Origin of the sequence: Granulicatella sp. 572.rep1_STHE (assembly GCF_001073445.1) — a bacterium.
GTDB lineage: Bacteria > Bacillota > Bacilli > Lactobacillales > Aerococcaceae > Granulicatella > Granulicatella adiacens.
Genome location: NZ_JVBO01000018.1, coordinates 1 through 57,671 on the forward strand (window position 1 = coordinate 1; position 57,671 = coordinate 57,671).

Here is a 57,671-nt window from a genome sequence, read left to right on the forward strand (position 1 = left end):
TGTTCTTTTCTCAAGGCTCTCAGTTTTTTTATAACAGCAATTTCAGCCTCTAAATATGCATTTCGTTCACGCAAACGAATTAATTCTTCTCGTTCTGATTCTGAAAGGGTATCTGATACAAGTTTTTTATTCATAACAGGCTCCTTAGATAATGCTTGTCCACTTTTCTCATTCTTTAGACCATTATATCCATAAGTTAGATACTTGTGAACCCAAGAACTTAATAATCCGTGATTAATTCCTGCTGGAAAAGAAACCTCTGTAAGAGTTTTCCCATTTAAAACCTGTAGAACAAATGTCAATTTTTCTTCTTGTGACCATTTTCTCTGCTTTTTAACGCGCTCTAACCCCTTAGGGCCGTGAATTTTTTCAATTTTATCCCATTCTACTATTTTTTTCCGAAAACTACTCTTCATAACTTTTTCAGGCGTTTCGGCCCATATTCCTTGTCGATATAATTCGACACATTTCATTTTGAACTCTGATGAGTAACGCATAATAAATACCCCCTTTACTGGTTTGTCCAGTAAAGGGGGTACATATCAGAAAACCAGCCTCTTTTTCATATTATTCAATATAAAGTGTTTTATCTTTTAAGCGGAATTTTGTATCTGCAGTGATTGTTTCACCCGTTAATACAAGAACATCTTCCCCTTTTTTAGTTTCATCAACTACACGCCATTCGCCATCTTTTTTCACGACTAAAACATTGTAGTTTTGATTACGATCTTGGTCATTCGTTGGAATTACATGAGCATCTGTTACACCTGCTAATTCAACCGCTTGATCCACATCGCTATCTTTCACAATTAAATATTTGCCATCTAATTTAACAATGTTATATCCATCTTCAATTTCTTTATTCATTTCAGCATTTTTTAATTTTTCAATGCCTTTAGCAATGTTTCCAGCCTTTTTCGCAGCATCTTTTAACTGTTCACTAAGTTTATTTTTCGCATCTTCATCTATTTTTTTTGTTGCTTCTTGTACAGCTTTTGCATTTTCAATTTGCTGTTGTTGTGCTCTATTTCTTTCTTGTTTGGCTTCATATCTTCTATAACGACTGTACGCAACACCTACAATCACGATAATCGAAATGATAATTCCTAACCATTTTCTTCCTTTTGATTCCATGTATTCTTCACTCCTAGTAAAATATAATATAAGTATAACATACCTAACTCTTTTAAGTAAATATATTCATTCCACAAAAAAACACTTTGCAAAATACAACTTGCAAAGTGTCATCATGAATTGTTTACTGAGTGGGTTCTGTAGAAATACCACTTGTATCTGGTGTTTGAGGTGTCATCACCTTTGGAATCAAATCTACCGTAAATGTAGTACGGCTATCGCTCCAAGGAACACCATAAACTCTACCTGAGTAAACCCAATCTTGCTTACCTTCTTCAAAGGCTTTTGAAGACTCATCTAGTTTATCTCTCATATACTGGATAGCCTCTTGGTAAGTTTCAAAATCTTTATTACTATTACCTAACGGAATTAAGCGATAAGCTGCAGTCGTCACTTCAGTCGTTTCCGTAGTAGCAACTGTAGACGTAGACGTTACAACATCTCTTTGAACAGTCGTTGGCTCAGTTGAAGTGACCGCGGCGGATTCCTTTGTTTGAGGAAAGGATTTTTCAGTGGTTGGCATCTCCTGACTTGCTGCGACAACCGCCTTTGTTTCTTGATTTGGTATTTCAGGCGCGACTTTCTTTTCCTCAGTGGTTACAGCTTCTGTCGTTGGAGCTTCTACCGTTAATGTGGTCGAAGACTCTTCAGACCTCTTTTGAGCTACTTCTTTTTTTTCTGCTTTCTCGGAATGATTTGGAGAATGTGACGATGTGGCATCTGTCGTTTGCATTTCTACAACTTGAGTTACTTTTGGCAAGGGACTCAAATCTTGAGATAGCGCATATACTCCAGCAAGCATCGCTAAAGATAGGCCTAGCGCTATTCCCAATTGACTCGCAAAGCCTAATGATTTAAAACCTTCTTGTAATTTTGCTAAAAATGCTTTCATCGTCCATCCCCTTTCTCCTTTTATTTTTATTCAAACTATTATACCATATTTTATCATATTTGTAGAATGAAAAAAGTATGATATCACAAAAATCACGATAATTCCAATACTCTTAGGGCTAAATTTTCAAAATTTAACTTTTGAAAAAATTCACATTTTTCCATATACTTTTATGCACTTACATTATATATGAAAGTTGTTTCAATTGCCAGACAATTCCACCACAAAGGCTTGCCACGGAGAAAGCTTATAAGCGTGTAAATCTGTAATCTCATCCTCTGTATTTGCGACTAAAACCTTATCAAATCGGGCATTCACAGTGATTTCTTCCTCAGAATCCGATAAATTCACGACCGTCAACCATCTTTCTTCCCCGAGCGTGCGATAATATGCAAACACATTAGAATGAGTCTCAAGTAGCTCATAATCGCCCCCAACAACGATTGGATGGTCTTTTCTAAGCTGAATCAATTTTTGATACGTATGGAATACAGAGTCTGGATTTTGGAGTTCCGCCTCTACGTTAATCTCTTTGTAATTTGGATTGAGCGCTAGCCAAGGTGTCCCCGTCGTAAATCCACCATTTGCTTCGGCAGTCCACGGAATTGGTCTACGCGCATTGTCTCTGCCTTTTGCATTTAGAGACTCCATAATGGATTCAACGCTAAACCCTCTTTCGATACGATCATGGTACATATTAATCGACTCGATATCATCCAACTCTTCAATGCTAGAAACTGGCGTATTCGTCAATCCCAATTCTTCCCCTTGGTAAATATAAGGCGTCCCTTTCATCATATGTAATAAAATGGCAAAAGCTTTGGCACTGCGAACACGATATTCCTTATCGTTCCCCCAGCGGGACACGATTCTTGGTAAATCATGGTTATCCCAGAACAGAGAGTTCCACCCTTCATCTCCAAGTTCTGTTTGCCATTTTGAAAGAACCGCCTTTAATTCACTTACATCGAGCGGTTTAAGGTCCCATTTTTCTTTACCAGGTTCATTATCTAAGAGCGAATGTTCAAACTGAAAGACCATCGATAATTCATGACGTTCTGGGTTTGAATAGAGTTTCGCGATTTCTGGTGTCGCTCCCCATGTTTCCCCAACGGTCAATAAATCTTTATCTCCAAAGGTCGCTTTATTCATTTCTTGTAGGTATTCATGAAGTTTTGGACCATTTGAAGTAATCCCTTCTAAAGGAATTTTCCCGATTAAATCAATCACGTCCATACGGAATCCACCAACGCCTTTATCAATCCAGAAATTCATCATGTCATAGACTTCACAGCGAACTTTTTCATTTTCCCAATTTAAATCTGGTTGTCTTTGACTAAATAAATGCAAGAAATATTGACCACTTGCTTCATCGTATTTCCATGCACTTCCTAAGAACGTAGACTGCAAATCGGTTGGCGCTCCCCCATCTTCTGCAGGGTCCGCCCACACATAGTAATCACGATACGGATTGTCTTTTCCTTTTCTTGATTCAATAAACCAGTGATGTTCATCAGACGTATGATTCACAACAAGGTCCATCACAATTTTAATGCCACGTTTATCGGCTTCGACGATTAATGCTTCCATATCCGCCATCGTTCCAAACTCGTCCATGATGTCTTCATAGTCAGAAATATCATAACCATTATCGTCATTTGGAGACTTGTAAACTGGAGAGAGCCAAATCGCTCCAATTCCAAGTGAGTGTAAATAATCGAGCTTCTCAATAACCCCTCTTAAATCACCAATCCCATCTCCGTTTGAATCCTTAAAACTACGTGGATAAATTTGATAAACGACGACTTCTTGCCACCAATGTTTTTCCATAATAATCTCTCTTTTCTTATTTTTTAACTAATAACTTTAAAATTATTAGTTTCAGTGCAATCGATTGAATACATTCTCATTTTAATTATACTAAACTTTCTCTTTTGACAGAATACTATTCATTAAGTAATTTTAATTACTCTAGCGCTATGTATTCTGTTCTAATGTTCGACTAACTTTTAACAATTGCTTTGTCCGTTGAATTTGGCAAATGCTGAGAACAAGAAATAGGCTCATATATAATATAAAAATGAAAAAGGTAGTTGATAATCCAGCTATTAAAACTGGGATTAGTAACCAGAATAAAGCAACCGTGTTCTCCAAAGGAAAAGCAATTCCTGTCTTAAAAGATGCTATTAACTGTTGTTTCAAATCCCCTTCATAACGAGCAATCCAATAGTACCCCCACTGAAAAATTTGAATCCAAATGAGGGTTAAAAAGATTGTCCCCATCAAAACAAATAAATTCCCATCTATGTGCATCAAATAATATCCATTGATGCACAAAAGCACAGCTACCATTAATTGAATTATCCAAACTATAGTCCCTTTCTTAAAATTGCTTTTAAAAGCACGGAAAAACACTCTCGTCACGTTCGTATCAGTATACTCAATTAATTGAATAGATACTGTATGTGCAGCTATTTGTGAAGCACCAATTGTTACAACAGGTAAACTAGTTAGCAAAATCATAAAATTAAGCACCAAATAATTCCAGCATTTATTCATCACTCGAAAGAAAACATTATCTAGTTTAAAAAATTCATTCATTTCTCTCTTACTCCTTCACAGCGCCTACAACAATACCTTGAACAAAGTATTTTTGTAAGAATGGATAAATAACTAATAACGGTACGATAGCAACCACAATCTTGGCAGCATTCAAGTTTCTGTTTGAAACGGATAGTAAAGCTTGTAACTGTTGTGTTGACATACCACCCGCTTTTTGCAACGTTTCAGCAATATTTACGGATAATGATTGAATATATGTCATTAAAGGATAATTTTCGACTTTTGTGATATAAATTAAACCTCCAAAGAAGTCATTCCAACTACCGACAATACTGAATAATGATACGGTCGCTAAAGATGGCAATGAAATCGGAATATAAATTCGTGTTAAAATTTGCCAAGGATTAGCCCCATCCAGTAGTGCAGACTCTTCTAATGATTTTGGTACACTTCTGAAGAAGTTCATTACAAGAATAACACTACCAATTGGAACAGCGCCTGGTAAAATAAGTGCCCATACACTATTGATAAGTCCTAAATAACGAACAACTAAATAACTTGGAATCATACCACCACTAAAGAGCATCGCAAACACCATAATATTCATAAAGACTTTCCTTGAACGAAATACCTTCACAGATTTTGATAATGGATATGCCAATGTCACTATCATAAATAAATTAATGATTAGCGCCATTGCAACCCTAAACACACTAATTCCAAACGAACGCCAAAATTGCGCATCATTAATGATTTTTTCATACGCAGCAAACGTAAATTCCTCTGGCCATAACCCAACTTTATTAGACGCTACCGCTTGTGAACTACTAAAGGATAGCGAAATAACATTCATTAATGGGATTAAGCATGATAAAGTCAGTAAGATAACGACAACATAAATGATAAATTGTCTTATTCCAAATTTTTCTTTCATGGTTATCCCTCCTAAAACATAACGCGGTTCGTAACTCTTTCGGAAAGCTTATTCGAACCAAAGATTAAAACTAATCCTACAATCGAACGCACTAATCCGACAGCCGCACCCAAACTATAATCTCGACTAAGTAAACCAATACGGTATATATACGTATCGAGAACATCCCCGCTGGCGTAAACTGGTGGAGAATACAAGTTATATACTTGATCAAACCCTGCACTAAGAATTCCTGGCAACGCAAGAATAGTAATCAAAATGATAAATGGCATCATCCCTGGAATCGTTACATGTCGAACCTTTTGCCACCATGAAGCTCCATCCATCGTAGCTGCTTCATATAATCCTGGATCGATAGAAGTAATCGCAGCTAAAAAGATGATTGAATTATATCCGAACCCTTTCCAAACATCTGTCCAAATAAGCAAATGTGGAAAGACACTATTTTTCCCTAGAAAATTAATTGGTTGCAATCCGATACTCTGCAGTAATTGATTTACTGTTCCATCTAAACTAAAAAGGTTCACTATAACGCTTGCCAAAATTACCCATGATAAGAAATATGGAAGATATACTATGGTTTGCATCGTACGTTTCATCCATTTTAATCGAATTTCATTTAATAAAATGGCAAATGCTATAGGGATGATAGTATTCCAAATAATTTTCCCAATCGCTATAAACATTGTATTAAAAGTTACTTGCCAAATATCTGGTAAATTGAAAATGTATTTAAAGTTATCTAATCCGACAAAAGTTGAATTAAGAAAACCTTTTGCTGGTTTAAAATCTTGGAAGGCCATTACAACCCCAAACATTGGAATATAAGAGAAAATGAAAATGAAGATCATTCCAGGGACAATCATCCCCAAGAAAAGCCATTGGTCCTTAGAAAGCCACGATTTACGTTTCTTTTTCTTATTGTCAGGTTTTGTAGTTGTCATTTCCATATTCAACCCCTCGCTTTCTCATAATTTAATCTAAACAAAAAGCCTGAAACATTCGCTCTGCATCAGCCCTATTTTAAGGAGATTCACTTAAGGAAAAATGACTTCCCCTAAGCGCTCGTCTGCGTATCCTTATTGCTGTATGAGACCGTCTGCTTCGGCTTTTTGTTCAATACCTACTTATTTCAAATAAATATTGGTTATAGTGTTTTCCACTCATTATTTTTATTGTTTATTAACAATTTCTTGCATTTCATTAATGATTGCTGAACCACCTTGTTCATTCCATGTACTTACGTATTTATCAAAATCATCAAGTGATTGTTCGCCAGTCACAAATTTAATAAAGTTTTCTTCTTCTAATTTGCCGATTTGAGCACCATTACGTTCAGTTGCTTTTACTTTTTGAACAATTGAAACAGGTTTGATTTCTTTATAAATTCCTTCATTACGAACCCCACCCATTACATCACGAACTGCTAATAAGCGTGAAGAGTATACTGCAAATTCTGTAGGGTCAGAAGCTTTCGGATTATCTAAATAAGCTTTAATATGCTTAGCATTATTCTTCACTGTGAAGTTATGAATATCATCAATACTAGATTTTCCTTCAGCAGCATTAGAAGCAGTCACTGCATCATCAATTTCACTTAGATTTTTGAACATTTCAATATTCATAGGACGTACTGAACCATCAACTGCTTTTTGAGCATATTGATAAATTTCAGGGAAATCTTGTTCCATATTATTATCATTTGGCACTTCGTCAAAGATTAGATTCAACATCTTAATTAAAGCTTCTGGATGTTCAAATCCTTTTCTTACTACAACAAAGCCACCAGCACCTGGTTTTTGAACACCACTAACTTTTCCATCTTTACCTTCAATAGCATATGGAGTATATAGAGCATCACGATTTGCTGTTCGAGTTTGTACAAGAGTCCAATCTGGGAAATGCCATGGACCAGTAACAATACCAATTTCACCATTGATATTCATCGCATTGATATCATCATAAGTACGTGTACCAACTTGATTATCTAGAATTCCTTCTTTATAAAGCTTGTTCAAATATCCAAGAGCTTCTTTCATTTCTTTAGTATTTGAACCATATTCAATTTTTCCACTATCCGTTGGTAAATAAACTTTAGGATAAGCACCAAAAGCATTCATAATTGGATTAGCTGTATACGCTGTTCCACCGTGGTTATCAGCAGAAAGCCAAGGTGTGAAAGCAAGTCCTTTTGTATTCCCTTTTCCACCAGCATCTTTATCAATAAAAGCTTTGGCAGTCGATTCAAGTTCATCCAATGTAATTGCATGGTTGCCATCTGGATCGAGCTTAATTCCTAATTTATCTAACCAATCTTGACGAATCCATACAAGATTTGGTCCGAAATCATTTCCGACCCCTGGAACTGCCATTAATTGTCCATCAATAGTTGCTGCCTTTAATTGAAAATCATCAAAGGATTTGTAAACTGCTTTAATATTGTCGCTAGCATATTTATTAAAAACATCAGTTAAATCTTCGATAAGGCCATTATTCGCTAATTCTTCTAACTCGTCTCTATCTACCGTCATAATATCTGGTAAATCTCCGGAGGCAATCGCAAGCGCTACTTGGCGATCATAATCATCCCCGTTCGCTTCAAAAGCGCTTTCAATTGTGATGTTAAGTTTATCTTTGATTAAGCGACGATAGGCATTATTTGCATATGAATCTCCTTCTGGTAACTTCGAGTTTGGTTGTGTTTGTTGTCCAATCTTCATTGTGATAGGTTCATTTTCTTTTGCATCATTATTCTTATCGCTAGTCGTGTTATTCCCACAAGCCACTAAAACCATCGGTGCTATTAACGCGAGTGCGGCTCTTACTTTCTTGCTCCAATCATTTTTCATGATTATCATCCTCTCTTGTTTTCATCATTTTCTTAACAAAAAAGTTCTCTATAGCTTTCTAATGGGCAATACATGTCGTTTAGGATTTTTACTTAAACGTTTACGTAATGTTCACAATAACTCCTATAACGTTTTTACAGAAGCTCTTTCAACTAATTCGAACGGTATTATTTCTGAACTGATTTTTTCTTTAGTACCAATCGACAATATTAGACGACTACAGCCCAATTTTCCCATCTTATAAAATGGTTGAGCAATAGTGCTGATTGGTGGTGATGACATGTAAGAAATCTTTGAATTATCATATCCAATTACAGAGATGTCATCAGGTACAGATTTCCCAATTTCGTAACATCTAGAAATAATTCCTAATGCCGTTTCATCACTAACACAGAAAACTGCTGTTATGGGATTTTCTAACTGACTGAATGCATCCATTGCTTTTTTACCCGCATCAAAACTAAAGTCTCCATACTGAATTCTTTGGTTATCTAGTGTTATTCCATGTGATAATAATGCATCTTTATATCCTTGAATCCTTGGAACTCCAGCAATCGGGTCAGTTTTGTTAACCCCAGCTAGAGCAATTTTTGAATGTCCATGCTGGATTAAATATTCAACGGCCGCATAAGATGCTGCATAATCATCAACCTTAATATATGGAATCTGGCTGCCTGCAACTTCTGTGGCAATCAGTAATACCGGTATATTTAAATCGACAATCACATCAATATCATGTTCTTCTAGTGACAAAGAAAAAATGATTACTCCGTCCACACGACGCTCAGACATCATTTCTAAGCTTTCGTGTAGCCTGTTTCCTTCAACACCTGCATGGGTCAAAATAACATTATATCCGTGAACACTTGCCTCGTCTTCAATCCCACTGACAATATCGCCATAATAAGATGTTGCAACATCAGGCATAATGATTCCAATTATCTTAGATGTGTTACTTACGAGACTCCGAGCATTCACGTTACGTCTATATCCAAGTTCCTTAATTGCTTGTTGAACTTTTCTCTCAACTTCAGGGCTGTAACCACCCAAATCGTTTATCACACGCGAAACGGTCGCAATAGAAACACCTGTTGCTTTTGCAATATCTTTTATGGTACTTACCATTAGACTTCCTCCTTTCTTGATATTTATTTTAGTTAAACGTTTACATCCATAGTGTACACCCACATTTATAACTCGTCAATGACCATTTCGGTCAAAATATCTTCTTTTTTGTGAAATTTATATGCTATTTATATCTATTGTCCGTCATACCGGCCAAAATAAAAAGGCCAACCACCGTCAACCTTTCATTTAAATAAATCCTGCAAAAATCTGAGCCCCTACTAAGGTAATAATCCCTGAGATCACGATGGATAACCCACTCATCGCACCTTCGACTTCCCCTAATTGCATGGCACGTGCTGTCCCAATCGCATGAGAAGACGTTCCAATTGCGATTCCTTTTGCGACAGGATGCGTGATACCTGTTACTTTACAGATGATTTCACAGAACATATTTCCTAGAACCCCTGTAAGAATAATCACCGCTACGGTAATCGTCACATATCCACCCGACTCTTGAGATAAGCCCATACCGATGGCTGTGGTAATTGATTTTGGCAATAAAGTTACGTACTCTTCGTGCGTTAATTGGAAAAGCGAAGATAATAGCCAAACGGTGCATAAGCTCGTCAACACCCCTGCAGTAATCCCTGCAAAGATGGCACCTTTATGCTTTTTCAATTGCTCGATTTGTTGATATAACGGAATCGCTAAGCAAACCGTTGCGGGCGTCAATAAATAGCTTAAGTTATCCGCACTCGCATAATAGCTATCATAGTCGATGTTAAAGACATTTAATACGATAATTACAAAAATAATCGCTACAAGTAGCGGATTGAAGATTGGCCATTTGTATCGATCACGTAAAAACACGCCTACTTCAAAGCCGATAATACTAATCACGAGCCCAATTGTTGCTGTATTAAGAACGAGTTGATTCACCATCTTGGACTCCTTTCTCGAGGACGTATTGCGTTACTTTTCCCGAAACAATCATCACGGCAAAAGTCGTAATAATCGTGATGATGGATACTGGCACGATAATACGATGCAATTGATCCCACGATTCGATAATTCCAACAGCAGCTGGAATAAACATTAACGACATAATCTCGATTAAAAACGTTCCTGCTTGATATACTTTTTCAATTTTAACAACACCGGTCATTAATACAGCCATCATTAAGACGAGGCCATAGATGCTTGCCGGAATCGGAAGCGGGATGTAATATTTCATGATTTCACCAATACAGGTCACAATCATGATCCATCCAAACTGTTTAAAATATTTCATTAGATCTCCTTTAGTAAAAAAACACCCCATTCAAGCCGTGCTCGAATCGCGTGCAGGTCTCTTTCGTCTATAACATTCAGTATGGAAAAGCTCTCTCTTCCAACTTTTTTTCATAGTATAATCAAATGTTTAGAAAGTCAACTACAACCCTGTGAACATTTGTTACTTTTAGTGTTCTAAATCTGACCTGTTTACTTGAACCACTTTTCGAAATTATCATATATGGTAATTGCAGTTATACAAAAAAATACCCCGTCTAAGGCAAACCTTAAACGGGGCACTAAGTTTGATATTAGTCTAAGTTTTTCATGGTTGGGAATAATAAGACGTTACGGATTGATTGGCTATTTGTTAGTAACATGACTAAGCGGTCAATTCCGATTCCTACCCCACCCGTTGGAGATAAACCATATTCCAACGCTTGGATGAAGTCTTCATCGTGCGGATGCGCTTCGTCGTTCCCAGCAGATTTTTCTTCTACTTGTTTCATGAAACGTTCACGTTGATCGATTGGGTCTGTTAACTCTGTGAAGCCATTTCCGTACTCTTTTGTACAGATGAAGCATTCGAAACGATCTGTGAAGCGTGGATCTTCATCGTTCTTACGCGCTAATGGAGATACTTCCACTGGATGTCCGTAGATGAAGGTTGGTTGGATTAATGTTTCTTCAACGAATGTTTCGAAGAATTCGTTCACAACATGTCCGAATGTCATTGAATCTTCAACTTTCACGCCTTTTTCTTTCGCGATGGCGCGTGCTTCTTCGTCCGTCATCTGTGGCCAGAAGTCAACACCTGTAACTTCTTTAATCGCATCTACCATATGAATTCTCTTCCATGGGGCTTTTAATTCCACTTCATGTTCGCCATAAGGAACTAATGTTGTTCCTAATACTTTCTTGGCAACATCTGAGATGATTCCTTCTGTTAAATCCATGACATCTTTATAGTCTGTGTAAGCTGTATAGATTTCAATTGAAGTAAATTCAGGGTTGTGAGTGGTGTCGATTCCTTCGTTACGGAACACACGTCCGATTTCGTATACGCGTTCCATACCACCAACGACTAAACGTTTTAAGTGTAACTCTGTAGCAATACGCATGTATAATTCCATGTCTAACGCATTGTGGTGTGTGATAAATGGACGAGCATTTGCCCCACCCGCTAAAGTGTGTAGTACTGGAGTTTCAACTTCTAAGTAATCGCGGTCGTCTAAATAACGACGGATTTCACGGATGATTTTACTACGGGTTACAAAACGGTCGAAACTGTCGCGGTTACTAATTAAGTCTAAGTAACGTTGACGGTATTGTTGTTCTACGTTTGTTAATCCATGATATTTATCAGGAAGTGGGCGAAGTGCTTTTGTTAAATGAACGAATTGTTCTGCTTTAACAGATAACTCACCAGTGTTTGTGACCATGACAGTCCCCACAACACCAACGATGTCTCCTAAGTCTGCTTTTGTGAAGACTTCGTATGCATCATCTCCAACAGCATCTTTACGTACGTAAATTTGGATTTGGCCTTTGCCGTCTTGAATGTGGGCGAAACCAGCTTTCCCTTTTCCACGTTTTGTCATCATGCGTCCAGCAATTTGAACCGTTACAGGCTCTTGTTCACTAAGAGATTCCTTTGTAGCTCCTTCAAATTGGTTGTGGATTTCTTCAGTTGTATTTTTTTGTTTGAATCCAGTACCGAATGGATCGATTCCTTTTTCGCGTAATTGACTCATTTTTTCACGACGAACTTGTAATTGGTCATTTAATGTTTCTTGTGTTTCTACTTCGAAAGACACGTTTGTTCCTCCTTTGAACTGTCCTTGTTCTTCATAACTCTCCTTATTGTACCAAAAGAAGAGGCTTTATTGAAAGTATTTCAAGGCTTTTTGCTTAAATTTCTGCCAAGCGTTGTTTTTGACGTTCTTCACGTTCTAAATGTTCAACCACGAATTGGTCTAATAACGCTTCTACTGTTTGTAAATTCTCAGCTTCGTTGATAGCTACTTTTGTTTTTGAGGCACGTGGCACTCCTTTTAAGTAATAGCCTGCCAGTTTGCGGAATTCTTTCGTTGCGACCGCTTCGCCTTTAAGATTCGCAAGTCGTTGTAAGTGTAATTTCGCAATTTCGATTTTCTCTGGAACAGTATTTTCAGGAAGTAATTCGCCTGTTTCTAAATAATGAACCGTTTGGCGAATCATCCATGGGTTCGCTAAGGCTGCACGTCCAATCATAACGCCGTCTACGCCTGCGATATCAATCATGCGTTTGGCATCTTCCGGGCTACGAACGTCCCCATTTCCGATCAAAGGAATACGCGTTAAGTTCTTCTTCACTTCGCCAAGGATTTCCCAGTCGGCTTTCCCATCATACATTTGAACACGAGTACGACCATGCATCGCAACCGCACTTGCTCCGGCACGTTCTGCAGCCAGCGCATTCTCCACTGCATATAAATGCTCGTGGTCCCATCCTGTACGCATCTTCACCGTCACAGGTTTGTCCACTGCGTCAACTACTGCTGCAACCATTTCGTACACTTTATTTGGGTCTAGTAACCATTTTGCTCCGGCTTCTGCCTTAATCACTTTGTTTACAGGACATCCCATATTGATATCGATAATCGCCGCTTCTGTGTTTGCGGCCACGTATTTCGCCGCTTCAACTAAAGTATCTTTATTTCCGCCCATGATTTGAACGCTGAGTGGATACTCGTTTGGTTCGATATGAAGCATGCTTAATGTTTTCTCATTACGAAATTGAATCCCTTTGTCACTGATCATTTCGCATACCACTAAACTAGCACCAAATTCTTTTACAGTGACACGGAAAGCAGAGTTCGAAATCCCAGCCATCGGGGCCACAACTACACTATTGTCAATTTGAATATCTCCAATTTTAAAACTCATTTTTTTCTCCTTTTTCAATCAGACTTGCATCTTAACAAATCTTCGTTACGTATTTATAGTGATAATCGTAAAGAAGCCACTGATTAACAAGAACATCCCTTACGATTACCACTATCCATCTAAAAACACGAGCTGCATCACCCATAGTGAGTACGACTCGTGCGCTATGTTCACTTATTCTTGCCGGATTATTGTACCATAACCCGCGCCATCTTGCATTTGTTTCCTCTTAAAAAAAGAGTCTCATCGAAAGCAGCAAGTACGTAATGAGGAATCCACCCGTTAAGAGTAACTGCCATCCCGTTTCGTTCACTGTTTTTAGTTTATACGAAATCCAACTAAACAATGAGAAACTGAGAAGGAACCCCACTGCCGCCACTGCTAGAATATACAAAAAGGAGCATTCGACCATCTGGCAAAAAATAGTTTCCCATCGCTAACATCGCAAAGAAAACTAGGACCCATGAAATCCACATCAAGACATTAGCGACTTTATGCATTTTTACTAACCCTGGTTGTTTCTCGAAAAGTCGTGCTTCCATAAATCTCTTCCTCCTAAACCTTTTTTTATCAAAATCTAATTACTCCCGTGAATAACAATAACAAAAAGGTACTCCAAGCGCCTGTGACCAGTAGCTGCCACCAAGTGTCTTTAACCGATTTTTCTTCTATCGCAATTAAAACATACATCAAGAAACTCACAAACGTCATGAGCATGAAAATCGGCATAATGAAGATGGCAATCAATAGCCCTCCTGGAACGCCACGACTGGTCATGAAAATCCATTGTGGCACTAACCCGATCCACATCAAGACTTCTGCGATTTTCTTTGTTTTCTCTAGTTTCATTCAAAACCTCCAACATTATCAAATAGTTTGTTTCTGAATTTGTTTGGCAAGCGATTTTGGAGCTAGCGACAAGAAACAAATGGCAATTCCAAATAAGAACACCACCAACCCAATCACTTCAAAAACGCTATTGAACTGCGATAACACACCGAGCATGAATGAAAAAATAATGACAGAAATACCGACCTTACGAACAGCCTTTGCAATTGCTCTGTAATAATCTTCAATCGTTTCAGGTGTAACCGATGTATATTGCAACTTCACAAGTTCCTGATGCGTTTTTCTCCAATAATTCATCCCCATCCAGAAGGTCCCGCCGATGGTCATCGCTATTTGTTTCCTCTTAAAGAATGATTTTTATTAGAACGAGTACATAGGTGAGGAGAAATCCTCCGGTTAAAGCTAATTACCATCCTGTTTCTGCAAATGATTTTTTCTGAATCGTAATCCACGAAAACAAAAGAAAGCTAATCAAAAAGAGGATCCCCGCAATGATTTATCCCAGCGTCATCACACTTAATTTATTGTTAGAAGTTATCACAAATGAAACCATAAGCAACATTGTAATAAATACGAATCCCCACGCTGTCCACATAAATCCATTAGCCCACTTACGTAACATCCCTATCATCTTCTCATGATTCTATTGTTGGATTATAAAAGATTTTTCCTGTTTTTACCCGAGGGCTTGAGTGTAAAGTAATGCTTCATACCCTAACCACAAGCTCATAATGAGTAGTTGTCCCCACGTATTTTTAAACGATTTTTCTTCATACGAAATGTACAAGAACAATAAAAGACTGAGAATAACGCTTAGAATTAAAAGTGGTAAGACCAATAAAATGAGCCCCATTCCAATTCCCATGCCAACTCTCCTCGTAATAGGGGAAAATAACAGAATCCATTGTGTTAATAACCCAAACCACATCAAGTTATTTGCTGTCTTCTTTAATTTTTCAATTTCCATAATTTTCTTTCCCTTACTTAATAGGTATTGTATTTGACGGTAATTGAATAACGCCGGATACATTTAAAATAACAAAAGTAATCCAGAGAAGAATAACTAGCATTATCCAACCTGTGTGTTTTAATGATTTTTCAGCAATTGAAATCCTTAAAAACTGTAAGAAACTAATGCCTACTAACATCAATCCGATAGGGAACAGGATGAACACGATGAACGCTGCACCATATCCTCCACCATACTCATAATGAGGTAATAAAACCATAATATAAGTAAGCACTTGAGGTGCCATTCCTATCAGAAACAATCTCCAAGCATTTCTTCTCTTCTTATCCATGCATTATCACCTCGATACTATTTTTGACTTTGTTTTAAAATTTGTTTTGCTAGCGATTTAGGGACTAGCGACAACAAACAGGTGACTAACCCAAATAATAAAGTCGCTTCCGCAATAACGAATAAGTCGGGGATAAAGTGTGATGAGATTCCTATTATTAGGGATGCGATTCCGATCGAAATCCCTACTTTAAAAACGGCCTTTGCTTTTATTTGATAATACTCCCCGAGCGATTCAGGCGTTTTTTCTTTGGCCTTGAGGATGGCTACATTCTTTAGAGTTGATTTCCAATAATCTACACTCATTAGAAAAACTCCTCCAAGAGTCCCCAATGAAAAAAGGAGCAGAATACCATTTTCAATAAGACTCTTCCCTTCAAAGTAAGGCATATCTGGATTTTTTTCATGTAAAAATACCATCGTCAGAATCAACCCTATAAAAGAAATCAAAAATATCCATCCTGAACGGTTTCTTTTTTCTTTCTCCATTATAGCCTCCTTTGGTTCAGTATATAGAAAAACGAGCCGAGACCCTAGCCTCGGCTCATTTATTTTAACAATTCTTTATTAATCTAAAATAGTAAATTTCTCAATAAACAACGGACTCACTGAACGGTTTTCGTGAATACGACGAATTGCTTCCGCCATTAATTGGTCCACGCTGATTTGAACAATTTTTCCACCTGTTTTTTCTGCAGGCACTTCGATTGAGTCTGTTACAACAACTTCTTTAATCACTGAGTTGTTGATACGTTCTAAAGCTGGGCCAGATAATACGGCGTGTGTACAGCAAGCATATACTTCTTCCGCACCTGCATCTTTAATCGCTTGTGCTGCAAGAGTAATGGTTCCAGCTGTATCAATCATGTCGTCGATTAATACGGCAACTTTCCCTTTGACTTCCCCGATGATATTCATCACTTCTGCCACGTTTGCTTTTGGACGACGTTTATCCACAATCGCGATAGGTGCGTGTAAGAACTCAGCCATTTTACGAGCACGAGTTACTCCACCATGGTCAGGAGAAACAACAACGATATCTTTGTCTTTAAAGTTATTTTCTAAGAAATGGTTTGCAAGTAGTGGAGCTCCTAATAAGTGATCCACTGGAATATCGAAGAAGCCTTGAATTTGAGCAGCATGTAAATCAAGTGTTAACACACGATCTGCTCCCGCTTGAGTAATCATGTTCGCAACTAATTTTGCGGTAATTGGTTCACGAGATTGTGCTTTACGGTCTTGACGAGCATATCCGTAGTAAGGAATTACAATATTAATTGTTTTTGCACTTGCACGGCGCAAAGCATCTACCATAATTAATAATTCCATTAAGTTATCATTTACTGGATAAGAAGTTGATTGAACGATGTAAACATGACATCCACGAACACTTTCATCGATGTTGATTTTAATTTCTCCATCACTGAATTGTGTCACAGACACTTTACCAAGTTCTAAACCTACTTCTTCAGCGATTTTTTCTGCTAAAGGACGATTTGAGCTTAAAGCGAATATTTTTAAATTAGGATCGGAATAATGTTCCACAATGATAACCCCCGAAGTTTATTTTATAGTTCTATAATACAGTTTTTTGCCTAATATTTGAATAATTTTGATAAACTTTTTCAAAAAATTTTTTAATCTTTTTTTCCTGACGGTAATTTTGAAGCGTAATCCTCTTTGTTCACTTGACGACTACGAGCAATGGCTAATGCTCCATTTGGAACATCTTGGGTAATGGTTGAACCCGCAGCAATGAACACGTCATCTCCAACTGTTACAGGAGCTACGATATTCGCATTACATCCAATGAATACATGGTCTCCAATTGTTGCACGGTGTTTATTTTTTCCGTCATAGTTTACAAACACTGTTCCACAACCGACATTAATGTCTTTTCCAAGGTCTGCATCTCCGACATACGTTAAGTGACCTACCTTCGTGTCGGAACCTAGTATAGAATTCTTCACTTCCACAAAGTTCCCCACATGAACACGTTCACCTAATACAGAATTTGGACGTAAGTGTGCAAATGGACCAGCATTGCTATCAACTTTCATATGAGATTCTTCGATGTTCGCTGCTACCAGACGAACGCCGTCTTCAAGAATGCTATCACGAACCACGCTGTGTGCTCCGATGAAACAGTTTGATCCGATGACTGTTTTCCCTTTTAAGACAACACCTGGTTCAATCACAGTGTCCGCACCGATTTGAACGGTTGATTCGATATACGTTGCTTCTGGGTCGATTAAAGTAACCCCGTTACGCATATGTTCTTCGTTGATACGAAGGCGCATGTATTTCTCCGCTTTTGAAAGAGCTACACGGTCGTTGACGCCCATTCCTTCGTCGAAATCTTTCATTGGGTACGCAGAAACGACTTCTCCACGTTTCTTCAAGATTTCTAATACGTCTGGTAAGTAGTACTCTCCTTGAGCGTTGTCATTACCAACTTCATGTAAAGCACTGAAAAGAGCTACGTTATCGAAGCAGTAAGTACCCGTGTTGATTTCTTTTACTTGTTGTTCTTCAGGAGTTGCGTCTTTTTGTTCTACGTTTTTAAGAACGGAACCATCAGTATCACGAATCACACGGCCGTATCCTGTTGGATCTTCTGCAATTGCTGTAAGGATGGTTGCTTTTGCCCCTGTGCGTTCATGCTCCTCCATTAACGCTGAAAGAGTTTCGCTTGTTAATAATGGAGTATCTCCACAGATGACAATCGTTGTTCCTTCTTTTCCTTGTAAGAGAGATTCTGCTTGCAAAACAGCATGTCCTGTTCCTAATTGTTCTGCTTGGACGGCATAAGAAACACGGTCTCCAAGGTGGTTTTGCACCATTTCAGCACCATGCCCAACAATCGCAACGATTTCTGTTGCTCCTGTTTTTTCAACTTGGTCTACAACGTGCTCTACCATTGGTTTTCCGCAAACGGGATGCATTACTTTGTAAAGGGAAGATTTCATACGAGTTCCTTTACCCGCAGCTAAAATAATTCCGAATTTTTGTTTCATAATAAGCTCCTTGCTCTTTGAATTTCTACCTTCTAATAGTATAGTACAATACCGTTTTTTTCAAGAAATCACTGGAAGAGGGCCTTTTATAGAATTGTGTCCAAAAATAAAGCGATACTATTGAATATAATTTTCTATGTATGCAGATACTTTTTATAGAATCAAGCGAATTATGATCGGAATTTAAGCGGAAAATTACTTTTTCCTATTGATTTATTGTATACACAGAACTATACTACTGTATATACAGTAAATAAAAAGGAGTTTTATTCTGATGAAAAATGTTCGTTTTATGACACTTACCGCACTATTAACCGCGATTGCTATTTTTATTCCTATCGCGATGCCACTGAAATTGGTGATTCCACCAGCTTCATATACCCTCGGAAGTCACGTTGCGATTTTTATTGCAATGTTTATAAATCCTTGGATGGCCATCTTTGTCGTTCTTGGATCCTCATACGGGTTCTTTATCTCTGGCGCTTATCCGCTTGTGATTGTCTTCCGTGCATTGTCACATATTCTCTTTGCGACACTTGGGGCCTTTTTCTTACAAAAGCATCCAAAGACGCTTGAAAACCGTAAAGCATCATGGATTTTCAACTTCGTCCTTGCGCTTATTCACGCAGTCGGTGAAGTATTGGCTTGTGTGCTCTTCTACTCGGTTTCAGGGACAGATCTTCAAAGCATGTTTTACGTCCTCTTCGTCTTAGTCGGATTTGGTACAGTGATTCACAGTATGGTAGACTATGAATTAGCACTAGTGGTGTATAAAGTTTTACAAAAAAGACGCTAAAAGAGGTCTACTATGCCAAAAGAAAGAAAATCTGAGTTATTAAAGCTCTTGAAAGAAGCTCCAAAACCACTCAATGGGCAAAGCTTAGCGGAACATTTCCACGTTACCCGACAAATTATCGTTCAAGACATCGCGCTTCTCCGCGCTGATGGGGTCACGATTCTATCGACGAACCGCGGATATGTCTACAAGGAACAAGAGAGCTCGCCGTACGTTCATCGCCTCTTCAAGGTCAAACACGATACCGAGGCTATCGAAAGTGAACTTCTAGCGATCGTCGATAATGGAGGTCGTGTCCAAAATATTCAAATCGACCATCCAGTCTATGGTGAAATTCAGACTCTTGTGAAACTGACCTGTCGCCGCGACGTCCAACACTTCTTGGAACAAATCCATCAAGAAGACTTCCGCCCTCTGTCATCCTTAACAGACGGCGTACATTATCATCTAGTTGAGGCTGAAAACCAACAAGACCTCGACTATATCGAAGATGCCCTCGATAAATTAGGGTATTTAGTGAAGGAAGATTAAATGAAATGAGCGCCACTCAATTTGTGTGGCGCTCATTATACTTATGGTCTGTATCTCTTTTCTTTAGACGTATGAACTTTCCCCTGGCGTTTTGCTTCTGCCTCTGTCATTTCTACAACATTCCTTTTGTTTGTGTTTGCTGGCATGTTTTCCTTATAGTACCAATAAACATCTGACTTCCCTTTTTTAGCTACATAGACTGTAATATACTCTTCTTGATTTACCGTCGTTTCAGTCACCACTTCAGTCTGAGCAACAGTAGTTTCAACTTTCTTCTTAGCAAATAATGGTTCCGCATTCCCCGTCGCATAGTCAATTTTGGCATTTGGTGATGTATTCTCTAGAATTACATGAGTTACACCATCTTCATCTGTTTTCTCTTGTTTTGTCCCAAAAGAAATCTTCATCAAAGTTCCATCACTTTTTATTCCCGCATACTGCAATTCAACTTGACGTGGAATCAATTCATCCCCTTGATAGATTGGCGTCACTTTATAATCTAACCAATCATTCGGATGCGCATTAATCCAATCCGCAAGACTATTCTCATAGAATAACATTGCAGTTTGATTTGCGGAATCCGTGTCCGACAGGCTTCCCGTATTTAATAAGGCTGTCATTGGTGTTAAATTACGTAACTCGTTATCAAGACCGCTAAATTGATACCCTACTAAGTGACCACGGTTCATGAGCCACGCTTCTTTCCCACTTCCTGAATCATCAATCAGCATCTTATAATTATGCCAACCAACTGGATCCACTCTAATTTTTGGTTCTCTCTTAGCTTTTGGCTTATCTTTAATATTCAGTTGAATATGCGCTGACGTAGAACGCTCCAGTTTATCCAGTTCTCCCAATACCAATTGTTTCTCTTTCTTAAAAGGAAGCAAAGAATCTGGTAATTTAGCAGGTGCCACTGTCGTAGTTTCAACTGTTGTCACTTTCACTACCGTCTCTGTCGTTGACTTCGCATCTTCTTTATGCCCCCCACATGCTGCTAAAGAAACACCAGCCAGAATCAATAACCCCAATTTCCAATTCGAACGAATTTTCACCCTAATTCCCCCTAATATACTTTATTAAAAAAACCCTAATTAGTTTCAGTATAGACCTCCCTCAACTCGAATACAATAGTGGTTTTGACTTATTTTTGAGTTATCCCATTACAAAATATACCTTGCGAAGATGTTTTCTGAATCTATATGAAAAGACCTAGCTTTTTCAGCTAGGTCTTTCTCTTACTGTCTTACTTTTTAAGATTACGCTTCTTCTTTTCCTTTTTTATAGAACAATGTTCCAAGGGCAAGCGCTAAACTTGTGACAAAGAGAGAAGTGTTTGCATCACTTGTTCCAGTAGCTGGAAGTTGATTTGCAACAGCTCCATTGACGGTTTCAGGTTTAGCAACTGGCTTTTCACCTGCTGGAGTCGTTCTACCTGGTTCTCCGAAAGCTACAGCTGGAGGTGTAGAAGGAGTTGTAGGAGTCCCCGGCGTTACTGGCGATGTTGGACTCGTCGGTGCCGTTGGTGTTGTCGGTGCTGTTGGGTTCGCTACAGCAACGGCTCCTTTATACACAACTGCGTAAATACTGAAGTGAGTCGTATTAAAGGTTACTTTTCCATCTTTTTGAGTAAACGTTAAAGCTTCCAATCGTTTTTCAGGAGTAATGTAGTAAATCGTTTCTACTTCCGCATCAGCTTTCACTGGAACCGTCACAGCAACTGTTCCATTTGGCTGAACAGAGCCGCCTGCTTTTCCTCCTAAACGAATATCATACGCATCATATTTTTTGCCATCCAATGTTTGAGCAAGAACTTTTTGAACTGCTAAGTCTTTCACTGGCTCTAGTGCCGTGGTTGACCCCGAAATCATCACACCTGTAGCCTCGTCTTTCAACTCTCGTTTAGCAACCGTTGAATCAATTGGCGTTAGTGGCTTTACTGGTTTGTCTGGTTCAGGCTGTTGAATTTCATCTGGAGTGACTGCTTTAGTAAAGGTTGATAATTCGTAGAACTCTGCAGGTCCACCTTCCCAAGAAACTTTCACGTCAAGAATTCGTGGATTTTCTCCTGGAAGTGCAAATGTTTGGAAGCTAGATTTTACTTTACCCAGTTCTTTCCACACAGATTCTCCTGCTTCATTCAATGTACGCACTTTGACTTTTACAGTGGTTCCTTCTGGGACATCTGCAATTAACCGAACGTGATTTACAGCTGTTTCTTCTGATAAGTGGTAAACCAGTTCTCCCTTATTCTCTGTTGTCGCATAACTAGTTAATACATTTCCATCCGTTAAAAGTTTCTTCAAGTTATCTTTGTCTTCTGTTCCACTTCCTGTCACTGTAGGATTATTTTCAGGATTGATAAACTCACCATCATTGATTTCGATTTCGCTAAAGCCTAAGAAACGTGCATTATAATCCGCTGTAAAGAGCACACGCATAAACTTAGCAGTAACTGGTTTATCCAGAACTCCTTCAATATAACGGTTTCCAGGTTTAGCCGCATCATGTGTCCAACCATCCGTTAGAGAGTTGTCACGAATTTCATTTTCGACCCCGTCACCCACTGTAACCACATCGGTCCAGTTCTTACCATCTTCACTGACTTGGATCTTACCATCTCGTAAATAATTCCGTTCCGCATCTTGGATGTATGCACGAATCTTCTTCACTTGACGAGTGGTACCGAGTTTCATCACGATTTCACCATTTTTACGTTGATAATCGGAAAACTCAACGAAATTGTTGTAATCTCCATCAAATAATTGACCTATATTGTGAATGCGACGTACGTCATTTGCTCCATAATATTGGTGGATGCCCATTGTGGTTGATTGAAGTTCGGTTGGTTCCACTTCTTTTGTCTTCACAATTAACTTACCAGCAGGAAGCGCTTGGTCTTTATCCGTCTTATTCACGAGACGAACATAACGAACGAAGGTATGTTCTGGCAATTCGTCTGCACGATACCATTCGACTTCATTGGCAGAGTACTCTAGTGTTAATCCTGTTTCTCCTGCATCTTCCAGAGTAATCGAAGAAGCTTCATGTAGGCGGTCTAATTTCATTCCAAGATATCCATTTGCTGGAATATTGGTTCCTTGAGGTAATGTCATTTCATAACGTCCACGGCTATCAGCGACTGGCGTTTCCTTCAAGCTATCCACACTTGTAACGGTCAAATCCGTATTTGGAGTGAAAACATCTACCGTGAAGTCCGCGATTCTCCACCATTTATTCAAGGTTTGTGTATTGCGAACACGCACAAATTGCGCTGTAAATTCTTTGATAATATCACTCGTTCTTTCTCCAGCTAATGTTTGAAGCGTCGTCCAATCAGTTCCGTCTGTCGAATATTCGATGACACCCGCTGCTAATTTATCGCGTTCTCCTTGAACAAGGTGTACTCGTTTAATAGCTTTTGCTGCCCCTAAATCCATTTGTACCCAAGCATTTTCTGGGGTGACATTGGTTTGGTTTGCATGTGCCATCATAGATTCTGTTGTCGCATTTCCATCTTGCATTTGAACGACACTAGTTCCATATTTATACACTAGATTAGAACTTAAGGTGATATTTGCTTTTACCTTCTTGCTACCCGTTTCTAGTGGTCGATTGACGGCAATTTCGCGCATGGCAAGCCACGCATTATCCTTTTTAGCAGTTGCACGCATTCGAACGGCTTGTGCAGTAATATCTAGATTATTAAACTCAAGGGTACGCTCTCTACCTGTATAGGCGGGAGTCGTGAGCGCTACCCAATCCCCTTGCTCATTTTGATATTCAACAACGGCATTACCGAATGTGTAGTTATCGGCCGTCTTGGTTCCTGTGGCAAATCCGAGCGTATGAATCTTAATCGCTTTGTTGAAACGTAATCCCACATAGTCATCTCGTTCAATTACGGTTGTCGTCTTCACGATTACATGTGTATCGTAGTCCCCGTCTGTGACTTCAGCTAGTCCACCTTCAGCACCTGCACGGTTTGTAATAAATGTAGTTACCAGTTTATCTGGGCGAAGCATCGTCTGAATATGCGTTGCTAAATATTCTTTTAGATTATTAATAAACGGACGAATATGTTGAACTCCAAATTCAGCACGTTCATAGTGATCTACATAGAAGAATGCATAACTAATGGATTGGTCATAATGCTTCAATCCTGCGTAGTAGTTATCCCACACTTTCGCATCATTCTTTTCTGCCAGTCCTTCTGTTGCCGTTAAGAGGGCTTCGAGCGCATTCATTTGGTCTACTGTATTGTCCAACCAATAGTGAATTTGGTGAATGAGTTTCTTATCCCCTTTTTCTTTTAGAAGAATCGCGTCAGCTTTCAATTGGGCAAAAATTTCTTTTAATTCTTTTCTTTCTGCATCTAAGTTTTGACCTGACTTCAATTTGTTATAAAAGGCGGTCAATTTAGGTGCAAGCTCTACTGACTCTTCTAATTTTGTAACATGAGGAGGTCTGTTTTGGTTTCGCATATGTTTTCCAAGTTCTCGGAAGGCTTTAGAAACTTCACTGTCTTTAAAATTACCATTGACCACATAGTTAAAGGCGGTGTCATTAATTTGTTCTGCTTCTTGTGCACTTCTCCATTGCTTCCAGCCATATTGAGCCATGTCAAAAAGCGCTACTTTGGAAGCTTCTGATTGTTGCATTGGATTCAGCATAATTCCATTCGAAAGCGACAAATCAACATTTGGATGCAAGAATTTTTCTCCGCCACCAAGAATTAAGTGTTGTTTTGTATTGTCATTACATGGCCAGTTAATCCAGAAGTGAATTGGACGATATTTCTTTCCACCTTCTGTCAAATTTCGTTTCAAGTTTGTTAAGAAGGTTTGGTCCACAGCTCCCCATACTTTCCCCCCTGTCAACGTTAAATGGACTGTTTCTGGAAGATGTTCGTTAAGTGTGCGAAGTTCATCTTCTGTCCCTTGTCCCATATACCAAGCAGGTACAAAAATCATATCTTTACGAAGACCGCTATATGTTTTTTGTTTTTCCGTTAACCAATCTGTCAAATCACGCATTAAACGGATATAGCTATTGTATCCACCGACTGGCCAAGCAGCATCATCGGCAAGCACCCCAAATTCACGAACCCCTGCATCGAGTAATTGTGTAAATTTATTTTTGATGACAGAAAGATCTTCTTTATATTTCTCGTCGTTTTCAAAGCGCATTTTGTTATGCATGAATGGATGGATTGTCCATACATAGCGTGTCTTCGTTTCATTTCCGACACGAGCTAAGTCCCGAATTTCTCCTAGTTTTTCCTCTGGGTATAAGTCGCGCCACTTTTTGTTGTGATATGGATCGTCTTTTGGTGCGAAGTAGTATTGCGTTAATTTTAAGTCGCCACCATATTTCATTAAATCTTCCCGGTTTTCCTTCGTCCAAGGATTGCCATAATATCCTTCAATAAACCCACGATTTTTCACTTCTGCATAGTCTTCTACCGTCACATCACGAAGAACAGGAGTTGGTGAATCTTTGAGCATATGTTTCAAGGTTGTAAGGCCAAAGAACACCGCGTCTGTGTCTTTTCCGACAATGGATATTTTATTGTTTTTGACTTGTAAAACATAGGCGTCAATTTTATTGTATAAATCTTTCGAAACATCTTGAACTTCTTTTTCAGCTAGTGAAGATTCCCCATGAACCCCTAGGAAGATATTCGTAGCGCCTTCTGCTTCTTTTGCACTTGTTGTATAAGAAACTTGATTCGCTTGTAAAATCTCTTTCGCACGATTACGTGTATAGATATCTAAACTATCGCTAAATACCAGATTTACTTTCCCTTCTAGTGCAGTTACCCCTTCTCCATAGGTGACCTTTTGTGGTGTTGGGAAAACGGTATATTCCTTTTTCGTCACTTCTTTTTTCGCAGCGTCAATTTCTTCTCTCGTTGCTGGCTTATCTGCTGTAAATTGGTCGGCTTTCTCCACCGTTCCATTTACTTCACGTGGCTTCGTTGTTGCTTCTGTTGCTGTATTCGGTGTCGTTGTTGTTGGAGCTTCTGTAGCAGTTGTCTCTTCAGTTGGTTTTGCCTGCGTTGCAACGGTTGTCACTTCTGCTTCAGTTGGCTTAGCTGTTTCTTCTTTTGAAGGTTGATTTTCCCCAGTCTCAGATGCGGCTGCTCCTTCTTTTGGAGCAGCGGAAGCTTCCTCTTCAGCTTTGTTTGCTTGCCCCTCTTTTTCTGCCTTTTCAATCGCTTTTAATACTTCGTCCGGCAATTGGTTTAAGGAAGGTGCCTCACTAATAGCCCCATTTTCGGTGCTTGGTTCCCCTTCTACCTCTGCTGCTAAAGCAACCGGAGATGCAAAAAAAGTAGCCCCAATCATTACTGAAGCGACTCCTACTGAAAATTTGCGAATACTGTACTTACATTTTTTATCAAAAAATCTCTTACCCATAAGATTTTCGACTTCCTTTCGTTTTATTTTTAGTAAGCGTTTGCAACAAAACCTAAAACAATCCCTAACCTTATTGTTTACCGATTTATATGCACCTTTAATATAGCAAAACCAACTGGTAGTTACAAGTTGAATTTGTGATTTTATTAAGAAAATATTCGATAAAAAAAGTAACCATGAATAGGCTTCCCCTACTATGATTACTTTTTCTTCTTTTCATTTTATTTTACGCTAATTAACCACTCTTTCGCCCATTCAAGAACCGGTAATTCACGGTTTGCAAGAAGCGCTCCCCATGGTTTAGAAGCACACTTTTGATACTCAGAAACAGCCTCTTCATAAGTCATCTTTAATGTCGACAATTGAAATTCCTCTTGTTCTTCCGGAGTCATCTCGGTTTCTCCGAAAGACTTGATCTGGCAAAGATAGTAATGATTTAAATTATGACGGTGAATCTGATTATAGTAGTCGCTGACTAGACCAATTTTACAAAGGACCTCTACCTTAACACCCAGTTCTTCCTTTAGTTCCCGGTGGATGGCTTCTTCTGTTGACTCCCCTTCTTCCACGCCCCCTCCAGCTGTTTCAATAAAAACGCCAGTCCCGAAGATATCATCGCGGTGTACCCGCACGAAGTAAAAATATCCCTCTTTGTCTATCACGATTGCTCGCACGATTTTTCGATCATGCGTAATCGTTGTCTTCTCCCACTGCGTATCTTCTAATGTTAATGCTAATTCCTTCACTGCCAAACTCACTTTCTATAGTATTCCTCTACGTAAATATCATTAATAACACAAATAGTACAAGCAATCCAATCCCTAGGATTAACTCAACTTGCCCAACTCGAATCGCATCTGCATCCTTTTGGCTCCCCGCCTTCTTCCGTGCTTTGAAATCATTGATGAGCCCATACTGCCTTTTGAACACGATGAGATATCCGAACGTTGAAAACGTGATTCCTAGTGAGAATAAGATTAATTTTAGAAATAGTATGTTTATCATCTCAAAACTAATATACTTAAGCTTTAATTTCTCTCAATAGTTCTTTGATACTCTTTTTAATCTCTGAAACATCAACAAAGAAGATATGGATTTTTGTATCCTCATCTCTAAATTCAATGATTCTATTTTCTAACTCGTTCACTCTTGGATATAACACCCAAACCTTATTCGCATTATATTTTTTCGAATATGCATACATTTGATACATATCCGTCTGAGATATACCATAGTTTTCTTGTGGAGAATCATATAATCGTTTCCACTTGGTATCCATAATAATGGTATTTTCTTCTTTATCCTTAACAACGATATCCGGTCTTAACGAAAATATATTACGATTTTCTTCTTTCAGTAAATATCTACCCGTATCTTGAGTAGATACTGAATAGTGTTCTCTTTCGAAAATATCTACGATATGCATCGATACAAATGATTCGTATACTTTTTCCATCGGGAATAATAAAGCACGTGCCTTATTATCTCCAGAAAAGATCGAGAAACTCTTATTCATCAAGAATACTTTGCTCCAAGCCAGAATTTCTTCATAATCCTTTGTAGTTCGGTCAATCTGAACCTCGTCAAAATCACTTGCATAATTCCAAGAGGGAGCCACCAAATCAAAATAGATTAATTGTTGTCGAATGGATTTTAAGTTATTAGAACTCGTACTGATTTTCTGTAATTTTAATAACGTCGATTTTATCAATCGATTCTCAGGTCGATTTAAATTAAATTCATCGTAAGCCAGGCTGAATCTTTCTGCATGTCCGATATTTTCTTTAAGGTGTCGATTAACCAATAATTTCCCTTTAAAGACGTTCAACGTATCTTCTTGAGAAATATATGCAGATTTCAATCCTTTACGGGTAAGTAAAGATAATTGATACAGATACATATTAATAAAAATCTCATATAGATTAACACTCTCTGTTCTTAAATTTGCAGAACTAAACACTTTCCCTGGGAAATCTTTCATAGTCTTTAACATATCTATAAATACTTCTTCTGTAGTTTTCCCTGTATCGTTCGTACCAAAATCTACTTTTGGAAGAATCTGAATCTGACATCCGCTTTCTAGCTGTATGAGACCTACAAAATTCTTTGCTTGAATGACATTTCCTATTCCTTTGACAGTTCTAGCTCTTAGAAAATCTAGAGGATTCCCTTCATCATCTGTACTCTCTTGATTTCGAATAAAATCGTCTAGTTCTTTAAAATATCTTTCTGAGAGATAATGGATGTTATCTCCTGTTTCGGCATAGCTGTTATTCGATGTGATAAACTCAAACTCTTTAATGGATAATAATTTATCATTCATACAATCACCCGACTAGTTCTCTTGTTGAGGCAAAAGAATCCCTTGATAACTTTCAATTTTACCTAAAGCATCCTCGTTCAATGAGTACACAGCTGTACTTTCTAATCTAATAGACTCCCCAAACAATTCTTTTGGTGCAATGTTTATTTTTTTAATAAATTGGAATTGCTCATCTTTTTTATGATTATCACCCAGCACAAGGCGAATTTTTTCATAATCATCGTAGAAATACTCTTGTAATAGAGGAATGATTGAATTTTTAAAGATAGCAGCTAATCGCTCAATTGAGTTTGAATTATCATTTTTCAGAGAGGTGAAAAAGGCATGTCCAATTGTATGTTCTCTATCAAATAGAAATTCAATTCTTCGATTGATAATATCTAAGACATTACCAATATTAACTTCTTTCTCATTTTGACGAATTACAACATCTTTAATGGTTCTGCAATCTGGCATCATTTCTATGAAGTTGAATCTTCTACGCAATGCTGTATCCATCAATGCAATGGATCTATCTGCCGTATTCATTGTTCCTAGAATATAAACATTTTTTGGAACTCCGAACTCTTCCTGAGAATATGGTAAGAAAGCACTCAACCCCTCTGTTTCACCTTTTCTCTTTGTTTCCTCAATTAAAGTGATTAACTCGCCAAATATTTTAGAAATATTTCCTCGATTGATTTCATCAATAATAAAGACACAAGGTTTATCAACGTGAACAGATTCTTCACAGAATTCCTTAAATACTCCAGGGACTATTTCATATTCTATTGATTTCTTCTCTTCCTCTCCTGCCATTACGGGTCTAATTCCTTCAATAAACTCCTCATACCCATACGATTGATGAAAGGTTGTAAAGGCAATTCTTCCCTCAGCTTTTAATGTATTGAATCTTTCTAACACTTCTCCGTAAGGTTTTTCTTCCAATTCTTCAATGGGAACATCATCACAGATTGCAACTGAATAGTAGGCAGTATAGTACGTTTTCCCCGTTCCTGGAGGACCATATAATATGGTGTTTTTTGCGATATCATTTCCTGATTGATTTGAATTATATATCGTTTCTGATTCTTCATTTATCATCAAACTGCCCTCTTTTTCTTTAATTCTGTTTTCTCTAACTTCTAAAATATGTTCATAGTAAGGCATTAGTTCAGCAATTGCTTGAACAGTTTGCATTAAAATGTCTGAGGTGTTCTGTTCTTTATATGGTCCTGTTATTTCCTTAACGATTTGAACTTTTTCTAATTGATCAAGTTCCTTACGTACTTCCTCTGCATCAATACCAAATTTTTTGAATGTATCCGTATATCTAGATTTCACACTTGCTTGATAATACAAGTTGTCAGTTTTTTTGATAGGAATATCTAGAATACTATTGTGAATTTTATAAACTTCTTTTTCAGAAAAAATAGAATCCTTTTTACACTGAGAATCTTTTGCTTCAACTCTGACAGATAGAGTTACTCCCTTTCGCTTGTTATATTCTGGATATGCATTCATTGAAATAGAAATACTATGCGCTAAGTCATCGTAGCCGACTTTCTTAAATTCTATCCAAAAGTACTTCATCAGCCTTCCAGAATTTTGCCAACCAGTTGATTTTCCCATCGTATAACCAGGGATTAACTTCTCAATAAATTTCCCATATTTGTTAAATGCTTGATAAGCTGTTTGCCCAACTTTTTTTATTTCTTCCATTTCTGATTTTTTGTCACCTGCTTTTTCAGGATCGCTGTAAATTCTTCTGCAATCATTTTTCAAAAAAGTATATAAAGCTTCAAAATCAATGCGAGTGGTTGGAATTGATTTTACTTGTTGAAAAACTTTCTCTAAATTATTTATATATTCTTCTTTGATTTCGATACCTGAAGATTGTGGTCTCCATGTTTGCTTCGGAAACACGCTTTCTAGTAATTCAAGCGAAATATAATTATTATCAATTTCATCCATTAACCAATCAAATTTAACGTCAATATGATTCGTTTTCTGTCCTTCTTCAGCCTTCTTAGAATCATAATGAGGCGCTTCATATGAAGCTTTTTCAACATGTCCGTGGCCAATGATTCCCACTTTGGTTTTTAATAAGAATACTTGGTCCCCTACATTTGGTTGTTTACTACTACTCGTCCACGGTTCAATGACTGTCTTACCTTCTTTTACAGCTTGCACCTTTTCCTTATAATCAGGCCAGTTCCAATTATCTGGATTCCAAGTTAATAAATAAGCCTTATTCACTCTTAATTTCCTCCCACTTATATCTATAATCAAATGATAACGATTTTTTTAATTATAATTCATCATATCGCTTAAGGGAATAGGAATTAGTCATAAAACAACAAGAGTATGTATTAGTTTTTCTTGTAATATTAAATGCACTTTTAAACTCAAAAGGAAAATGGTAAAATAACCGTGTGACAACAACATTAAGGAGAACAATCATAATGAAAAACAAAATTTTATTAGGCTCTGTTACTGTTCTTTCTGCACTTGTGTTTGCAGCATGCGGTAACTCTACTAAAGAAACAAAAGAAACGACGACCGTACAAACAACGGAAGCTGTTAAAGAAACAACTACGCAAGCAACCACTCAAGCGACGACAACAACAGGAGCTTCTTCGGAAGAAAAAGAAATCTCACTCAATGACACTCAACGTGTTGGACGAGACGATGCTGGATACGTCAATGTTCCTAAAGATTGGGTCAACTTTAAAGATGTGAATGGTGGACCACAATTCCAGTACTCAGCACTCGATGGGTACAACATTATTACATTAAATGGATTCACTCAAGATCAAGCAAAACCTGGTGAAGGAGAAACTTGGGGAGCAGAGATGATTGCCAATCGTCTAGCGGCTAACTGGAGTGGTCAACAAAATGTTGATAAAATCCAAGGTACTAAAACAAAAGTATCCGGAATGGATGCTTACCTCTTACAACTCTTAATGAAAGACGGAAAATACTACTTTACTTGGATTTTCGAAAAAGGGGATAAAGTCTATACCGCTTCTTTTGAAGGAGACAAAAAGACGATTGTAACGATGATTTCACTTATCGAACAAACTTGGGGTCTAGATCCTAAGAATCCCGGAAAATAATCACTAACAACCTAAAAGAGACTAATCCACGCGATTAGTCTCTTTTGTGATACCCTATCTTTCCTCATCCTTTGAAAATGTTTTTTATTTAAATTCAATCTGCTAAGTGATATAAAACAAATATAATAAATCTGTTGAGGAGAACAATTATCTTGAAAAATAAAATTTTATTAGGTTCCGTAACGCTTCTATCTGCGTTAATGGTAGCGGCTTGCGGGAACGGCGAAAAGAAAGCAACGGAGACAACAGCAGCACCAACAACCCAAGCAAACACAACTGCAACTGTAACGACTACAACAACTGCTGGGGCTTCATCTGACGTAAAAGAAATCTCACTTGCAGACACTCAACGAATCGGGAATGCTGATACTGGTTATCTCAATATCCCTAAAGACTGGATCAAGAATAGCGAAACTAAAGTACAATATGTTTCACCAGATCAGTATAATGCTGTGGTGCTATACAATTTTACTAAAGATAAAGTAGAACTTGGAAGCGGTGAAACATTTGGTGCAGAGTTAATGGCTAATCGTACATACGCTAAGTTAAAAAACTCAAAAGAGGTCGACCAAATAAAAGGTGTAAAAGCCAAATTCGCTGGCGAGGAGGCTTTCTTACTTAAAGTCCTATTTACAGACGGTAAATACTACCTCTGTTGGTTTTTCCAAAAAGGTGAGATAATATACGCCATCGAAGTCGAAGGTTCTGAGGATATGCTTAATGCTTTAAGACCTGTTATCGAACAGACATGGAGCTTAGAGGCAAAAACTCCCGGACAATAATCAAAAATCTGAACTAAATGAAGGAGATTAATTATTATGAAAAACAAAATTTTATTAGGTTCTGTTACGCTTCTATCCGCATTAATGGTAGCGGCTTGCGGGAACGGCGAAAAGAAAGCAATAGATACTGTTGCAACACCAACTACTGAAGTCGCTAAAGAAACTACGGCTACACAAACTACAACTACTCCAACAACAACTGCTGGCGCTTCTTCTACTACTAAAGAAGTTTCACTTTCGGATACTCAACGCGTTGGCCGTGAAGCATCTGGTTATGTCAATGTTCCTAAAGATTGGGTCGCATACCAAGATAAAAATACTGGTTCTCAATTCCAGTTTTCTTCACCAGATAAATACAATGTATTATCAATGAACTCGTACACTAAAGACTCTGTCAAACTTGCTAACGGAGAAACCTTTGGCGCAGAGTTAATTGCGAATCGTTTGTATGACCACTGGCAAAATGACAAACAACAGACTAGTCTACAAGGCTCAAGAGCTAAATTTGCTGGAGAGGATGCCTACTTAATGAAAATTGCATTCTCTGATGGTAAATACATGTACGAATGGGTCGTTCAAAAAGGTGATAAAGTGTACGCTATCGCAATAGAAGGTACAGCGGATACGATAAATAATTTAAGACCAATTTTAGAACAATCATTTGGCTTAGATCCAAAAACTCCTGGAAAATAATCACGACTTGCATACTAAAAGAGACTGATTCGCGTAATCAGTCTCTTTCTTTATTGTTATGCTCTTGTAGTCCACTCTTCGCGTAAAATTCCATACTTTACGCTGTCATAATACTTTCCTTGATAGTAACGGACTTTGCGGATTTGACCTTCTTTTAGGAACCCTAATTTTTCAGCAACGGCCATCATCGCACTGTTCCCACTCCAAGTCGTCATTCCAATATGTTCGAGCGCATCGATTTCTTGGAAAATAGCATCCACCCACTTCGTCAGCGCGTTTGTTGCAATTCCATCGCCCCACAACTGATCGTCATAAATCACAATCCCGATTTCTAGCCACCGTGTAGCTTTATCCACCCATGTTTTTGAAACCATCCCCACAGGCAGACCTCCAGTGACAATACATCGGCAATCTTCGCTCATTAAAAAGGCTGCAACAGGGCTTTCTTCGAAGCTTTTGACATCGTCAAACTTACGATAATCATTAAAATAAGGCGCATTCCACTTCGTCCACTCTGGTTGATACGTTGAAAAACCAATCTTCCAAATCTCTTGCAAGAAGCTTTTGTTAAAAGGCTCAAGTTGAACTTCTGTCGTTTTCTTTAAGCTTGCCAATGGTTCATGCCACCTTCAACATTCGTCACGTCAAAGCCTTTTTCTTCCAAAAATTGACAAGCCCTTGCTGAACGCATGCCCCCTTGGCAGATGACGTAGTATTTTTGCTCTGGATTTAATGTTGTATACTCTTGTTCCAACGTACTTAGAGGAAAGTTCTTTGCTGTTGGAATATGTCCGTCTTGAAATTCTCCCTTTTCTCGTACATCTAATACCGTGATTTCACTTGTTTGGTATAATTTTTTAAACTCGTTTGCTGCGATTTTTTTCATGTTTCTCCTTCACCTTTCTCCTATTCAAAATAAATTTTAATTCTTCTCTACCCTTCTAAACTCACAGTCCAGAAGGTGGTCATTTACCATCCCTACCGATTGCATAAATGCATAAATAATAGTCGAACCAATAAATTTAAAGCCTCTTTTCTTCAAATCTTTACTGATTTTGTCCGAAAGCTCCGTTTTTGCGGGGACTTCTGTTATAGATTTCCAAGAATTGATGATTGGCGTATGATTGACAAATCCCCATAAATAGTCGCTAAACAACCCAAACTCTTCACATATCTTAAAGTAAGCTTTGGCGTTGTTCGCAACAGATTTTACTTTCAATCGATTTCGGATGATTTCTTTATTTTGAAGGAGCTCAGCTTCCTTGTCTTCATCATAGTTCACCACAATGTCTGGATCAAAGTTATCAAAGGCTTTACACAACCCTTCCATTTTTTGAAGGATCGTAGACCAACTGAGCCCCGCTTGCATCCCTTCTAAACAAAGCATTTTAAATAATTCCTTATCGTCAAAGATAGGGATTCCCCACTTTTCATCATGGTATTTTTGTTCAAGTAGACTATGGTTAGCCCAATCACATCTTTTTATTTCCATATTTACTCCTTTTCCATAAGAGTTTTAGTCCTCAGGTTCGGATTCCCTATACAGTACCGATTTCATCCAATACCCAAATTTATTAGAATTCACCTCATTATGGCATTTCTATTCCCATTTGTCAGTAAATACATCTTGGAAGATGCCGTCATTGTTTTAGAAAAATGAAAGCAGACTCCCCTTCCACATTTGAGTCTGCTCCATTATTCTCACTTCTGTAATTTTATTATTCATAGATAAAACGAATCACTTGGTCGTCCACATTCACTTGAGCTTCAATCCCAAAAGGAATAATACAACGAGGTGTCGCATGCCCAACATTGATATTGTAGGCAATGGGTAGCTGCTTCTCCCCTAATTCTGCCAGAAGAATCTCTTTATACTCATCATAGTAAGTTTCATTTTGTGGTTTTCCAACAAGCACACCAGACACCACATCAAAAAGTCCGTAGCGTTCTAGTGTTTGAATCATTTTTTGGAAGTGTTCAGGAGTCGGTTGTTCTTCACTCGTCTCTAGAAGCAAAATTTTTCCTTTCCATTCTTCTAAAGTAGGAAATAGTTGATACTGGTGCACGAGGCGAACCGTATCCTCATATCTTGAATTTTCGAGACATTCTGCCATGGATTCCAAGCACCCTCCTAGGATTTGCCCCGTAAACTGAGCAGCCCCTGAAAGCAACTCAAACCCGTGATTTGGAAAACTTGGCATCGAAACTCCTAGTCCTTTTTCACTAAAGTCTTCTCTTTCTTGAACCCAGATGTCGCTCGGTCGGATTTCTTTAATTCTTCCCGTTGTCAGTAATTCCTCAAAATACGATTTTGTATATGGAAGCATTTCCTTTGAAAGTTCACACACATCTGGCAAAAACGCTTGCCCATAGAAACTGCGAACACCCACCTTATGCAACATCAAATGATTGATGGTCGTATCTGAGAAACCTAAAAAAATCTTTTGCTTGGCAACCGTTTTAAGTGCGTCTTGTTCAAATAAATAAGGCAGCAATCTGTACGTATCATCTCCACCAATGGCACATAAAATCAACTCTATCGAATCATCCTGAAAAGCGGTTAGTAAGTCTTGCGCTCTACATTCAGGATGTTGCTTTATAAATTCTAGCCCTTTTAATGCATGAGGTAAAAATACAACTTCTATCCCATATTCTTCTAATCGTTTCTTCCCAAGATTGAGTTCATGTTGAATGAAACTCTCCCCTAAAATTCCGCTAGACAAACTGACGATACCAATCTTCTTTACTTTCATCGAATTCTCCTCTGTGTCCTATTTTCTTTTGTAATCTTCCGCTTCATTCCCCTAAATATTTAATATAGATTTGACACGGATTCCATTCATCCCACAAAGTCGGGAAGCATTCTAACTCCTTATACCCCATCGCCTTATAAAAAAGATTCGTGCGATCATACTGTTCGTAATGCCCCATTTTTACAGTCTTCACTTGAGAATAAGTGTACCCTAAACTCTTGGCTAGTTGTTCATACGCCTCATTCAATTTTTGGCCGATTCCTTTGCGGTGAAATTCCTTTTTGACTCCCATCACAAAAATATCTGCACAATCCTCACTCGTAGCATTCAGAACGACATATCCTGCGAGTTTATCCTCTACAAAACAAGCTAGAAACGGCTTATCCATCGCATCATCGACATATTCCTGCGTGCTTTCTGGCATTCCAAACCATTCCGGAAGATCATATAAAACTTCTTTTGAAATCGATTCTTTTTCCTTTTTATCTATAATTTCTCTAATACTCATGTTCATCTTTAGTGTCCTACTTTCTTTAAAAAGTCTCGCCCTAATGCGATTTGTCGTTCTCTTTCCACTCTTACTCGGTCTAAATTTTTTGGATACTTCAGTTGGATGACTTTGATCGCATAATCAGAAGAAACAATCGCATGTCCTCTCATATGAGCCGATGCTATGGTTTGAGCGTACACTCTGGCGGCAAACTTACTGATGTCCGCCTTCGACCGCTTTGATAAAGTGTTTGCTAAAAATCCTGCTTGCCGAAGCTGATAGGCGCTTATCTTGCCTTCGAGTCGCTGTTGAAATACATTCAAAGTTTCCTCTAGAATAGATTCCTTATCAGCAAAGCTTTCAATATCCTCTATAAAATTACGGGCATTTTCAACAGCCCAACGAGCGACCTCTTTATGCGGTAATTGTTCAAGGATTATTTCTAACTCCAGCCTCTTCTCCGGGATATCGGTGACTTTAATTTTATAATCAGACGGGACCTTCACGTCCCCATTGATATAACGATTTTGTTCCCACTCATTCCAAGAATACTCTTCTGGCTTCATTGATTTCGCCTCAAATCTCTTTAAACTGTATCGTTATTATACCAAATAACAGAGGAAGGTTCTATTCCCATTCTACTATTTTTTCCAGCACGTCAAAAACACCTGTAGCACTTTGAAACTACTACAGGTGTTATCATTACTTTATGGATTCAGAGGACTGCCTGCTAATCGTCCACCACTCGGCAACCTCCTCCAGCCATCATTTCTTTTTCTTGGGTTTGGGAGATGGCAGTTCATCATAGATAGCTTTAAACAAATCCGTTAAGAACTCCTTATCTTCTACATTTTCCACTAAGAGCATTTCTTTTGCCCCTTCATAAGGCTTTTCCAATGAAGCGTCAGGCATGCTTTCTCTGGCAGCTGTCACATTTTTGATTAGGAGTCGATCATCATAAATACCACCGACAACCTTTTCCCGGAAATACAAAATGTATTCCCCCATCATTGCTCGATAGCGGATATCCTCTAATCCTGATAATTCCTCTAAAATATAGGCTAGATATTCCTTGCTAGAAGCCATCTTTTCACACTTCCTCGTTACTTCCAGATTCTATGATCAAGACGAACAACTTATTTTTACTTCATCTCTACCCATTTGTTGTTATCCATAATGAACGGTTTTGCTAAGCCTTCTCCGGTATAGTCTTGGTATTTCGTTGAAAGATACTTGTAAACATCTTCTTTGGAAGCAAATTTAATCGCCTGATATGGCTCCTCAAACGTCAGCTTCTCAACAAAAAGGAACCCATCACTCGTTGGCACTAATACACCGACATGGCCAATAAAGAGAGACTCGCCATCCAGATTATCATGAATCACTACGGAAAGCATTCGTGCATTCTCATTAAATTTGAACTGAGAAAGGAATTGCTCCATTTTCGCAGCATGCACTTTCACATCGGTTGTCGCTTCTGTTTTTACTCTCGAGAATAATCGATTTAACGCTTCTTTATCCTCAGAGCTAAATAATTTTCCTTTGTCAATGGCATCATTATCAATGAAAAGGAGCGTATCATCTTTTTCAATCGGAGGAATCTCAATGCTATTTTTCAATAATGCATACGTATTAATGCGGCAGTTCGTTCCGACAAAATCACCCATCTTCGCATTCCAAAGATTACTGATTTTCTCTACGTCATACTCTGTTTTGGTGAAAGACTCAAAATCTCCTTGAAGACCCGTCTCACCCACAATTTCATTGTACTCCTTCACCAATTTTAAGAATGATTCTACACTCTCTTTATCGATGTATGCAGAGAGTAACGCCTTCACTTCATCAATACTGCTCTGGTTCGACATATTCGTATAGGATGCGACCCATTGCGGCGTTTCTTCCTTTGTGCTTGCGACAGTTGTCGATGGAGCAGTTGTTTCCGCCACACTCTTTGACTCGGATCTTACTAATGTCTGTGCACATCCAGCTAATGTCACTAGCGTTGCCGCACATAAACCTATTTTTATTGTTCTAGAAAAGTTTTTCATTGATATTTCCTCTCACTTTCCTTCTAATCCTATTTTTTAATTCATCATTCTCTTACCAGGCATAATTAGGTTCCTCGCAAGCCGCCATTGCTTCAAGCAGCTCTTCTGGCGTCACCTTTTTTAAACCACCATACACAGGATCTTGTTCATGTGTCATGGAGTCTAAATAATAAATCGCTGAAATATCTTTTCCATCTGGAGTCAATTCATACCCAATTCCAATCACATTATGCTCCCCATTTTTTCCAGGATAAATTTTGGAAAGGGTAAAAGTGTAATACATTGGATAGCCATCATCAATATTTTTGCGAACGCGCTCCTTGAATACTCTCATCTCTTCAGAATTTGTACTTGCATTCGTAACAACGGCTAGTCGATATCCAGCCTGTCCGTCCTTAGGGAGCGAATAGCCAAATAAATGCTGATTCAACACACGAATGGCATCTTTATTATGCGTTCCAAATGGTACATAAGTCCCCATCTCCTGTGCCAGTTGTCGCTGAGAAACGAATTTCCCCTGAGTGGAAAGAATCATACTCACCGTTGCTGGAGCGCAGAAATACCATTCTTCTTGAATTTGCGGAGTGACAGACAAATCTTCTTACGACGCTTAGGCGTTGGGGGCACAGCCTCGGTTGTGGTTTCTTTTTGTGTTTCTTGAGCAGTGACACTCGTTGTTGTTTCTTGCGTAGTCACTGGCATGGTAGTCGTTGTTTCACTCGTTTGCGACTGCTCTGCCACTTGCTTGGTAGTTGAGGTTTCTATAGAAGTATCCAAGGTCGTTGTCTTGTTTTGTTCACTAGGAGACTTGCAAGACGATAATAGCAACACATTCATACATAGCAGCAAAATAAGACTCTTTTTCATCCTAATTCCTCCATTCTCTCTTCTTAAGGATGACAACTATATCCCTTTGCGTTGGTCCAACATTCTCTCCTCTACATCTTATGTCTTAAGGTTCAACGATTTTATACATGCCATTGTTCTTGGGGAGGATTTCTCCATGCTTCTTTACCGTATAGAAACCGCACTGTCTTTTGAATGCGGTTCCATTCTTCTCACTTATAATCTATCCTATTCTCTTGAAAAAAACAACAAAACTTCTGTGAAGATTAGGAGTTTTCGCATGAAAATTTTTACCTACATCTATGTACTTGAGGAAGCTCTATATTGACAGAGGACCAAAGAAAAAACGAGCACCCGAAGATGCCCGTTTGGTTTTAGAATAAATCAATAATTAACTTAAAGTTTAAGATGGTTAGGATAATTGCTACCGCATATCCAAGGAAAGTATTCCATTTGGCGTTGGTAAATTCTCCCATGAGTGATTTCTTTGAAGTAAAGTAAATCAATGGAAAGATGGAAAATGGTAATGCCACTGATAAGAATACTTGTGAATAGACCAAGAGTTGGTCCAATGTTTTCTCCTTTGCCCCAAAGAGGATTGCCACTACAATCACAGGTAACAACGCAAACAATCGTGTTACGAGTCGGATAATCCATTGTGGTAATTTCATATGCAAGAAGCCTTCCATCACGATTTGCCCGGTCAATGTTCCCGTAATGGTTGAATTTTGACCACTAGCTAATAGAGCGACCGCAAACAGTGTCGAAAGAGTGGAACTTGCGACTGCCCCGGCAATTTTTGAATCTTGCAACGCATTGTACATTTGCGAGAAAGCAGAGATTTCAGAAGCATGTCCGAAGAACAATGCGGCTCCTAAAATTAATAACAGCGAGTTCACAATGAATGCTAAACTTAACTGAATGTTCGAATCCCATGTCATAAACCGAACCGCTTTACGAATATCGTTTGGATCATTGTAATCGACTTTTCTTGTTTGAGACAGTGACGAATGCAAGTATAAGTTATGTGGCATCACGGTTGCTCCGACAATCCCGAGTGCTAATGTTAATATACTCTCGTGCCCTGGTGCTGTCTTATCAAACAACTGCGCTGTCGGTAAGAATCCTTGGAAAATTCCAGAGATACTTGGGTCTGCTAGCGCTACAAGATACACGAAAATCAAAAGAATCGTAAAAATCAAGGTCGATACAATCGCTTCGATTTTCTTGAAGCCCATCTTCATAATTCCTAACAGTAAAAATACGTCTAGAACGGTAATAAAGATGGCTCCCATAATTGGAATGCCAAACAAGAGATTCAATGCAATGGCCGACCCTAGCACTTCTGCTAAGTCAGTAGCCATCAGCGCTAACTCGACAATCACCCATAAAATATGACGCAACCATTTAGGTGCATGATGAGCCGTCGCTTGTGCTAAGTCCATTCGTGCTACAATTCCTAGTTTCCCGGACATTTGTTGCAACTGCATCGCAATTAATGACGAAACAAGAATAACAAAGAGCAATGTATATTTATAAGAAGCTCCTCCAACCACACTCGTTATCCAGTTTCCTGGATCCATGTACCCTACCGCTACAAGAGCACCTGGTCCCAAGAAAGCTCGTAAATTTTGCCAAAAATGATTATTATTAGGAGTTTCTATCGATTGATTCACTTCTGAAAGTGATACTTTTTTACGTGTAGACATCTTGTTCTCCCCTTTCTACTGTAAATAATTTTCATATTATGTAAATTGTCTGAAAACAAATCATGTTCAATAAAAAACAGTGCCTATTATAACACTCTGGCGACCATCGCGCAATGTGAGATGTTACAGTTCATCAAACTGCTGTCTTTCCTCCTAGCAAATAAACTGAAATCAGGAAACAAAAAATGGAAATAAACTCTAAAAGCTTACTTTCATTTTAAGACATTTTTAAGACATTTATATTATCTGCACCGTGCTCTGCTTAAAACGATTGTCGTCTGACAAGAGTTGTAGAAACCTCTACAGATTTTCTTTTATCTCCATTGATAATCGCAAGAACTCCATCAATCATTTCTTTTGCTAACTGACTATAATCTGGAGAAATGGTTGATAATGCAGGTGTATAATATTGTGCTATTGGAATGTTGTCAAACCCTACAATAGCTAATTGGTCAGGAATCGAGATTCCTTTTTCGTAACACGCACGAATAATCCCTTGGACTTTTTCATCCCCAGAGACAAATATAATATCCGGTATATTCGTACCTGTTAAATTCTCCATCGCATAATGATACACAGATTCAATCGTAGCTAATCCATAAACAACTTCTAAAGCAATTTCATACTTTTTCTCTTTTACAAAAGTACGAGCACCCTTCTCACGATCTTTATTGACAAGTGACTCTCCACCCATTAGTAGCCACATGTCACGAAGCCCTTTATCAGAAACGGCTCCCATCAAATCGTGCATTGCTTGGAAATCATTATTCGAAACATAAATAACACCTTCTGTCTGTGATTTCCCAAACACAATAAAAGGCATATTATTTTTCTTTAAATATTGAATTCTACTATCATCTTTACCTTCATAAAAGACAATAACTCCATCGACTAAACTTCCAGTACTTGAAATAATAGAATCCTTAATTGAATCCCCTTCACCAAAATACTCGACGATTGCATTGACTCCCATTTCTTTACAAGTTTGTAAAACCTTATCCAATAGTGTCTGGAACCAGATTAATGGGAAGGACTCCATCTTCTTGACTGAAATGAGAATATTCGTTGTTTCTTTCTTAGTCAGATTTTGTGCATACGCATTTGGAATATAAGACAGTTCTTCAATTACCTTCATCACAGACTGGTAAGTTTCTGTTCTAACTCCATCACCACCATTGATAACACGGGAAACAGTCTTAGGAGAGACCCCTGAAATGCGCGCAATATCATAAATAGTAGCCTTTCTCTTAAACTTTTCCATCCTTACTCCTTATAAATTTATTTTTTCGATAACTATACTAATCGTCATTATTGATACATTCTGTTCACTCGAAATCTTAAGAGTTCACTTTTATATCCAAGCAATTCAAAATATCTGATGATCATCGCTTGAATAAACGCGTAAGATATTGGAATACCGCATAATTCTATCAAATATAATTCCGTGAGACAATTCATTTCTTTTAGTTCTTGATCTATTTGATTGATGTAACTTTCTAAAATTGGTACTATCATTTCTTTGAAAATTACTTTTTTTATTATTTGATCCATTGGAAGATGAAATGCCCATACCCATTCGCATAACTCATGAAATGTATAAATATGACATTCTTTTACTAGGCATTTTCTATTATAATATCGAATGCTGCCATTATCAAAATTTATCTTACATACTTTCATCCCATAATAACTCCTCTATCCATCCAATACTAGGAAATTGGCATTCGAAATCTCTTTAGCGAATACTTATTCATCTAAAAAAGAGCAAGGAATCCCCTGCTCTTTCATCCAAAATTAACTAATCTCTTCAACATAAATGACGCCTGGAAGATTAGAAAGTTCTTCCATAAGTCGAAGATGTTCAAAGCTGCCAGCTAATTCTAACGTTACAAAAGAAGCAATTTTCTTTTCTGGTACATCGAAATACTGGATTCGACTTTGATTGGCTTCTCCAAATGCCGTCCTAGAGTCAGTGATTCGAATTCGATTTTCTGCACAATAGACTAATACACGATTATAGGCTTCCGTGGAATTGACTACAATATAGAGTTCAATTACTCGAGAGCGTTTTTGTAGATACATCTTTAACGGTTGGAACATGGATATCACGCCCCAAATAGAAACGGCTGCTAAAATCGCTCCCTGATAAAAGCCGACTCCAATTGCGAGTCCTATTCCTGCAGAGCCCCAAATACCAGCGGCTGTGGTTAGTCCTGTAACCTTTTTCTTTTCTGTGACAAGGATCGTTCCAGCCCCTAAGAAGCCGACTCCCGAAACAACCTGCGCTCCTAATCTGGTCGGATCTCCTGTCCCAAACTTATAAGAAACAAATTCATTTGTCATCATAATCAAACATGCAGCAACACAAACGACACTATGCGTTCTAATTCCTGCTGGTTGCGATTTACTACCTCGCTCCATGCCGATAACCATTCCGGCTATCAAAGACAATGCAATTCGGATAAAAATATCTGTATTCGTTAATTCAATACCTGTTGTAACCATAATTATTTTCTAGTTGTTTTGCCACGTCTTTGTGTGAAGTAAAGTACTGTTGAAGAAATAATCATCAATACAATTGTATATACAAAGACAAGTGCTTGTGCATTTGATGTTGCTGTTTCATCACCAGCTGAACGGATAGTAATACCTAAAGGTTGAGCTAATGGATGATATAAGAATACAGATAAGTCGAAGTCTGTTAATAGAGAGTTAAAGTTAAGAGCAATAACTGAAAGTACTACCGGTAAAATAAACGGAATAATAACCTTCATCATCGTATAGAATGATGATGCCCCCATACTACGAGCTGCATCTTCCATCTCGTCATCAACGCTAAACAAAATAGCACGAACCATACGATAAGAGAATGGAATTTTTACAATAATATAGGCAATTAGTAAGATTACAAATGTTCCCACAAGAATTTGATTAAATACAAGTGGTTGTGGTTGGTTAAATGTAAATAGTAAACTAATTGCTAATAAAGTACTTGGTAATAGCCATGGTAATAATGCACCATATTCAAAGAGTGAGTCAAAGCGAGCTTTATGTTTACGAACCACACGTGCAAATACAACGGCAAGAACTGTCGCAGTGATAGCAGCAAGAATAGCATATACAAAGCTGACTAAGAATGGTGAGAACGCAACACTATTACTGAAGAATTGGTGATAGTTTTCTAGAGTAAAGTTAGCTAATGACAAGTTACCTGTTTGAATCGCCACTGGATCAGTGAATGAGTACAAGACAATGAAAATCAAAGGTAACATGAATACTACGAATAAAGCGTATGCCACGATATGCGCAATGATATTCCATGGTTTTGAAGTAATCTTTTGTTTTTTCAAAGGTGCTTTTGTTTTAGAAATTGAAATATAATTTCCACCTTTTTCAATCTTATTCATGATACTTAATAAGATTGTTGTTGCAATCCCTAGGACAATCGCAAGTAATGCAGCAAGGTCACGAGAGTTCCCCATCCCTGCAAATGTGATAATCATCGGGTTAATTGTTTGAAATTGTTTACCCCCTACAATCATTGGAGCCGCAACTGCTGATAGCCCACTTAAGAAGATCATAATTGTTAAGGCAAATAATGTTGGCGTTAATGTTGGTAAAACAATTTTTCTGAATACTGTAAATGGTTTTGCTCCCATATTACGCGCTGCTTCAATAGTATGATAATCGACACCACGAATGGTATTTGTTAAGAACAATGTATGGTTGGCTGTACCTGAGAAGGTCATAATGAATAATACAGCACCATATCCCACAAACCAGTTTGGATCAAGGTTTGGTAGGAAGTTTTGAAGAATTCTTGTAATCATTCCATAAGGGCCGTATACGAATTTATACCCTGTTGCAAGAACCACACCACCATAAATTAAAGATGTCATATATCCAAGTTTTAGGATCTTGGCACCTTTAATATCGAAGTATTCTGTGAACAACACACAAAGAAGACCGACTACGTTAACTGTAATAATTAACGAGAATGCTAGTTTAAAACTGTTCATAATACTTTGAATTGCACGTGGTGATTTAAGTACACGATTAACAGCATCTAGCGAGAATTGTCCATCTTTGACAAATACATTCACAACCAAATCAAAGTTTGGATAAATAATAAACGTTACGAGGAACCAGATTAGCCCTATACGAATGAGCCAATCTTTCCAATTTAACTTATGACGCATGTTGTACCTCCCTAATATTGCACGACATCTGAAGGCGTAATATAAAGTTCCACATTTTCCCCAGCAGATTTAATTGCAAATTGACTATCAATACGTGTTACGTTTAACACTTGATGATCAGACACTTTAACTGTGTAACGAACTGTAACACCAGAGAATTCTGTATCGATGATTGTTCCTTTAAGAACTATATCTCCTTCTGTTTCACGTCTGAATCTAATTTTTTCTAAACGAATATATCCTTTTTTATCTTGTAAAGGAACGTTTGGATTATTTTCTAAAATCTCATGGACAGTTTCTTCAGAAAGGACATTAATATCTCCGATAAAGTCACAAACAAACTCTGTTTTTGATTGATGATAAATTTCAGGAGGTGTTCCCACTTGTTCAATGAATCCATTGTTAAATACAGCGATTCTATCTGACAATGTTAACGCTTCTTCTTGGTCGTGAGTAACGTACAATGTTGTAATTCCTAAATCTTTTTGTAGACGTTTCAATTCTTTTCTTAAGTCTACACGTAATTTAGCATCCAAGTTAGAAAGTGGTTCATCAAGACAGAGAATTTTTGGTTCTAATACTAACGCACGAGCTAGTGCCACACGTTGTTGTTGTCCACCTGATAATTCTGATACATTACGTTTTAATTGTTGGTCAGAAATTTTAATTTTTGCTGCTACCGCTGCAACTTTTGCTTTAATCACATCTGGAGCTACTTTCTTCACTTTCAAACCAAATGCAATATTATCAAAAACTGTCATTGTTGGGAATAATGCATAAGATTGGAACACAATTCCGATTCCACGTTTTTCAGGTTCTAATTTAGTAACATCCTTACCATTTACTTCAATGCGACCTGCCGATGGATCTAAAAATCCAACTAATGCACGTAAAGTCGTTGACTTTCCGCATCCAGAAGGTCCTAAGAATGTAAAGAACTCCCCTTCGTTAATTTCTAAATTCAAATTGTCAATCGCAATAAAATCACCGTATTTAATTTGAATGTTATCAAATTTAATCATATCGTTTACTCCTTTGTGTTATCTTAAAAAGTCTCGCGTAGACTCTTTCTATGGCATAGAGTAGAATCCTAGCGAGACTCTTATCGATTAATTCAACATTTAATATTATTTAACGTATTCTAATTCAGCTTTTTCAACCCATTGGTCTAAGTATTTACCAACAACTTCCCAGTTAATATCTTGTGGTTTAAGTTGGTCAACAAATTTCTTAGTTGCTTCTGGTAATTCTTTTACAGCATCTTTATTCGCTGGAATAGAACCAAATTTTTGGCTGTATTCTGCTTGAATTTCAGCTTGACCGAACCAGTTGATGAATTCTTTTGCTAATGCTTGTTTCTTACTTGTGTTAAGGATCATTGTTTGTTCAGTTACGAATGGAACCCCGATTTCAGGTGACATTACTTTGAATTCAACATTTTGTTCTTTTTGTCCGACTAACGCTCCAGAACCCCACATCATACCGTATTGGATTGGGCTTTCTTTATCTAACACTTTAACAACTGAGCTTTCACCTTTTTGAAGAGTATAGGCATTTGCAAAATATTCTTTTGCAACTTCCCATCCTTTTTCTGATACGCCTAAATCTCCTTTTTCATCAAGGTAACGAACTAAGATACTTGCGTAAATCGCACGTCCTGTTCCTCCTGTTAATCCATAGATAGAGTATTGACCTTTATATTTTTCTGCTAATTCAGTCCAGTCTTTAGGCATTTCTTTAGCTTCTGGATTCCCAATTAATACTAAAGGTTGAACAATAACTGGGTTATAGTATCCATTTTTATCTGCTAATGATGCATCAATCTTATCAATCCAATCTGGTTTGAATTGTGTTAAAAGATTTGCGTCACGAAGTTTGTTTGAGTCTACCGCACCAATACCAAATATCATATCTGCTACTGAGTTATTTTTTTCAGCGATAACACGGTCAGCTAATTGGGCACCAGCGATATCCACCATACGAATGTTGAAACCAGCTTCTTTCGCTTTAGCAGTTAGCCAATCTCCACGTCCATTTGAAACAGAGTTAGAATAAATTACTAATTCTTGGCTCTTATCCGCTTTTTCTTCTGATTGTGCTTGAGGTGCAGTGGTTGTAGCGTTTGATGAACTATTTGCTCCTCCTGAGCATGCAGCTAATGTTGTAACTGCAAGCCCTGCAGCTAGTAAAGTTTTTAAAAATTTCGATTTTTTCATTTTGAAATCTCCTTTTTGTTTTTATTTGTAATTTTTATTTTCCAAACTTTTCGCAATATGGAACAAAACGTCTCATATCTTCAAACACTGTATAATCGATACGATTTACAGTAATGACAGGAACTTTTTCAAGTAAAACTTTTGTTAATTCCTTTTTCACTTTAGTAAACTCTTCATTTTCTTCTTCAGTTAATGGAACTCGAAGATATCCAATTGAGATATGGAATTGGTAACGATCATGGTTAGGGAAACGAACACCTGCTTTTTCAGAAACATAAGTTCTAATTTTTTCTAATCGTTTAGCGGATTTTTCATCTGCTGGTTCAACTAAAATATTTTGATTTCCCATTTCAGTCACACGCATATGAATCTCTTCATTTAGCAATGGGAAAATTTCTAGTTGTTTTGCAAAGTAATCATGGATTTCTTGTAATGGTGTATCCAATGGTAGATGGCTACTCCAAAATTCAGTCTCACGATTTTCATGGCAAAGCAATTCAATTACAGTCATATGAATAGAATCTCTAGGGGTGAGAGTAAATTTATCAATAAAAGGTAATTCTCTATAGCGAGCCTGAATAATATCCACAACTTCCATTAAATCTGGATTTGTATAAAGATTGGCAACAACAGTGTTACCTGGAAAATGATTAAATTCTCCATTTTCTTTAAATTTTATTTTTGTAAGATTTTTCATGTTATTCTTCCTTCTTTTGTTTTTGACACCGGTGTCAAACGGTAACTTCATTATAGTGTGTAACCGATTTCTTGTCAACCGTTTTCATAATTTTTTTTATTCCTATTTTTATTGTCTTTTTTACTATTACAAAGCAGAATTATACTATCGATATCCGTTTGGATTTTTCGATTGCCAATTCCATGTATCTCTACACATGTCTTCAACTGATTTCGTTGTCTTCCAATTTAATTCCTTATAAGCTTTGTCTGCATTTGCATAACAAGTCGCGACGTCTCCTGATCGTCTTGGAACAATTTTATAAGGAATTGGAACCCTATTAACACTTTCAAATGTATTTACAAGTTGTAATACACTAGTGCCTTCTCCTGAACCAAGGTTATAAATATAAACATCTGTTTTTTCAGATACTTTTTCTAACGCTTTTATGTGGCCAATCGCTAAATCCACTACATGGATATAATCTCGAACACCAGTACCATCTACCGTATCATAATCATTTCCAAAAACGCTTAACTCTGGTCGCTTACCTACCGCTACTTGTGCAATAAAAGGCATCAAGTTGTTAGGAATTCCTGAAGGGTTTTCACCAATCAACCCAGACTCGTGAGCCCCAATCGGATTGAAATAACGAAGCAATGCAATACTCCACTCTGAATCTGCTACATGAACATCTTTTAAAATTTGTTCAAGCATCACTTTGGTGTACCCATAAGGATTTGTTGCACTTGTCGGCATTGTCTCAATGAGGGGTGATTGATTGTGAATACCGTATACAGTCGCACTCGATGAAAATACAATCTTCTTAACTTTAAACTCTGACATCACTTCAACAAGAGCTAATGTGCTCATAATATTATTTTCGTAGTACATCACAGGCTTTTGCACGGATTCGCCAACAGCTTTGTATCCTGCAAAATGAATTGCTGCCTCAATAGATTCTTGTTCAAAAACTTTTCTCAATCCTTGTTTATCACAAACATCTAATTCGTAAAACGCAGGACGTTTCCCTGTAATTGCTTCAATCCGATCTAATACCAAGATGCTAGAGTTCGAAAGGTTATCGACAATTATGACTTCCTTCCCTAAATTTAATAATTCTACTACGGTATGGCTACCAATATAACCAGCTCCGCCTGTCACCAATATTGCCATTTGGGGTCCCTCCTAATTAATTCCAACCGACTTAACAAATCTCATAAATGCTTCATGTCCAAACGGAGTATTCTTATAAACGCCAGCATCTTCGAGAACTCTTGCAAACACTTGTCCTACTTCGTGTTGAACTACGCTATTAATCTCTTCTTCTTTAACGTTAGAGTATTTTTCTTTTAATTGGTCTGCCCATTCTAAATGATAATCTGCAATTGCGTTATCTTTGCCTAAAAGATATTTCTCAACTTCCTCTAACTCTGTTTTCAAACGAGGTGGTAAAATAGCAAGTCCCATCACTTCAATTAACCCGATATTTTCCTTTTTAATATGCTGAACATCTTTATGAGGATGATATACGCCATCTGGATGTAACTCTGATGTGTGATTATCTCTCAAAACAAGATCCATTTCAAATTGACCATCCACTACACGAGCAATCGGAGTGATTGTATGGTGCGGAATTTCTCCAGTTGTAGCAATAATATCTGCCTCTAAATCGGTATACCCTTGCCATGATTTTAAAATCTTCGAAGCTAATTCCACTATTCTTTGTTTATTCTTACCACGTAATCGAAGAACAGACATTGGCCATTTCACAATACCAGCTTGAATATCTTCGAACCCTGAAAATACGAAGGTTGTTTCACATTCCGCTACTTCCATTGGGAAAACGTATTTTCCACCTTGATAATGGTTGTGACTTAAAATAGAGCCACCTGCAATAGGGAGGTCTGCGTTTGATCCTACAAAATAACCCGGAATAATATCTACAATTTCTAATAGTTGTTCAAATGTTTTAGGAGTAATCGCCATCGGAATATGCTTTGTATTTAGAAAAATGGCATGCTCATTAAAATATGAATATGGTGAATATTGTAATCCCCATTCTTCATCTCCAAGTTTCATTCGGATAATTCTATGATTCGCACGAGCTGGGTAGTTTACTCTTCCTTGATACCCTTCATTTTCCATACACAAAAGACATTTTGGATAATTCGAAGCTTTCATTAATTTTTCAGCGGCAATTGCTTTAGGGTCTTTTTCTGGTTTAGAGAGGTTAATTGTAATCTCTAGAGGCCCATATTTTGTTTCTGCACGGAACGCAATATTTTTAGCAATCGCTGATAATTTAATATAGTCGTTATCTTTACTTAGTTGATAAAAATCATTCAAGGCTTTTTCAGGAGACTCTTGATAAGTACTCCAGAAATTTTCATTAACAGCACTTGGAATTGGAGTAATAAAGTTCATTAACTCTGCGCCTAAACAGTCTTTTTCTTCTGCTAAGGGGCCTACTTTCCCATTCGTTTCAGCTAATTCAACGAGCATATCTTTTAATTTTTTTATATCTATTTCACTTGTAGGTGTATTAGCTCCTTCCTCTCCGACTAGAGCAAGTACTCTATTCTTTACATATGAGTAATCCATAGGTTTATACAACCCAGATTGAATTACTTGTTCAACAAAATTATTGATTACTGTTTGCATCATTTTCTCCTCTTAATCTACTTGACTATTCAATTATTTCCTTCTTTTCAGGGCTTCAATCCGTTAAAAGATCGACGATTAGTATACTTGCATCATCTTTCTTTCCATAAATAGGATCGACCTCCTGTGATTGTTTTCTCATTACAATTAGATCATCCAATTTATTCTCTGGATGTTGAGAATAGAACTCATAAAAACCATCGCTCATTAATACAATTTGAGGACTAGTCACTTCTGTACTCCCATAAATAGCATGTTCCACACAAGATTCATCTAGCGAGCCAATCCAATATCCATTTGACGTATTGGCCAGTTCTCTAATTTTTTGTAAGATTATTTTTCTTTCGGGGCCTTCCTTACTCGAAAGTGCAATTTCGTTTTTTCCTAAATCAAACAAACGATCCACACGATGGTCGGTTACCTCTTGGTCATTTACGAGCATGACACAATCTCCAAGAATCATGTATTCCAGTTTTGTTTTTGTTAATTTTGCAAAAACAAAGGCAAACGTCGGCAGTTTACAATATTCTTCATGGTTAGAATCATCTAACCCTATAATCGAACGGACCTCCTTAATACTTTCAGAAAAAATTTCTTTTAACGTTTTTGATTCTGCACAATGTTTTGCAATCACCTTAGACAATAAATGCGTTACTTCAGAAACCGAATATCCAATCGATTTTTTTGCATTATATAAATCTGTGGCTCCATCAATCACCCAAAAGAAATTTCCAAAACTACCAAGCGCATCTTCATTTTCAACCGCCGTACCTTGAATAGAACAAATGCTTTTAATTTTCATGACGTTTCTTCACTCCTCCGACTCCAAAAAACACTCCTAATCCAACAAGGGAAGCAATAGCACCTAAGTAACTATTCGTTCCTGTTTGTGGTAATTCTTTTTGATTTCTGTTTGCCTCAGCTTGAACGAGTGCTTCTTTTGCTGGGGTGTCGGATTTCTTGACTTCTTCAGAAACCTTACGGAACTCAAACTGTAGATATCTTTCAAAACGTTCTCCTCGCGCGATTGGAACGAACACCTCTCCAATTTTGTCAATTAAATTAGCCAATTGATCATCGGAGTAGGTTGCAAGATAGTAATACCCATTTTTATTTCTTGCAATCACATGATAGTTTCCATTTTCTGTATGAATATCAGCATATCCAAGACCTAAAGCTACAACGGAAATATTTCCGTTATCGCCAGAATTTAGCAGTGAAATGGAATTCCCTGTTAGGTTTGAGAAAGAATTATCAGTTGCTGTAATGCTGCCTGTAGAGTTATTGATGACAATCCCATCTTTTCCACCGTTAATAACGTTGCCTGAAACAGTTAATCCATCGCTAATGCGGAGAAGTTCAATTGAAGGAACTTCAGAATTTTGAGCTTGATTATTAATGATATTGTTTGTCACTTCAATATCTTTTACTTTCCCTAAGTACTCTTCACTATCTCTTGCTACTCGGATTGCTTGTGTTTTAGGATCTTTAATATTGAATCGATTATTTGTAATTACTACTTTCTTATTTAAGTCCAGAACATCTTCTGTATTTTTGTAACTAAAGGCATTTACTAACGCTCCACCATCTTCTCTGTATCGAACACTTTCTTCCTTTGTCTTTTTATCAAATACATTATCTTTAATCACAATATCTGTGAATCCAGTAAATCGAATGCCTGAATAAACTAAGTTATCAAAATGATTGTTCAAAATTTTAATATTCGAAGGATTTTCAGTAGTAATGGCTTGATAATGCGTACCAATTGCAGTTACCAATTCACCAGACTTGTCACTCTTTCCAAAGTATGAATTCTGAATGGTTACATTTTCTGATTTCACACCTGTTTCGTTTAACGCGTATGGGAATCCTTTTCTTGTCATCGGTTCGATTTGAATCGACTCTTTTGTAATCATTGCATTATCTTTAATCGTTTTAGGTAATGCTTGACCTAAGAAACGGGATTGGTCCACCAACACATTTTTAGACCCTGCAATTTGAATGGCATGCCCTTGATAACTATCCTTAAACGTTACATTGCGGATAGTGACATTTGAGCTATTCCCAATCGCAAAACCACCAGAAGAATTAATAAACGGTAAATTCTTTGGTTTAGTGCCTTCTTCATTCAAAGCACCATTCATATCAATCGTACCACCCGTAAAACTAATATTTTCTGTTGGCTCCCAGAAAATCTTGTCTCCTCCATTAATGAAAGGTCCCGTCATAAATACGATTGAAGGACGTCCTTGGAAGTTAATTCCGTTAACAATCGTTGCATCATCATGCAAGCGAATATCGATATTGCTCTTTAATTGGACCATTTTCTTTACAAGATACTTTCCTTCAGGGAAATATAATTTTCCTCCACCGAGTCCTTGAGAAGCTGCATCAATAGCCGCTTGCATAGCTTCGTGATCATCCGTAACTCCATCCCCAACTGCACCGAAATCTTTAACATTTAAAGTATCAGTTGTAGGTTGAGCAGCTTCTGCCCCATTCGCACTTCTTTCCGATACAGAACGAAGAGCGTTAGCTGGTACATTTAACTTTTCGTTATTTGCATCTTTATTTACTTCTTCTACTTTTTCACCGGCATCAGCCTTCTTAGGAGTTTCTACATTTTCTTTTGGAGTTGCATTTTCAACCGTAGTTTCTAATTGGCTGTCCTTTTGAGCAGGAGTTTCTTTTGCCTCTTTCTCACCCTCTTGAACTTTTTCAGGAGATGCCTCCGTTGTTACTAGTTTGTTTTCTTCTGTAGTTGGCTGAGTCGAAGTAGCTACTTCCTCTGCTAATACATTTTTCGCACCCACAAAAGAAACCGCTAACAAAATAGAACAAACTCCAACTTTTAACTTACGAATACCAAATACTTTTTTGCCGTCTAAACGTTTCATAATGACCTCCATATTTTATGACCTAATAGATATTTACTTTTTGACACCGGTGTCATTTTATGACGACTACATCTTACCGCTCAAACGATTAAATGTCAAGCGCTTTCAGAAATACTATTAGTATCCGTATTTTCGAAAACAAAAAAGAATGCTGATCATCAACATTCTTCTTCATTCTATTTTAATTCTTCTGAATCTTAATCGGATATCGTTTCACAGCTTGAGGTAACTGCTCTAGCAACGCATCATTGACCTTGCTTTTCCCCATGAAGAACATAGTCGTGGTTCCATCCTTTTGTTCAATGATGACGAAATAACGAGCGCCACCACCTTTTCTTCCTCGCATAAAATCAAACGAAATCCGGCGAATCGATGATAGAGGAATTCGACGCTTTTTGAAACAGAACGCCACATGAATGTAAAATGTTCCATTCGCGATATGAAAAGCTGCCATGAACGGACCTCCGCTCTGCTTTGCGGCTGTCCATCGGCGAACGAAAATGACAAGCACACATATCGCGATAAACCCACTACTCACCAGGAATACCATCGGAATCCCAAATCTCGTTCCACTTTCTATTGTTGCCATCTTCATTCCTCCCTTACATCAACGATTCGTTATGCCAATTTTTTATATATTTTTGTCGCAATCCATACAATGACGATTGCCATAACTAAAATTCCAGTTTCAGCGATTCCAGCTCCCACGACGTTTCGTTGATAGAGCGCCGCAAAGCAATCCGCCATCATATGTAGTAAAACGGCCCCGCATAAATACTTTTTATTCTCTGCAATGACACTGTAATACACGATGATGGTACAGCCAATATGAATCCCCATTGAACTGATTCTTTCGAGAACGGTCATCACAGCTGTTTCGACATTAAACTGTGCTGCAGCTTGAAAACTTTGCATGGCGAAGGCTGCATTCTTTTCAGTAACATGTAATGCCGTCAGCGCAGAATCGACACTTCCGTTTTGAAGCGATGTCGCAATCACTATGTAAAGCAGAATCGATGGAAGAACAACTGTTAGAACTTCGATAGCTCCATGCCCAATTCCATACAACACTGCATTTTCACGCGTGCGATGCTTTTTCATAATGTATTTTAATACGATATAGCGACCACATTCCTCGAAAATCCCTGCCATCATCATTCCATATAACACGAATGCTACCGTATTTCCATTTAAAAACTGAGAAATCGGATTATCTGCTAGTAAAAAGAAATAATGGAAAACTGATTCAAGAATACGGGCAGAAACAATAAAACCTAATGCCCCAGCAACGAAATAACTGATTTTCACTTGACCTTTATGACTTCGCATCCAATAAACAATAGGTAAAATTCCTATCAAAAGAAGCAAAATAATCGTCACGATTAATGACGGAATCGCGGTTGGTCCAAGAACGATTTGATTAAATCCACTCATGCTTGATCACCGTCCCAAATTTCAATACAGAATCCTTTATGTCCACACTCTGAGCAAGTTAAATTCCGGGTTGTGGGCGTATGCTTTGCAAAGAAAGCCTCTTTCTTTCCTGGTTTAAATTCTTGATGGCACTCAGGGCAAATATATTTAACGTGTTTATAATAATAGTTACATACCCAAACAAGCCATACCGTTGCCAAAAGAGCCCATAGCGCAAATCCCCACCACATTCCTTTGAAAATCCAGAATGCAATCGACACCCACTGAAGTACTCCGACCACCAATCCTGTTGAAAGTATAATCCGGTAAAGTTTTTTGAGTTGTTTCTTACCTTTCATCACTACTGCTATGTCCGCGATGGATTCAAGTGAGAAGGATTCTTTGTTTTGGACTGTCGACTGTAATTCACGTAATTTTTCCAATTGCTCTTGTTTCTCTTGGATTTCTTCCATCAATAGACTTTCCTGTTGTTCTATTAAAATCGAAATGACTTTTTCAGGATGTTCTTCTTCTAACAATTCAGAAATGGCATCGATAGGTACATCCACCTCTCGAAGAAAACAAATGACTTTTAGACGTTGAAGATCACTTTCAGAATATAATCTTCTGCCTCCTTCAGAAAGTTCTGTCGGAATCAAGATACCTCTTTTGTCATAATACTGAACGGTTCGAACAGTCACGTTGCAAAGTTTCGCAAGCTCCCCTGTCGTATATTTTGACATAGCTTTCACCTCCTTATTGCCTGCATATTACTACATTACGTAGCGTTACAAGCAATACCTGACGCTAGGGGATTTTTCATTTTTCTATTAAATACTATATTAAATGCTAATTTTATTTTTTTCCACCTCTTTTAAGTAGGTTTTAGGTTCGTCGTGCAAATTATAGTTAACCTAACGGAAAGGAGAAGCTCCCCAAACAGGCGAGCAGTGACAACCATGAAAACAATCGTCATTATTCCAGCATATGAACCAGAGGAAAAATTAATTCCTTTAACGCAGCAACTCATCGCCAAAAACTTAGAGGTCGTCGTAGTCGATGATGGTAGCGGGGAGAACTATCTTCCTATCTTCACAAAGCTTACAGGAGCCACAGTTTTAACCCATCCTGAAAACAAAGGAAAAGGAGAAGCGCTCAAAACCGCTTATCGATACATCAAAGAAAATTATGCAGACAAGGAAGTAGCCATCGTGACTGCAGACTCCGACGGACAACACAGCCCCGAAGACATTGAGCGCATCGCCAACCGAGCAGCCCTTAAACAGGACAGCCTCGTACTCGGAGTTCGAAACTTCGACGCTTCCCACGTTCCACTTAGAAGCCGCCTTGGCAACAAAATTACCTTAAAGATTTTCGAGATGACCAGCGGGACGAAACTTAGCGATACACAAACCGGTCTTCGTGGATTCTCAAGCACGCATTTAGACAAAATGCTGGAGATTTCAGGATCACGTTTCGAATACGAAATGAATGTGTTGATGATTTGGGCAAAAGAAAAACGTCCTTTCTGCGAGCTAGACATTCAAACGATTTACGAGAACAAAAATGAGGGCTCACACTTTAACCCTCTTCGCGATTCATTCAGAATCTACAAAGAGATTTTCCAATTCGCCCTATCATCAATTCTCTCTTTTTTTCTAGACTACACCCTCTACGCCTTCCAGATTTTTATCGGCGTACCACTCGTGACCGCTAACTTGGTCGCAAGGGTGATTAGCGCAGGATTCAACTTCTTCGTGAATAAGAAGTTCGTCTTTGCCAGCGACAAACCCGTTCTCAAAGAACTCGGCGGCTATATTTTACTCGCCAGCTTCTCATTAACGCTAAACACATCGATTTTAATGGGCCTCAGCTACGGATTCGGCATCGGACCACTCATTGGTAAAATCATCACCGAAATCGGGATGTTCTTCTTTAACTGGTTTGTACAAAAGAAAGTCATTTTTGAGCAAGAGAAAGGTGTGCATTATGTCAAATAACAAAAAAGGAAAAGCACTCAGGAAAATCTTAACGACCGCTTATACGGCAGTCCTCATCGGGGCTTCAGGGATGGTCATCGCCGATACGCTTTTTATCTCAAAGAGCTTGGCAAAGTTCAGTAATGAAACGGCTGCGGCAACGAACACATCTACTGGAACTAGCGCAAGCGGCACTGGAACGTCGGGGAACTCGAATAATTCAGGCAGCTCAAGTAGCTCAGGAACCTCTACAACGCCAACCGTGAGCACGGCGACGGCCTACGAGGACGATACAAAATCCATCACGATTGAGACGTACGAGCGAAACAAC

General features: G+C 38.0%; 59 protein-coding genes and 2 pseudogenes (1 of these 61 running past the window's edge). 7 read left to right on the plus strand and 54 right to left on the minus strand.

What is annotated here, in order from left to right:
• The 22 genes from ADH99_RS03510 to glmU all read right to left on the minus strand — a co-directional run.
• On the minus strand, positions 1-497 hold a 497-nt coding region (locus ADH99_RS03510; RefSeq protein WP_049554915.1), incomplete at its 3' end, for a transposase.
• Between the two features lie 70 nt (positions 498-567).
• Complete coding sequence (locus ADH99_RS03515) at positions 568-1,134, minus strand: hypothetical protein (protein ID WP_049554916.1); 567 nt, start codon at positions 1,132-1,134, stop codon at positions 568-570.
• A 124-nt stretch (positions 1,135-1,258) separates the two neighbouring features.
• Positions 1,259-2,026, minus strand: coding sequence for a hypothetical protein (locus ADH99_RS03520; RefSeq protein ID WP_049554917.1), 768 nt, complete (start codon positions 2,024-2,026; stop codon positions 1,259-1,261).
• 201 nt (positions 2,027-2,227) lie between these two features.
• A complete protein-coding gene (locus ADH99_RS03525; protein WP_049554918.1) occupies positions 2,228-3,856 on the minus strand; it encodes a glycoside hydrolase family 13 protein in 1,629 nt (542 codons plus the stop codon).
• 147 nt (positions 3,857-4,003) lie between these two features.
• On the minus strand, positions 4,004-4,627 hold the full coding sequence (locus tag ADH99_RS03530; RefSeq protein WP_049554919.1) for a YesL family protein: 624 nt from the start codon (positions 4,625-4,627) through the stop codon (positions 4,004-4,006).
• Positions 4,628-4,634: 7 nt separating this feature from the next.
• Entirely contained in the window at positions 4,635-5,522 is an 888-nt protein-coding gene (locus tag ADH99_RS03535) for a carbohydrate ABC transporter permease (protein ID WP_049554920.1), read from the minus strand.
• 11 nt (positions 5,523-5,533) lie between these two features.
• Positions 5,534-6,466: an ABC transporter permease gene (locus tag ADH99_RS03540; protein WP_371327443.1), complete on the minus strand. Its 933-nt coding sequence runs from the start codon at positions 6,464-6,466 to the stop codon at positions 5,534-5,536.
• A 228-nt stretch (positions 6,467-6,694) separates the two neighbouring features.
• Complete coding sequence (locus tag ADH99_RS03545) at positions 6,695-8,371, minus strand: extracellular solute-binding protein (RefSeq protein WP_049554922.1); 1,677 nt, start codon at positions 8,369-8,371, stop codon at positions 6,695-6,697.
• Positions 8,372-8,494: 123 nt separating this feature from the next.
• Positions 8,495-9,496, minus strand: coding sequence for a LacI family DNA-binding transcriptional regulator (locus ADH99_RS03550; RefSeq protein ID WP_049554923.1), 1,002 nt, complete (start codon positions 9,494-9,496; stop codon positions 8,495-8,497).
• A gap of 189 nt (positions 9,497-9,685) precedes the next feature.
• A complete protein-coding gene (locus tag ADH99_RS03555; RefSeq protein WP_239652339.1) occupies positions 9,686-10,381 on the minus strand; it encodes an LrgB family protein in 696 nt (231 codons plus the stop codon).
• Positions 10,359-10,730 (minus strand): CidA/LrgA family protein, encoded by a 372-nt coding sequence (locus tag ADH99_RS03560; RefSeq protein ID WP_049554924.1) that lies wholly within the window; start codon positions 10,728-10,730, stop codon positions 10,359-10,361. The genes ADH99_RS03555 and ADH99_RS03560 overlap by 23 nt, the downstream gene beginning before the upstream one ends.
• 292 nt (positions 10,731-11,022) lie before the next feature.
• Positions 11,023-12,528 carry a lysine--tRNA ligase gene (lysS, locus tag ADH99_RS03565; RefSeq protein WP_049554925.1) on the minus strand — a complete coding sequence of 502 codons (1,506 nt, stop codon included), beginning with the start codon at positions 12,526-12,528 and terminating at the stop codon, positions 11,023-11,025.
• Between the two features lie 94 nt (positions 12,529-12,622).
• Complete coding sequence (dusB, locus tag ADH99_RS03570; protein ID WP_049554926.1) at positions 12,623-13,639, minus strand: tRNA dihydrouridine synthase DusB; 1,017 nt, start codon at positions 13,637-13,639, stop codon at positions 12,623-12,625.
• Positions 13,640-13,977: 338 nt separating this feature from the next.
• Positions 13,978-14,181, minus strand: a complete 204-nt coding sequence (locus ADH99_RS03575; RefSeq protein ID WP_049554927.1) for a hypothetical protein — start codon at positions 14,179-14,181, stop codon at positions 13,978-13,980.
• Positions 14,182-14,209: 28 nt separating this feature from the next.
• A complete protein-coding gene (locus ADH99_RS03580) occupies positions 14,210-14,488 on the minus strand; it encodes a hypothetical protein (RefSeq protein ID WP_049554928.1) in 279 nt (92 codons plus the stop codon).
• Between the two features lie 18 nt (positions 14,489-14,506).
• Entirely contained in the window at positions 14,507-14,815 is a 309-nt protein-coding gene (locus ADH99_RS03585; protein ID WP_049554929.1) for a hypothetical protein, read from the minus strand.
• Positions 14,816-14,984: 169 nt separating this feature from the next.
• Positions 14,985-15,110, minus strand: a complete 126-nt coding sequence (locus ADH99_RS10630) for a hypothetical protein (RefSeq protein ID WP_275452437.1) — start codon at positions 15,108-15,110, stop codon at positions 14,985-14,987.
• A gap of 54 nt (positions 15,111-15,164) precedes the next feature.
• Entirely contained in the window at positions 15,165-15,455 is a 291-nt protein-coding gene (locus ADH99_RS10430) for a hypothetical protein (RefSeq protein WP_152903682.1), read from the minus strand.
• 13 nt (positions 15,456-15,468) lie between these two features.
• Complete coding sequence (locus ADH99_RS03595; RefSeq protein ID WP_049554931.1) at positions 15,469-15,789, minus strand: hypothetical protein; 321 nt, start codon at positions 15,787-15,789, stop codon at positions 15,469-15,471.
• A gap of 17 nt (positions 15,790-15,806) precedes the next feature.
• Positions 15,807-16,277, minus strand: coding sequence for a hypothetical protein (locus tag ADH99_RS03600; RefSeq protein ID WP_049554932.1), 471 nt, complete (start codon positions 16,275-16,277; stop codon positions 15,807-15,809).
• A 78-nt stretch (positions 16,278-16,355) separates the two neighbouring features.
• The gene (locus ADH99_RS03605) at positions 16,356-17,336 is read right to left on the minus strand and encodes a ribose-phosphate diphosphokinase (RefSeq protein WP_179944352.1); all 981 of its coding nucleotides are present in this window, start codon (positions 17,334-17,336) and stop codon (positions 16,356-16,358) included.
• A gap of 89 nt (positions 17,337-17,425) precedes the next feature.
• On the minus strand, positions 17,426-18,805 hold the full coding sequence (gene glmU / locus ADH99_RS03610) for a bifunctional UDP-N-acetylglucosamine diphosphorylase/glucosamine-1-phosphate N-acetyltransferase GlmU (protein WP_049554934.1): 1,380 nt from the start codon (positions 18,803-18,805) through the stop codon (positions 17,426-17,428).
• Between the two features lie 274 nt (positions 18,806-19,079).
• Here glmU and ADH99_RS03615 point away from each other — a divergent pair, with 274 nt between their 5' ends.
• Together ADH99_RS03615 and ADH99_RS03620 are read left to right on the plus strand one after the other, a co-directional pair.
• Positions 19,080-19,601: a hypothetical protein gene (locus ADH99_RS03615; RefSeq protein ID WP_005607549.1), complete on the plus strand. Its 522-nt coding sequence runs from the start codon at positions 19,080-19,082 to the stop codon at positions 19,599-19,601.
• 12 nt (positions 19,602-19,613) lie between these two features.
• Positions 19,614-20,132, plus strand: coding sequence for a transcription repressor NadR (locus ADH99_RS03620; RefSeq protein ID WP_049554935.1), 519 nt, complete (start codon positions 19,614-19,616; stop codon positions 20,130-20,132).
• A 41-nt stretch (positions 20,133-20,173) separates the two neighbouring features.
• On the opposite strand, the gene ADH99_RS03625 is transcribed toward ADH99_RS03620, so the two are convergent.
• The 7 genes and pseudogenes from ADH99_RS03625 to ADH99_RS10105 all read right to left on the minus strand — a co-directional run bounded on the left by ADH99_RS03625 (position 20,174) and on the right by ADH99_RS10105 (position 31,115).
• Positions 20,174-21,187, minus strand: a complete 1,014-nt coding sequence (locus ADH99_RS03625; RefSeq protein ID WP_049554936.1) for a DNA/RNA non-specific endonuclease — start codon at positions 21,185-21,187, stop codon at positions 20,174-20,176.
• A gap of 873 nt (positions 21,188-22,060) precedes the next feature.
• A pseudogene (locus ADH99_RS03630) lies at positions 22,061-26,185 on the minus strand (beta-N-acetylglucosaminidase domain-containing protein); the annotation flags it as partial.
• A gap of 261 nt (positions 26,186-26,446) precedes the next feature.
• Positions 26,447-26,554 (minus strand): annotated as a pseudogene (locus ADH99_RS10705) (YSIRK-type signal peptide-containing protein); the annotation flags it as partial.
• A 221-nt stretch (positions 26,555-26,775) separates the two neighbouring features.
• Positions 26,776-27,300, minus strand: coding sequence for an NUDIX domain-containing protein (locus ADH99_RS03635; RefSeq protein ID WP_049554982.1), 525 nt, complete (start codon positions 27,298-27,300; stop codon positions 26,776-26,778).
• Between the two features lie 28 nt (positions 27,301-27,328).
• Complete coding sequence (locus ADH99_RS03640) at positions 27,329-27,559, minus strand: hypothetical protein (RefSeq protein WP_049554938.1); 231 nt, start codon at positions 27,557-27,559, stop codon at positions 27,329-27,331.
• Between the two features lie 16 nt (positions 27,560-27,575).
• Positions 27,576-28,877: an McrC family protein gene (locus ADH99_RS03645; protein WP_049554939.1), complete on the minus strand. Its 1,302-nt coding sequence runs from the start codon at positions 28,875-28,877 to the stop codon at positions 27,576-27,578.
• Between the two features lie 12 nt (positions 28,878-28,889).
• The gene (locus tag ADH99_RS10105; protein ID WP_053091347.1) at positions 28,890-31,115 is read right to left on the minus strand and encodes an McrB family protein; all 2,226 of its coding nucleotides are present in this window, start codon (positions 31,113-31,115) and stop codon (positions 28,890-28,892) included.
• Between the two features lie 206 nt (positions 31,116-31,321).
• Here ADH99_RS10105 and ADH99_RS03655 point away from each other — a divergent pair, with 206 nt between their 5' ends.
• The 3 genes from ADH99_RS03655 (at position 31,322) to ADH99_RS03665 (ending at position 33,450) form a co-directional block, all read left to right on the plus strand.
• Positions 31,322-31,975: a hypothetical protein gene (locus ADH99_RS03655; RefSeq protein WP_049554940.1), complete on the plus strand. Its 654-nt coding sequence runs from the start codon at positions 31,322-31,324 to the stop codon at positions 31,973-31,975.
• A 152-nt stretch (positions 31,976-32,127) separates the two neighbouring features.
• Entirely contained in the window at positions 32,128-32,757 is a 630-nt protein-coding gene (locus ADH99_RS03660; protein ID WP_049554941.1) for a hypothetical protein, read from the plus strand.
• 36 nt (positions 32,758-32,793) lie between these two features.
• Entirely contained in the window at positions 32,794-33,450 is a 657-nt protein-coding gene (locus tag ADH99_RS03665; protein ID WP_049554942.1) for a hypothetical protein, read from the plus strand.
• Positions 33,451-33,506: 56 nt separating this feature from the next.
• Here ADH99_RS03665 and ADH99_RS03670 read toward each other — a convergent pair whose 3' ends face one another.
• The 25 genes from ADH99_RS03670 to ADH99_RS03790 form a co-directional block, all read right to left on the minus strand.
• A complete protein-coding gene (locus tag ADH99_RS03670) occupies positions 33,507-34,064 on the minus strand; it encodes a GNAT family N-acetyltransferase (RefSeq protein ID WP_049554943.1) in 558 nt (185 codons plus the stop codon).
• A complete protein-coding gene (locus tag ADH99_RS03675) occupies positions 34,052-34,336 on the minus strand; it encodes a rhodanese-like domain-containing protein (RefSeq protein ID WP_049554944.1) in 285 nt (94 codons plus the stop codon). Before ADH99_RS03675 ends, ADH99_RS03670 begins: the two co-directional genes overlap by 13 nt.
• A 36-nt stretch (positions 34,337-34,372) precedes the next feature.
• On the minus strand, positions 34,373-34,942 hold the full coding sequence (locus ADH99_RS03680) for a DNA-3-methyladenine glycosylase I (protein WP_049554945.1): 570 nt from the start codon (positions 34,940-34,942) through the stop codon (positions 34,373-34,375).
• A 226-nt stretch (positions 34,943-35,168) separates the two neighbouring features.
• Positions 35,169-36,203 carry a S66 family peptidase gene (locus ADH99_RS03685; protein ID WP_049554946.1) on the minus strand — a complete coding sequence of 345 codons (1,035 nt, stop codon included), beginning with the start codon at positions 36,201-36,203 and terminating at the stop codon, positions 35,169-35,171.
• A 43-nt stretch (positions 36,204-36,246) separates the two neighbouring features.
• Complete coding sequence (locus tag ADH99_RS03690; protein ID WP_049554947.1) at positions 36,247-36,717, minus strand: GNAT family N-acetyltransferase; 471 nt, start codon at positions 36,715-36,717, stop codon at positions 36,247-36,249.
• 2 nt (positions 36,718-36,719) lie between these two features.
• Complete coding sequence (locus ADH99_RS03695) at positions 36,720-37,259, minus strand: putative immunity protein (protein ID WP_049554948.1); 540 nt, start codon at positions 37,257-37,259, stop codon at positions 36,720-36,722.
• A 199-nt stretch (positions 37,260-37,458) separates the two neighbouring features.
• Complete coding sequence (locus ADH99_RS03700) at positions 37,459-37,779, minus strand: TfoX/Sxy family protein (protein ID WP_049554949.1); 321 nt, start codon at positions 37,777-37,779, stop codon at positions 37,459-37,461.
• A gap of 56 nt (positions 37,780-37,835) precedes the next feature.
• Positions 37,836-38,741 carry a DUF4300 family protein gene (locus ADH99_RS03705; RefSeq protein ID WP_049554950.1) on the minus strand — a complete coding sequence of 302 codons (906 nt, stop codon included), beginning with the start codon at positions 38,739-38,741 and terminating at the stop codon, positions 37,836-37,838.
• A gap of 52 nt (positions 38,742-38,793) precedes the next feature.
• Positions 38,794-39,336: a C39 family peptidase gene (locus ADH99_RS03710; protein WP_152903683.1), complete on the minus strand. Its 543-nt coding sequence runs from the start codon at positions 39,334-39,336 to the stop codon at positions 38,794-38,796.
• A complete protein-coding gene (locus tag ADH99_RS10685; protein WP_152903684.1) occupies positions 39,279-39,608 on the minus strand; it encodes a hypothetical protein in 330 nt (109 codons plus the stop codon). Before ADH99_RS10685 ends, ADH99_RS03710 begins: the two co-directional genes overlap by 58 nt.
• A gap of 353 nt (positions 39,609-39,961) precedes the next feature.
• Positions 39,962-41,296: an Nramp family divalent metal transporter gene (locus tag ADH99_RS03715; RefSeq protein ID WP_049554951.1), complete on the minus strand. Its 1,335-nt coding sequence runs from the start codon at positions 41,294-41,296 to the stop codon at positions 39,962-39,964.
• A gap of 262 nt (positions 41,297-41,558) precedes the next feature.
• Positions 41,559-42,557, minus strand: coding sequence for a LacI family DNA-binding transcriptional regulator (locus ADH99_RS03720; protein WP_049554952.1), 999 nt, complete (start codon positions 42,555-42,557; stop codon positions 41,559-41,561).
• A 47-nt stretch (positions 42,558-42,604) separates the two neighbouring features.
• Positions 42,605-42,976, minus strand: coding sequence for a hypothetical protein (locus ADH99_RS03725; protein ID WP_049554953.1), 372 nt, complete (start codon positions 42,974-42,976; stop codon positions 42,605-42,607).
• Positions 42,977-43,090: 114 nt separating this feature from the next.
• Positions 43,091-43,801 carry an MgtC/SapB family protein gene (locus tag ADH99_RS03730; protein ID WP_049554954.1) on the minus strand — a complete coding sequence of 237 codons (711 nt, stop codon included), beginning with the start codon at positions 43,799-43,801 and terminating at the stop codon, positions 43,091-43,093.
• A 2-nt stretch (positions 43,802-43,803) separates the two neighbouring features.
• Positions 43,804-45,495, minus strand: coding sequence for an ABC transporter permease (locus tag ADH99_RS03735; protein ID WP_049554955.1), 1,692 nt, complete (start codon positions 45,493-45,495; stop codon positions 43,804-43,806).
• 11 nt (positions 45,496-45,506) lie between these two features.
• The gene (locus ADH99_RS03740) at positions 45,507-46,517 is read right to left on the minus strand and encodes an ABC transporter ATP-binding protein (RefSeq protein ID WP_049554956.1); all 1,011 of its coding nucleotides are present in this window, start codon (positions 46,515-46,517) and stop codon (positions 45,507-45,509) included.
• Positions 46,518-46,622: 105 nt separating this feature from the next.
• On the minus strand, positions 46,623-47,711 hold the full coding sequence (locus ADH99_RS03745) for an extracellular solute-binding protein (RefSeq protein WP_049554957.1): 1,089 nt from the start codon (positions 47,709-47,711) through the stop codon (positions 46,623-46,625).
• Between the two features lie 34 nt (positions 47,712-47,745).
• Complete coding sequence (locus ADH99_RS03750) at positions 47,746-48,408, minus strand: DUF1868 domain-containing protein (protein ID WP_049555922.1); 663 nt, start codon at positions 48,406-48,408, stop codon at positions 47,746-47,748.
• Positions 48,409-48,552: 144 nt separating this feature from the next.
• The gene (gene galE, locus ADH99_RS03755) at positions 48,553-49,563 is read right to left on the minus strand and encodes a UDP-glucose 4-epimerase GalE (protein WP_049554959.1); all 1,011 of its coding nucleotides are present in this window, start codon (positions 49,561-49,563) and stop codon (positions 48,553-48,555) included.
• Between the two features lie 12 nt (positions 49,564-49,575).
• Entirely contained in the window at positions 49,576-51,051 is a 1,476-nt protein-coding gene (gene galT / locus ADH99_RS03760; protein ID WP_049554960.1) for a UDP-glucose--hexose-1-phosphate uridylyltransferase, read from the minus strand.
• 55 nt (positions 51,052-51,106) lie between these two features.
• Positions 51,107-51,853, minus strand: coding sequence for a PP2C family serine/threonine-protein phosphatase (locus ADH99_RS10270; RefSeq protein WP_082160247.1), 747 nt, complete (start codon positions 51,851-51,853; stop codon positions 51,107-51,109).
• Positions 51,843-53,948 carry a glycosyl hydrolase family 28-related protein gene (locus ADH99_RS03775; RefSeq protein ID WP_049554961.1) on the minus strand — a complete coding sequence of 702 codons (2,106 nt, stop codon included), beginning with the start codon at positions 53,946-53,948 and terminating at the stop codon, positions 51,843-51,845. Before ADH99_RS03775 ends, ADH99_RS10270 begins: the two co-directional genes overlap by 11 nt.
• 181 nt (positions 53,949-54,129) lie before the next feature.
• Positions 54,130-54,537: a hypothetical protein gene (locus tag ADH99_RS03780; RefSeq protein WP_053091348.1), complete on the minus strand. Its 408-nt coding sequence runs from the start codon at positions 54,535-54,537 to the stop codon at positions 54,130-54,132.
• 29 nt (positions 54,538-54,566) lie between these two features.
• Positions 54,567-55,382: a YhfC family intramembrane metalloprotease gene (locus ADH99_RS03785; RefSeq protein ID WP_049554962.1), complete on the minus strand. Its 816-nt coding sequence runs from the start codon at positions 55,380-55,382 to the stop codon at positions 54,567-54,569.
• Positions 55,379-56,104: a MerR family transcriptional regulator gene (locus tag ADH99_RS03790; RefSeq protein WP_049554963.1), complete on the minus strand. Its 726-nt coding sequence runs from the start codon at positions 56,102-56,104 to the stop codon at positions 55,379-55,381. Before ADH99_RS03790 ends, ADH99_RS03785 begins: the two co-directional genes overlap by 4 nt.
• Before the next feature lie 216 nt (positions 56,105-56,320).
• On the opposite strand from ADH99_RS03790, the gene ADH99_RS03795 reads away from it, so the two are divergent.
• Positions 56,321-57,361: a bifunctional glycosyltransferase family 2/GtrA family protein gene (locus ADH99_RS03795; protein WP_065427308.1), complete on the plus strand. Its 1,041-nt coding sequence runs from the start codon at positions 56,321-56,323 to the stop codon at positions 57,359-57,361.
• Positions 57,351-57,671, plus strand: partial view of a phosphodiester glycosidase family protein gene (locus ADH99_RS03800; RefSeq protein ID WP_053091349.1) — the beginning only. It continues 660 nt past the right edge of the window; the window shows 321 of its 981 coding nt (coding positions 1-321); the start codon lies at positions 57,351-57,353; its stop codon lies off the right edge, out of view. Before ADH99_RS03795 ends, ADH99_RS03800 begins: the two co-directional genes overlap by 11 nt.

Excerpts from the sequence above, each read along its gene's own strand:
- ADH99_RS03535 (WP_049554920.1), bottom strand. The coding sequence starts at position 5,522 with ATGAAAGAAAAATTTGGAATAAGACAATTTATCATTTATGTTGTCGTT.
- galT (WP_049554960.1), bottom strand. The coding sequence starts at position 51,051 with ATGCAAACAGTAATCAATAATTTTGTTGAACAAGTAATTCAATCTGGG.
- ADH99_RS03680 (WP_049554945.1), bottom strand. The coding sequence starts at position 34,942 with ATGGAAATAAAAAGATGTGATTGGGCTAACCATAGTCTACTTGAACAA.
- ADH99_RS03520 (WP_049554917.1), bottom strand. The coding sequence starts at position 2,026 with ATGAAAGCATTTTTAGCAAAATTACAAGAAGGTTTTAAATCATTAGGC.
- ADH99_RS03620 (WP_049554935.1), top strand. The coding sequence starts at position 19,614 with ATGCCAAAAGAAAGAAAATCTGAGTTATTAAAGCTCTTGAAAGAAGCT.
- ADH99_RS03555 (WP_239652339.1), bottom strand. The coding sequence starts at position 10,381 with ATGGTGAATCAACTCGTTCTTAATACAGCAACAATTGGGCTCGTGATT.
- ADH99_RS03545 (WP_049554922.1), bottom strand. The coding sequence starts at position 8,371 with ATGAAAAATGATTGGAGCAAGAAAGTAAGAGCCGCACTCGCGTTAATA.
- ADH99_RS03790 (WP_049554963.1), bottom strand. The coding sequence starts at position 56,104 with ATGTCAAAATATACGACAGGGGAGCTTGCGAAACTTTGCAACGTGACT.
- ADH99_RS03580 (WP_049554928.1), bottom strand. The coding sequence starts at position 14,488 with ATGAAACTAGAGAAAACAAAGAAAATCGCAGAAGTCTTGATGTGGATC.
- ADH99_RS03695 (WP_049554948.1), bottom strand. The coding sequence starts at position 37,259 with ATGAAGCCAGAAGAGTATTCTTGGAATGAGTGGGAACAAAATCGTTAT.
- ADH99_RS03525 (WP_049554918.1), bottom strand. The coding sequence starts at position 3,856 with ATGGAAAAACATTGGTGGCAAGAAGTCGTCGTTTATCAAATTTATCCA.
- ADH99_RS03515 (WP_049554916.1), bottom strand. The coding sequence starts at position 1,134 with ATGGAATCAAAAGGAAGAAAATGGTTAGGAATTATCATTTCGATTATC.
- ADH99_RS03740 (WP_049554956.1), bottom strand. The coding sequence starts at position 46,517 with ATGATTAAATTTGATAACATTCAAATTAAATACGGTGATTTTATTGCG.
- ADH99_RS10270 (WP_082160247.1), bottom strand. The coding sequence starts at position 51,853 with ATGAAAATTAAAAGCATTTGTTCTATTCAAGGTACGGCGGTTGAAAAT.
- ADH99_RS03725 (WP_049554953.1), bottom strand. The coding sequence starts at position 42,976 with ATGAAAGTATGTAAGATAAATTTTGATAATGGCAGCATTCGATATTAT.
- ADH99_RS03560 (WP_049554924.1), bottom strand. The coding sequence starts at position 10,730 with ATGAAATATTTTAAACAGTTTGGATGGATCATGATTGTGACCTGTATT.
- ADH99_RS03655 (WP_049554940.1), top strand. The coding sequence starts at position 31,322 with ATGAAAAACAAAATTTTATTAGGCTCTGTTACTGTTCTTTCTGCACTT.
- galE (WP_049554959.1), bottom strand. The coding sequence starts at position 49,563 with ATGGCAATATTGGTGACAGGCGGAGCTGGTTATATTGGTAGCCATACC.
- ADH99_RS03665 (WP_049554942.1), top strand. The coding sequence starts at position 32,794 with ATGAAAAACAAAATTTTATTAGGTTCTGTTACGCTTCTATCCGCATTA.
- ADH99_RS03645 (WP_049554939.1), bottom strand. The coding sequence starts at position 28,877 with ATGAATGATAAATTATTATCCATTAAAGAGTTTGAGTTTATCACATCG.
- ADH99_RS03540 (WP_371327443.1), bottom strand. The coding sequence starts at position 6,466 with ATGACAACTACAAAACCTGACAATAAGAAAAAGAAACGTAAATCGTGG.
- ADH99_RS03720 (WP_049554952.1), bottom strand. The coding sequence starts at position 42,557 with ATGGAAAAGTTTAAGAGAAAGGCTACTATTTATGATATTGCGCGCATT.
- ADH99_RS03690 (WP_049554947.1), bottom strand. The coding sequence starts at position 36,717 with ATGAACATGAGTATTAGAGAAATTATAGATAAAAAGGAAAAAGAATCG.
- ADH99_RS03715 (WP_049554951.1), bottom strand. The coding sequence starts at position 41,296 with ATGTCTACACGTAAAAAAGTATCACTTTCAGAAGTGAATCAATCGATA.
- ADH99_RS03780 (WP_053091348.1), bottom strand. The coding sequence starts at position 54,537 with ATGGCAACAATAGAAAGTGGAACGAGATTTGGGATTCCGATGGTATTC.
- ADH99_RS03615 (WP_005607549.1), top strand. The coding sequence starts at position 19,080 with ATGAAAAATGTTCGTTTTATGACACTTACCGCACTATTAACCGCGATT.
- ADH99_RS03795 (WP_065427308.1), top strand. The coding sequence starts at position 56,321 with ATGAAAACAATCGTCATTATTCCAGCATATGAACCAGAGGAAAAATTA.
- ADH99_RS03600 (WP_049554932.1), bottom strand. The coding sequence starts at position 16,277 with ATGGAGAAAGAAAAAAGAAACCGTTCAGGATGGATATTTTTGATTTCT.
- ADH99_RS03775 (WP_049554961.1), bottom strand. The coding sequence starts at position 53,948 with ATGAAACGTTTAGACGGCAAAAAAGTATTTGGTATTCGTAAGTTAAAA.
- ADH99_RS03745 (WP_049554957.1), bottom strand. The coding sequence starts at position 47,711 with ATGAAAAAATCGAAATTTTTAAAAACTTTACTAGCTGCAGGGCTTGCA.
- ADH99_RS03530 (WP_049554919.1), bottom strand. The coding sequence starts at position 4,627 with ATGAATGAATTTTTTAAACTAGATAATGTTTTCTTTCGAGTGATGAAT.
- ADH99_RS03640 (WP_049554938.1), bottom strand. The coding sequence starts at position 27,559 with ATGATAAACATACTATTTCTAAAATTAATCTTATTCTCACTAGGAATC.
- ADH99_RS10630 (WP_275452437.1), bottom strand. The coding sequence starts at position 15,110 with ATGTTACGTAAGTGGGCTAATGGATTTATGTGGACAGCGTGGGGATTC.
- ADH99_RS10685 (WP_152903684.1), bottom strand. The coding sequence starts at position 39,608 with ATGAAAAAGAGTCTTATTTTGCTGCTATGTATGAATGTGTTGCTATTA.
- ADH99_RS03585 (WP_049554929.1), bottom strand. The coding sequence starts at position 14,815 with ATGACCATCGGCGGGACCTTCTGGATGGGGATGAATTATTGGAGAAAA.
- ADH99_RS03575 (WP_049554927.1), bottom strand. The coding sequence starts at position 14,181 with ATGGAAGCACGACTTTTCGAGAAACAACCAGGGTTAGTAAAAATGCAT.
- ADH99_RS03730 (WP_049554954.1), bottom strand. The coding sequence starts at position 43,801 with ATGGTTACAACAGGTATTGAATTAACGAATACAGATATTTTTATCCGA.
- ADH99_RS10430 (WP_152903682.1), bottom strand. The coding sequence starts at position 15,455 with ATGGAAATTGAAAAATTAAAGAAGACAGCAAATAACTTGATGTGGTTT.
- glmU (WP_049554934.1), bottom strand. The coding sequence starts at position 18,805 with ATGAAACAAAAATTCGGAATTATTTTAGCTGCGGGTAAAGGAACTCGT.
- ADH99_RS03595 (WP_049554931.1), bottom strand. The coding sequence starts at position 15,789 with ATGGATAAGAAGAGAAGAAATGCTTGGAGATTGTTTCTGATAGGAATG.
- ADH99_RS03705 (WP_049554950.1), bottom strand. The coding sequence starts at position 38,741 with ATGAAAAACTTTTCTAGAACAATAAAAATAGGTTTATGTGCGGCAACG.
- ADH99_RS03685 (WP_049554946.1), bottom strand. The coding sequence starts at position 36,203 with ATGAAAGTAAAGAAGATTGGTATCGTCAGTTTGTCTAGCGGAATTTTA.
- ADH99_RS03675 (WP_049554944.1), bottom strand. The coding sequence starts at position 34,336 with ATGAAAAAAATCGCAGCAAACGAGTTTAAAAAATTATACCAAACAAGT.
- ADH99_RS03700 (WP_049554949.1), bottom strand. The coding sequence starts at position 37,779 with ATGGCTTCTAGCAAGGAATATCTAGCCTATATTTTAGAGGAATTATCA.
- ADH99_RS03785 (WP_049554962.1), bottom strand. The coding sequence starts at position 55,382 with ATGAGTGGATTTAATCAAATCGTTCTTGGACCAACCGCGATTCCGTCA.
- ADH99_RS03750 (WP_049555922.1), bottom strand. The coding sequence starts at position 48,408 with ATGAAAAATCTTACAAAAATAAAATTTAAAGAAAATGGAGAATTTAAT.
- ADH99_RS03735 (WP_049554955.1), bottom strand. The coding sequence starts at position 45,495 with ATGCGTCATAAGTTAAATTGGAAAGATTGGCTCATTCGTATAGGGCTA.
- dusB (WP_049554926.1), bottom strand. The coding sequence starts at position 13,639 with ATGAGTTTTAAAATTGGAGATATTCAAATTGACAATAGTGTAGTTGTG.
- ADH99_RS03550 (WP_049554923.1), bottom strand. The coding sequence starts at position 9,496 with ATGGTAAGTACCATAAAAGATATTGCAAAAGCAACAGGTGTTTCTATT.